Below are 56,951 nucleotides of genomic sequence, written 5' to 3' on the forward strand. Positions count from 1 at the left end.
CGCTCGGTCGCCGCGCCCCTTCGCCTCATCGCTCCAGAACCGGAGCAGGCCCCGCCACCGGAAGTAAACCATCCGGAGTAGACGGAAGATGGGTGTAGAAGCGCGCCTCGAACAGCCCGGGTAGGCCCACGGCCCGGCGAGTACCCAATGGTCGCCGATCTCTCGACGACCGACCACACACGCTCGGTCGCCGCGCCCCTTCGCCTCATCGCTCCAGAACCGGAGCAGGCCCCGCCACCGGAAGTAGACCATCCGGAGTGAACGGAAGATCTGTGCGAAAGCGCACCCCCACCAGGCCGGGTAATCACTGTGATCCGGCCGCGGTGGCGCTCGGCGCGTGCTGCGCGGTTTCGGCGTTCCCGGACGGCGCGGCGATATCGGCGTCGGGATGGCCGTCCAGTTGCACGCCCAGTTGGACCGGGGCGTTGTCGATCAAGCGGGTGGCGCCGATGCGGGCCGCGATCAGCAGGCGGGCGTTACCGTTCTCGGGAGCGGGGTCCAGGTTCGCCGAGCGCAGTTCGAGATAATCCAATTCGATCGCGGGAGCGGCGGCCAGCACGGCATGCGCGGCCCGCAGTACGGCGTCGGCGCCGGCCGCACCGGATCGCGCACCGGCCAGCAGGGCTGCGGACAGGGTGGTCGCGAGTTCGCGCTGTACGGGGTCGAGGTAGCGGTTGCGCGAGGAGAGCGCGAGGCCGTCGGATTCACGCACGGTCGGCACCGCCACGATCTTCACATCGAAATTCAGGTCGCGGACCATCTGGCGGATCAGCGTGAGCTGCTGATAGTCCTTTTCGCCGAAAAATGCCTCGTGCGGGCCCACGATCTGCAGCAGTTTCGCCACCACGGTGAGCATCCCGGCGAAATGGGTCGGCCGGGACGCGCCCTCGAGGTCGGCGCCGACCGGTCCGGGATGCACGGTTGTGCGTGGTCCCGCCGGATACATATCCGCCGCACTCGGCGCGAACACCAGGTCGACTCCCTCGCCGCGCAGCAGCTCCACATCGGCGTCGAGGGTCCGGGGGTAACTGTCCAGGTCCTCACCCGCGCCGAACTGCAACGGGTTCACGAAAATGGACACCACTACGACCTGGTTGGTGCGCTTGGCGCGCCGCACCAGTTCCAGGTGTCCCTCGTGCAGAGCACCCATGGTGGGCACGAGGCCGACGGTGCGCCCGGCGCCGCGCAGCGCGCGCACGACCTTGCCCAGTACGGCCGGATCGTGCTGCACCGTCAGTTCACCGGCCCGGTACGCACCACGCAACACCGAATCCATCACGAAGCCCCCTCCGAAGCTGGCACATGCGATCCGCGGAGGCCGCAGCGAAGGCGGAGGTATCGCGGTATCGCGCCTCCCTCGAGCGAAGACATGCGGACCGCGGAGGCCGCAGCGAAGGCGGAGGTATCGCAGTATCGCATCATCGGTTCTCCTCCAGCAGTTCGCGTAGTTCGGCGGGGGCCTGTGCCCGTTCGGCGGTACGCCGCGACAGGTCCCGGTAACCGGCGGCGACCTCGGGGGCGGCTGCGGCGAGGGCCTTCAGATGGGCGGCGACGGCCGCGGTGTCCCCGCGGGCCACCGGGCCGGTCAGCGCGGACTGGCCGCGGCGCAGGGCGTTGTCCAGCGCGGCGGAGGCCAGCGGGGCGAGCAGGCGTTCCGGTAGGCCGCCCGGCTGATCATCGATGGTCTGCTGGCCCAGCAGACCGGGGCCGGCCAGCGCTATCCGCAGCGCCTCGAGCGCGTCCAGCACCAGCGTCACGAGGTGGTTGCTGCCGTGCGCGAGCGCGGCGTGATAGAGGGCGCGGTGTTCCTCGGCCACCTGGACCGGTTCACCACCCATCTCGATCACCAGGGACTGGGCGATGGCATAGCCGATCTCGTCGGCGGCGGTGATCCCGAAACAGGCGTTGGCCAGGCGGGACATGTCTTCGTCGTGACCGGTGAAGGTCATGGCGGGATGAACGGCCAGCGGCAGCGCACCGGCTTCGCTCAACGGGGCCAGCACTCCGATCCCGTTGGCGCCGGAGGTGTGGGCGACGATCGTGCCCGGTCGCACGGTGCCGGAACTCGCCAGACCCCGGACCAGACCGGCCAGTTCCGCATCGGGGACGGCCAGGATCAGCAGTTCGCTGCTGGCGGCGACCTCCTCGACCGGGAGGATCCGCGAATCGGGCAGCCGGGACTGCGCCCGGCGCACCGAGGCGTCGGATATCGCGGCGACGCCGAACACAACATGTCCGGCGCGCTCGAGCGCGGCACCGAGGGCTGATCCCACACGTCCCGCCGAGACGATACCTACCGTCAGTCGTGCGGGCGCCGGATCACCACTCGCGGCCGGGCTGCCAGGAGTCACGCGTGGCGAGGTCAACAGTGTCCTCTCGAAGTCGTTCCAGTCCCGCGCTGCGGGTACCGGACGTTACGAGTCGAGGATAGGACCAGCTCCCGCCGATGCGCCATGGGCGCCCCGGGTGATATGCGCCGCACTTCAGGAGCTGCGCTGCTCTTCTTCCTGCCGCAGATTGGCCATGATCTCGGCGACCGACAGCCGCCGGTTCCCGGCCGGATCGGCCTGGGCGCGACGCCGCCGCGAATTCGCCGACCGGGGGAAGAGCCCGGCCGCCGCGCGGGCGGAAGATTCGTGAGGCTTTCCGTTGCCGGACCTGCCGTTCACGGCCGGCTCGGGCGCTTCGGCCGATTCCGGCATTTCGTCGGCGGCTTCGGTCACCGGCGGGCGGGGGTCCGGCGCGCTGTTGTCGGGCGCCGGCGGCCCGAAGAAAGGTTCGTCGCTCAGCGGCGGGCTGTCGCGGTCGTCGCTATCGGCATCCAGCTCGTCGTACACCTCGGTGAACGCGTCCGCCCAGCTCGGCCCGGAGATATCGGGGGCCGGCGGCTCGTCGTCGAAACGGACGATCGCCGTTTCCGCGGTGACCGGGGCATCGTCGGGGCTCGCGAACCGCGGCCGACCCGGATAGTCGGTTTCGTACACCGGGGTCACCGAATTGCGCTCACCGGTGTCACCGGCCGGTTCGGCGGCCTCCGCTTCGGTATCGGCCCAGCCGTCCGCGGCGCGCGACCAGCCCGCGGCGGCATTGGCCCAGGCGTCCACTGCCCGCTTCTCACCCTCGTCCGGACCATGCCAGCCGGGCGGAAGCTCCGCCGCCTTCTCCTCGGCGCCGGGCAGTTCCTGAACCCGGAAAGCAGACGCGCGCAGCGCCGGCCGCTCTTCGGGCAGATCCCCGTCGAAGAGTCGCTCCAACTGCCGCCGCAGCACCGCGAGTTCGGCACGCAACGCCGCCATTTCCGTGGCGTCGGCACCCAGTTCCGAACGCACCCGCGACTCGACCCCGATTTCGTGTTCGCGGCGGGCACCGATCTCGCGCTCCAGTTCCAGTTCGTAGACCTGCCGCAGATCACGCATCCTCGCCTGATACCGGCCGGCGGCCCACGCACCCAGTACCGCCGCCCACAGCGCGACCACCAAACCCACCCGGATGAACTCCAGGCTGTCGCTGAGAACCAGAAATACGCTGGCCACCAGACCCAGTAGAACGAGTGCGCCGAGGAAGAGCTTGCCCACATCTTCCCGGCCGCGCGAGGAAGTACTACTGCGGGACGGTGAAACCATGACCGCAAGGGTAGCCGCGATATTCGCCACCGCCCAGGTCGGAAAGGGCGGGGATGGATCACGGTCGCAGGGCCTATGAGGGGGCGGGGTCGTCGGTCGGGTCGTCGGGGGCGCGGCAGCAGTATTCGAGCCACAGGGCCGCCACCGCGAGCGCGATCCCGGCGCCGAATCCGATCAGGACGCCCGGGTAGTCCGCGTCGGCCGCTCGCAGATCGCCGCGCTGCGGGAAGATCCAGAGCAGGAAGCCGAGCCACACTCCGGCCACCAGCGACCCCACCTGCGCGGAGGCCTTCGCCAGCGCGAGCGCCCGGGCAACGGTGATCGGATGCAGCTGGCGCGAATCCGCGCCGATCTGACGGTGGCTCACCCCGGTCCGGATATAAAAACCCAGGGCAACCTCCAGGACCGCCACCGGATACAGGGAGGCACCGGCGATGGTGGAGATCGGCGGAAAACTCGCGTAGGCCAGCCGGGTCGCCACCCAGGCGATCACCGCCGCGATCAGGACATTGGCCAGCAACTCCCGGACGCGTGTGGGCTTGAGCTTCATACCCCCGCCGTCGCCTCCACCGCCCCCGCCGCTGTTCCTCCCACCGCCCCCGAGAGTCATGGAAACTCCTTCGAAGCAGGTACACACAATCCGCGGAGACCGCAGCGAAGGCGGAGGTACCGCATCATGGAAACTCCTTCGAAGCAGGTACACACAATCCGCGGAGACCGCAGCGAAGGCGGAGGTACCGCATCATGAGAACTCCTTCGAAGCGGGTCCATGCGGTCCGCGGAGGACGCAGCGAAGACAGAGGAATCTCATCACGGTGCCTCCCCCGACCCCGGTACATACGGCCCGCGGAGCCCGGAGCGAAGGCGAAGGGACCGCAGCACCGTCCCCGCAGCGGGTAGGAGAGTGAATTCGGTGCGCCGCACCCCCGCGCGTTCGGCGGGGTCCAGCTCAGCCAGCAGCTCACGGACGCCGCGTTCGGCCCCCTCGACGGCCAGCACCGCGTCGGGCTCCACATCGAGCCAGGGAATCAGGACGAAGGCGCGATTGTGCGCCTGCGGATGTGGCAGGGTGAGCGCGGGATCGGTACTGCGCACGGTCCGGAGAATACCTCCGTCCGTCTCCGCGCAGGAGACGATATCCACGTCGAGGGTCCGGGCGCCCCAGCGCACCATCCGCTCGCGCCCGGCAGCATGCTCCAGCCGCTGCCCGTGCCGGAGCCAATCGCGGCAGTCGTAACCGGGGTCCTCGGCCACCAGCACGGCATTGAGGAAATCGTCCTGTTCCACCCCACCCCAGGGCGCAGTGGCGTAAACGGGCGAGACGGCGCGCACCCGGGCACCGAATCCGGTGACGACGCCGCGCAGCGATTCGAGCCGATCCCCCATGTTCGAACCGATCGAAAGCACCGCGCGTGTCATGGAGATCCCCGCCCACGACTACCCGCGGTGACCACCCGTACATCGGCGAAGCTGTGCGGAATGGGTGCCGCCGGTTTGTGCAGCACCACCTCGACGTCGGCGACCCCGGGTACTTCGCGTACCCGGTCGGCGATCTCGATGGCGACGGTTTCGATCAGATCCCGGGGCGTGCCGGACACGATCTCTACGGCCAGTTCCGCGAGAGCGCCGTAATCGACAGTGTGGGCCAGATCGTCGGTGGCCGCGGCCGCGGCGAAATCCGACCACACGGTCAGATCCACCACGAATTCCTGTCCGTCGCGCCGTTCGTGCTCGAACACACCGTGACGACCGAAAACCCGAAGCCCCCGCAGCTCGATCCGGTCCGGGCCGGGTGCCGGTGTACTCACCGCGGCATTCCCGGCCGCTGCGCACGACGCCAGGCATCGGTCACCGCGACGGCGTCCTGCGAACCGCGGACATCGTGGACCCGCACACCCCAGACCCCGTGCCACGCCGCCAGCGCGGAAACGGTGGCGGTGGCGGTCTCCCGGCCGTCGGGCGGGCGCGGCCCGCCGGCATCGCCCAGCAGCGACCCGAGGAACCGTTTGCGCGACGCGCCGATCAGCACCGGGAACCCGTCGGCGACGAAACGGTCCAGAGCACCCAGTAGCGCCCAGTTGTGTTCCGCTGTCTTCGCGAATCCCAGACCGGGATCCAGGATGATCCGCGCCGGGTCGACACCCGCGTCGATCGCGTGCTGCACCTGGACCCCGAGCTCGGAACGCACCTCGGCGACCACATCGTCGTAGTGGTCGGCCGGACCGGTGTGCCGGTAGTCCGACGCGGCCCGCCAGTGCATGAGGATCCACGGAATATCGGCGGCGGCGACGACCGCGGCCATCGCCGGGTCCGCACGACCGCCGGAGACATCGTTGATCACCGTCACCCCGGCCGCGATGGACGCCTCGGCCACCCGGGCCCGCATGGTGTCGACGCTGGTGGGAATACCAGCGGCGACCAGCCCGCGCAGCACCGGGACCACCCGTTCGACCTCGGTCTCCACTTCCACCCGTATCGCGCCCGGCCGGGTCGACTCGCCGCCGACGTCGATGATGTCGGCACCCATCTCGTAGAGCCGGACACCGTGTTCGATCGCTCGCTCTGGATCGAGATAGCGGCCGCCGTCGGAGAACGAATCGCCGGTCACGTTCACCACGCCCATCACCACGCACGACCGGCCCGGCCGCGGTTCCACGCCCGGACGGGGCCGCACCCCGGCCAGAGCCGGTACAGCGGGGGCTGTTCGCTGGTCGCTCACTTGCGCAGAATCAGGTCGAGGGCCTCGGAACGCGAAGCCGAGTTGGTCTGCAGGAGTCCGCGGACCGCCGAGGTGGTGGTGCTGGCGCCGGGTTTGCGGATTCCGCGCATCGCCATGCACAGATGTTCGGCCTCCACCACCACGATCGCGCCGCGCGGATCCAGTTTCCGCATGACCGCGTCGGCGATCTGGCTGGTGAGCCGCTCCTGGACCTGAGGCCGCTTGGCGTACAGATCGACCAGGCGCGCCAGTTTGGACAGACCTGTCACCCGGCCGTGCGGGCCGGGAATGTAACCGACATGGGCGACACCGTGGAAGGACACGAGATGATGCTCGCAGGTCGAGTACATCGGGATATCGCGAACCAGGACGAGTTCCTGATGCTCTTCGTCGAAGGTCGTGTTCAGGACCGCGTCCGGTTCCACATACAGCCCCGCGAACATCTCGCGGTACGCGCGAGCGACCCGCGCGGGAGTATCGGCCAGTCCCGGCCGGTCCGGATTTTCACCGACGGCGAGCAGCAGATCACGTACCGCTGCCTCGGCCCGCGCTTGATCGAACCGTCTGCCGGTTTGCAGCGCGATCAGCTCCGGCGCGGGCTCGCCGCTCTCTCCCAGCTCGGCGGGGATACCGGCCGGGTGACCGTTGGTCTGCTGATCGGTCGACATTCGAGGACACCTCCACATCTCGGGCGCGGCAATACACACCGGGCGCCGAACCCATCCGAGCGTAATCGGCGCCGGTTTACTGCCGACCGTTCGGGCTGTCCCAGGAGTGCGGTCCACCATGGCCGGAGTCCTCGCCGGAGCCGTATCCGGATTCGTCCTGACCACGCTCGTAGGGCGATCCCGGGCCTTCGTTGCGGAGTCCGCCGGGGTTCTGGTCGGGATGCGGATGCCGGGGCTGTTCCTGCCCGCCACCGTAACCGCGCTCGGCCGGTGGGGCCTGCGGTTCCTCACGCGGCGGCCACCCGGGGGCCGACCAGCCGGCCGGAGCACCGTAATCGGGCCGGGAGCCGTGGGTAGCGCCCCGGGGATAAGCGGGAGCGGGCTGCGGCGGGGCCGGGTAGCCGGCGGGCTGACCGTAGCCGGGCTGCTGGACCGCACCACCCGGGAAACCCCCGGGCTGCGGCAAGCTCCCGGCGGACGCGGGATCGCGCGGACCCACGCCCGCGGGGACGGGTTGCGGGGGCGGCCACGGCTCGCCACGTTCGGCCGCGAGCTCACCCGGGGTCTTGACCGGTGGCTTATCGGACGGCACCCGGTCGCCGAAATCGTTGAACGCGGTGATCCGGGGCCGTTTGTGGACGGCACTCAGAATGGTTTCCAGATCCTTGCGGTGCAGCGTTTCGCGTTCGAGCAGGGCCATGGCCAGATCGTCGAGCACATCACGGTACTCGCTGAGGATCGCCCACGCCTCGGTATGCGCGGCCTCGATGAGGTTGCGAACCTCCTCATCGATGGCCCCGGCGACCTCGTGTGAGTAGTCCGAGGCCGTGCCCATGGACCGGCCGAGGAAGGGATCGCCCTGCTCCTGGCCGTACCGCACCGCACCGAGCCGGGCGCTCATCCCGTACTCGGTCACCATCGCGCGCGAGATCTTGGTGGCCTGATCGATATCGGAGGAGGCACCGGTGGTGGGCTCGTGGAAGACCAGTTCCTCTGCCGCGCGCCCGCCCATGGCCATGACCAGCCGGGCGATCATCTCCGACCGGGTCATCAGGCCCTTGTCGTCCTCGGGCACGGTCATCGCATGGCCGCCGGTGCGGCCGCGGGCCAGGATCGTGACCTTGTAGACCGGCTCGATATCGGGCATCGCCCACGCGGCCAGCGCATGGCCGCCCTCGTGGTAGGCGGTGATCTTCTTCTCGTGCTCGCTGATGATCCGGCTCTTGCGGCGCGGGCCGCCGATCACCCGGTCCACCGATTCCTCGAGCGCGTCACCGGTGATGGTGGTGCCGTTCTCGCGGGCGGTGAGCAGCGCGGCCTCGTTGATGACATTGGCCAGATCGGCACCCGACATACCCACGGTGCGTTTGGCCAGCCCGTCGAGATCGGCCTCCGAGGCAAGGGGCTTCCCCTGGGAATGCACCCGAAGAATGGCACGGCGACCGGCCAGGTCGGGGTTGCTGACCGGGATCTGCCGGTCGAACCGGCCGGGGCGCAGCAGGGCGGGGTCGAGGATATCGGGGCGGTTGGTCGCGGCGATCAGGATGATTCCGGTGCGGTCGCCGAAGCCGTCCATCTCCACCAGCAGCTGGTTGAGGGTCTGTTCGCGTTCGTCGTGACCGCCGCCGAGTCCGGCGCCGCGCTGCCTGCCGACCGCGTCGATCTCGTCGACGAAGATGATGCAGGGGCTGTTCTGTTTGGCCTGTTCGAACAGATCGCGGACGCGGGAGGCACCGACACCGACGAACATCTCCACGAAATCGGAGCCGGAGATGGTGAAGAACGGTACGCCCGCCTCACCGGCCACTGCCCGCGCGAGCAGCGTTTTACCGGTACCGGGGGGACCGTAGAGCAGCACGCCCTTCGGGATCTTTGCGCCCAGCGCCTGGTAACGCACCGGGTTCTGCAGGAAGTCCTTGATCTCGTAGAGCTCTTCGACCGCCTCGTCCGCACCGGCCACATCGGCGAACGTGGTCTTGGGCATATCCTTCGACAGCTGTTTGGCCTTGGATTTCCCGAAGCCCATCATGCCGCCGCGACCGCCGCCCTGCATCCGCGACATCACGAAGATGAACAGCCCGAGCAGGAGCACCATGGGCAGCACGAACAGCAGGATCTGGGTGAGCCAGCTCTCCTGTTTGACCACCGTGTTGTATTCGGCGCCCGAATCCTGCACTGCCTTGAATATCTGGGCCGAGGTATCGCTGCCGCCGGGGTACTTCGCGATGATCTTGTCGGCGCCCTGGGTGGCGTCGTTCCCGTTCTTCAGTTCGATCCGCAATTGCTGTTCGCGATCATCGATCTGAACGTTGGCGACGTTCTCCTTGTCGGCGAGCTGAGTGAGGGCCACCGACGTGTCGACGCTCTGCCAGCCGCGGGTGTCGTTGCCGAAGTAACTGAACAGATAGATCACGAGCAGAATGCCCGCGATTATCGCCAGGGTACGAAACACTGTCTTGCGGTTCATAGAGCGTCGGCCGGGGCGGCCAGTCCTTTCAGGCGTCTCCGCGTTTTGCCTAGCGATGCGTCGATCTCGGGCGGCGCAACCCACATCCTTGCCGCCCGGTGGGCGGATTCGGGTGCGGACATGCCACGTTACCGCGTACGGTCTAATCGATACATCGCGCTTCCTGACTCGTCGCAAGCCAGTAGTTCGGCTGGTGATGCAGTTCAAGAGGTAAACGGCCGGAAAACCACGGTGGTTCCCGGGGTCGTGGACTGTGATATCTCGTACTGATCACAATCATGGCACGCATGTAGGACCGATGATGATCGCGTACGACCCGAGCGCAGGGGGTATGGACATAGTCGAGTTACGGACACCCACAGCAATCGTGCGGCACGGCGAAGGACGATTGGTCGTCCTTCGTCCCGGTGCCGACAGCGAAACCGAGACCGACGGCGAGCGTGTCCTCGACGTCGCGGTGACCGACCTACTGGAGGTGCGCCTCAGCCGGCGCGCCGACGACGCGGTGGTCATCGAGATATATCTGCGCTATCCGACCCCCGTGCTGGTCGGCGTTCCCGCCGACCGGACCCCGCTACCGGTGCTGATCGCCGAACACGACGTACCCGCGGCGGCCGGAATCGTCTCTCGTATCAACGACCAGATACTGGCCGCGCAGCGTATCGATATCGCTGCCCCGGAGCTGAAGGCACCACCCACCGAATGGACCGACTCCGGGCCGGTACGCGCGGATGTGGAACGCGCCGTGCGCCGGATGTCGGCGGCCGGGCGCGGCGAATCGACCGTGGCCGATCTGGCCGGCTATCTCACCGGCGACGAATATGTGCTGGAGACCGCGAGTGTCGTCGCACACCCACCGGTGGGCGACGACGATCCCTGCCTGCTCACGGTGACCACGGCGCGCCTGCTGCTGGTCTCGCTCGGCGCCGGTGAGGCATACGCCCACGAACTGCCGATTCCGGTGATCATGCGGGCCCGCGCCACCGAGGAGACCGTCTCGGTGGTCGAGGACATCCGGGTCCGCAATCGTCGCCCCCTGGTGGAAATACACGACGGCAATACGGCGATGTGCTTCACCGCGCTGGATCGCGCCGATTCCGAACGGCTGGCGTGTGCGATCAATTTCGCCGTACGCCTGGTCGCCGTGAACGGTGCGGCCGGCCCGGCCGATCCCAGCGTCGCGCATCTGTACTCGGAGTGGGAACTGCTGGTCGAGCGGCATTCGCTGGGGATGGTCGACGACACCCAGTTCCAGCGCTACGGCCGCGGCATCCTGCGCTCGCTGCCGGGTATCTGACATTCGCCCGGCCGGACGCACCGGCCGGGCGAGCACCCACCGGGAGCGGGGTCGGCACCACCGCGCCATGCCCGGTCACCTGGAGCTATTGCGGCCCCACCAGGCGCCTACGGGTGCGTTCCGGAGCCCATTCCGGTAGTTCGGCGAGGAGATCGGCGAGCGAGGTGGCGGCCAGACTGGCACGCCACGCCTCGTGCGCCTCGGCCATCTTCACCGCCAGAATGCACCGGTCACGGCACTCTTCCGACGACAGCCCGCCTCGGCCCTGCTGACGTATCTCGCGGCATTCGTAGGGTGAGGCGCCGCCGTCGACCGCCTCGACGATCTGCAGGAGCGTGATCTCCGCGGCGGGCCGGGCCAGCCGGAACCCGCCCCGGGGCCCGGTGGTGGCATTGAGCAGACCCGCCCGGACCAGCGCCTGCAGTTGTTTCGCGAGATAGGGCGCCGGCAGATCGAAGTACTGCGCCAATTGCGCCGCCGAGGCGGTGGTTCCCACCCCGAGCTGCGCCAGCGAGGTGGCGCAGTGCAACAGCCATTCGGTACTCACCGGCAACTTCATGCCCGTGATTCTATCCAAGATATTGCGGATCTATTTAGTCCGAGATATTGTTCCCCGCATCCGATCGGATGCGCTCCCGAGGAGTCAGGACCCATGACCATGCGAATCGCCGTCGCCGGCGCCACCGGAAATATAGGAACCCGCACCGCCGCCGCCCTGGAAGCGACCGGCCACGAAGTGGTACGGATAAGCCGTTCACTCGGTGTCGATCTGCGTAGCGGCGAGGGCTTGGACGCCGCACTCGCCGGTGTCGCTGCTGTCGTGGACGCCACCAGCGTCGAGAGCACCGACCGCGCCGAGGTCGTCGACTATTTCGGCAGCACCACCCGCAATCTCCTGGCCGCCGAAGGGCGGGCGGGTGTCGGCCACCACGTTCTGCTCTCCATCGCCGGAATCACGCGGGTGGCGGGAAATGCGCACTATGCGGGGAAGCGGGAACAAGAACGTCTCGTGGAGCAGGGCAGGGTTCCGTGGACGATCGTCCCGGCGACCCAGTTCCACGATTTCGCCGCCACGGTGACCGGCTGGACCGAGCAGGACGGCGTCGCGACCCTCGCGCCGCTGCTCGTACAACCGATCGCCCCGGCCGATGTGGCCGATATCCTCGCCGAGATCGCGACCGGCGCACCCCAGGGCCGCTACCGCGATATCGCCGGACCGGAACCGCAGGATCTGGTGGATATGGCCCGGCGTACCAATGACGCGCGGGGCCGCTCGGTCACGTTGGTACCGACCTGGTCGTCACTGTTCGGGCCGGAGATGGCCGGGAACGCGCTGCTGCCCGGCGACAATGCCCGGATAGCCCCGACCACTTTCGAGCAGTGGCTGGCCGAGCAGCGCTGACCACGGTGACGTCACCGCGGCCGGCCGCGGTGACGGATTACGACAGGCCGATGCGACGCCACGGGCTGTTCGGGCGGAGCCAGAGGCGCATCAGCTCCAGCCGGCGATCGACGCCACCGTCCTTCAGTTCGGCCAGGTCCTCGCAGGCCTGCCAGTAGGTCCAGCCGGTGAGGTAGGCATCGCCGAACTGCCGCCAGTTGCGGTATTTGCGCTGGGCCAGCGGGAGCGCCCGGGCGAGGTAGTCCCACGCCACATCGTCTTCGATATAGCCGGCCGTGTAGGACATGCGCGCCACGGCGACCACTCGAGCCAGGTCCCACGCGTGGATATCGGCGGGCAGCGGCCGGGACAGATGATCGGTGAAGCCGATCTTGATCGCCTGGGACCAGATGTCGTAGTCGCGGACCAGCGCCTCGGAATTGTCGATACCCCGGAACGAGGCGACCTGCCGCAGGAAAGCGCGATGCCGATCGGCGCGTTCGCCGAAACGATCCCGCTCGCTGGCGTTCAGCGATGCGGTGACCAGCGGATGTACCAGGGCGTACAGCGGGGCGTGCATACCCTCGAGCAACTGCTCCATGGACGCGCGGGCCTCGGTGCCGTCGGTGATCCCCCAGGCGCCGGTGAGGGTATCGATGGCCAGTTCACGCCGATCGCCGAGCGGATGATCGCGTTCCGGTCCGAGCACGAGCGAGTCGTGGAAGGCGTCCCAGCGCGCCGAGTAGAAGGCGCCCAGCGACAACGCGCGCAGGCGGTCGTCCTCGATCTGCGCGCCGGACCAATGGTCTTCCTCGCGCTTGTCGAGCTCCGGATAGGGAAAGGGAATCGGCGTGGGCAATCCGGCAGCAGCCATACGGTGAGTCTAGGACTTGCAGCCCCCCGCCGGTCCGTGCAATGTATTTTCACATTTTTTCCTTGGCCTGTCACCGGCCCTGTTCCGGGGCTAATGTGCATCCATGTGTAGAAACATCACCGTCTTGCGAGGTCTGGAACCCGCCGCTACCGAGCAGGAGATCTATGCCGCCGCACTGCAGTACGTGCGCAAAGTCGGTGGGCTGTCCGGGTTGAGTTCGGCTACCAAACCCGCGGTGGACAAAGCCGTCGCCGCTGTCGCGGCCGCCACCACCGAACTGCTCGCCGAATTACCCGACCGCCGGGTGCCCCCGGCAACCGAGCCGCCACTGCGCCGGTTGGCTCGCGAACCCCAGTAGATCCCGGCATCGGACACCGCGACCGGGCGCGGTGTCTCGCACAGTGTGTCACGATCGAGCCGGTGAGCTGATTCACACATCGATCAGCCACAGCGGTTCCGAGCACGACGCAGTGGGAGAACGCAGTGACCAAAACCGAATCGGGACAACCCGAAAGCACGGCGAAAACCGTGGACCCGCCCGCGGACTCGGAGATCCGAGTCCTGAATCCCGCCACCGGCGAGGTGGTCGGCTCGGTACCGGATACGACGGCCGAGCAGGTCGTCGCGGCCATCGCAGAGTTGCGCGAGCATCAGCGCGCATGGCAGGCCATCGGCGCCGACGAGCGCAAGGAATGGCTGCTCGAACTCCAGGACTGGATCATCGACAACACCGAGGTGCTGGCCGATGTTCTGCAGTCCGAGACAGGTAAACCGCGGGTCGATTCGCTCATCGACCCGATCTTCGGCAGTGATCTCATCGGCTACTACGCGCGCCGCGCCGCGAAATTCCTCGCCGACGAGCATCCCGCCCCGCACAGTCCGCTCGCCCGGGTCAAACGGCTGACCACGGTATTCGAGCCGTATCCGGTGGTCGGCGTGATCACCCCGTGGAATTTCCCGCTGGCAATGCCGCTGCTCGATGTGATCCCGGCGCTCGCCGCCGGCGCCGCGGTGATCTTGAAACCCTCCGAAGTGACTCCCCTGTCCGCGCTCGAACTCGCCCGCGGCTGGGCCGAGATCGGCGCTCCCCCGGTGCTGTCCGTCGTCACCGGCGCGGGAGCCACCGGCGCGGCGGTGGTCGAGCACGCCGATTACATCCAGTTCACCGGATCCACCGCGACCGGCCGCCGGATCGCCGCCGCCTGCGCGACGCGGATGGTCCCCTACAGCCTGGAACTGGGTGGAAAGGATCCGGCGATCGTGCTCGCCGACGCCGACCTCGACCGCGCCGCGCACGGTATCGCCTTCGGCGGCATGTTCAACTCCGGGCAGGTCTGCATCTCGGTGGAGCGGGTCTATGTGGAGGCGCCCGTCTACGACGAGTTCGTCGCGAAACTGACCGCGAATGTCAAGGCCCTGCGACAGGGTCGCGATGATCGCACGCCGCGCAACGATGTGGGCGCCATGGCCAACGAGAGCCAGGTCGGCATTGTCGCGCGGCATATCGACGAGGCGGTGGCCGCCGGTGCGAAGGTCCTGACCGGCGGCAAACGAACGGGTGTCGGTACCTTCTTCGAGCCCACTGTGCTGGTGGACGTGGACCACAGCATGTCGTGTATCTCCGAGGAGACCTTCGGGCCGACCCTGCCGGTGATGAAGGTGGCCGACGAGGCGGAGGCGATCCGGCTGGCCAACGATTCTGTGTACGGACTGTCTGCGACAGTGTGGACCGGGGACAAGGCTCGCGGCGAGCGGGTGGCGCGGGCGCTGAACGCGGGCGCGGTCAATATCAACGACGTCTTCGCCAACCTGTTCAATTTCGCGCTCCCGATGGGCGGCTGGGGCGATTCCGGTGTCGGCGCCCGCTGGGGCGGCCCGAACGGGGTGCGCAAATACTGCCGGGCCAAGGCGATCACCGCGCCGATGCTGCCCACGCAGGAACGTGAACTCACCTGGATGCCCTACGACCTCAACAAGATCCTGATCGGGCTCGGCGCCATGCGCGCGGCCGGAGCGCGCGGAATGCGCCGGATAGATATCGGTGCACTGCTGCGGCTCAAGGGAGACAACCGATGAGGCGATACCGCGATACTGCGATACCTCCGCCTTCGCTGCGGCCTCCGCGGACCGTATGTGTCGGTTTCGAGGGAGGCGCCCTGATGCGATATCTCCGCGCTGGCTGCGGCCTCCACGGACTGTATGGAATTGCGCCAAGGGAGGAATCGTGAGCAAGATCGAATCCATTCGGGGCAAGGTCGTGGTCATCACCGGCGGTGCCCGCGGTATCGGCCTGGCCACCGCCGTCGCCCTGGAGAAACTGGGCGCCCTGATCGCGATCGGCGATATCGACGAGAAAACGGTCAAGGAATCGGGTACCGATCACGATTTCGAGTACTACGCGCGCCTCGATGTGACCGATATCCAGTCCTTCACCACATTCCTCGACGATGTGGAGCGCGAGGTCGGCCCGATCGATGTCCTGATCAACAATGCCGGCATCATGCCGACGGGGCGGCTGGTCGACGAAACCGACCAGATCACCAGGCGGATCCTGGACATCAATATCTACGGCGTGATCCTGGGTTCCAAGATCGCGCTGGCCCGCATGCTCGCGCGCGGGAAAGGGCACATCATCAATATCGCCTCGCTCGCGGGTGAGACGCATATTCCGGGCCTGGCCACCTACAACGCCTCCAAGCACGCGGTGCTCGGGTTCACCGATACGCTCCGCGAGGAGTATCGGGGCACCGGTGTGGCCTTCTCGTCGGTGCTGCCCACGCTGACCAATACCGAACTCGGTTCCGGGGTGGCGGCGCCGAAGGGCCTGCCCGCGGCAGAGCCGGAGGAGATCGCCGCGGCGGTGGTCCGGCTCATCACCAAACCGCGACCGAAGGCGCGGGTCACCCGTGCGGCGGGCGCCATGTCGGTGTTCGTGAACCTGCTGCCGCAGTCGGCGGGCGACGCGCTGGGCCGATCGATGGGGTCGGGCCGGGCCTTCCTCGACGATGTGGATGCGGAGAAGCGCCGGGCCTATGAGGAGCGTGTCCGGGGCGACTGACACCCTGCCGTAGGCATCTCGCCGCGGTCCGCCGGCGGCGGACCGCGGCGTTCGCTTGTGCGCCGACGAGACCGTACCGAAACTCTATTGTGATCAACGTCACTTGACGTGCATAGTCGAGAAAAGACCGGCGCGGAACGCACCCGCGCGACCGTCCCCGGGGCGAACCGGGATTCCATCGGCCGAGGTGACAGCACGCGCTGGATGAACAGCCCTACCACGACAAACGCCGCATATTCTACGTTGCATCGTCCGGCGGCGGCTCACTGTCGGCGATACGAAGAACTCATGGTGCACATCACCGCGCCACCCCATAAGCTGTCACTAACAAACCTGCTGACTGTTTCAGACCTGTTATGCGGACCCGCTGAACAAATTAGGGCTGGAAATTCGGCAACGATTCTGATAGCAAGGTGCTATGGACCCGCATTTGCGCGATCTGCGGTATTTCGTCGCCGTCGCCGAGGAACTGCACTTCACCAACGCCGCCCAGCGGCTGCACATCGCCCAACCGACCCTGTCGCGCCAGATCCGGCAGCTGGAACGTCAGCTCGATGTGGTCCTGTTCGATCGCAACCAGCGCAGTGTCGCGCTCACGGTTGCCGGTAAGGAACTGCTCAGTGGCGCCCGCAAGATCCTGGAACTCTGGGAGACCACCAACAGCTCGCTCCAGGAGGCGGGCGAGGTGCTGCGCGTAGGACTGCAGTCGACGCTGGGCCGCGGGCTGCTGCACGATCTCGAGAGTGCCAGCGGCCATCGACTGGCGCTGCACCCCGCCGCCTGGACCGATCCCTCGAGCGGGCTCGGCGGCCGCCAGGCCGACCTGGCGCTGGTCTGGCTCCCGCTACCCGACCCGAACCGCTACCGCTGGCAGGTACTACGCACCGAGCGCCGCTGGGTGCTCCTGCCGGAGAACCATCCGCGCGCCGGTCAGGAAATGATCGATTTCGCGGACCTGCTCGACGAACGGTTCATCGCACTGCCCGCCGAAGCCGGCGCGGTCCGTGATTTCTGGCTCGGTAACGACGCCCGCAACGGTCGTCCCGCCACCATCGGTGCGGAGGCCGCCACACCTGAGGATCGGCTCGAAGCCGTCGGGCTGGGCCTGGGGCTGTGCCTGCTCGCCGAGAACAACGTACCCATGTACCGCTGGCCCGGGCTCACCGCGCGGCCGGTCACCGGACTGCCGCCGTGCGAACTCGCGGTCGCCTGGCGCGCCGACGACACCCGGCCGACCATTCTCGAATTCGCTCAGCGGGCCGTTTCCGGCGGTTTCGCCGCACCGCCCGCCATCCCGGCCTGATATCACCGAATCCCGGTGGGTAGGTGGGCACGCCCGCCTACCCACCGGTGGTTCAGGCCAGTTCGCCGCCGTAGACCCGTGGATGCAGAGTGCCGATATAGGGCAGATCCCGATACCGCTCCGCGTAATCGAGTCCGTAGCCGACGACGAACTCGTTCGGTATGTCGAATCCGACATTCGCGACCTCGACCTGGGTGCGCAGCGCGTCGGGTTTACGCAGCAGGGTCACCACCTCGAGCGAGGCCGGGTTACGGGTGGAGAGGTTGCGCATCAGCCACGACAGCGTCAGACCCGAGTCGATGATGTCCTCGACGATGAGCACATTGCGGCCGGCGATGTCCTTGTCCAGGTCCTTCATGATGCGCACCACGCCGGACGACGACGTGGACGATCCGTAGGACGAAACGGCCATGAACTCCATCTGAGTCGGTATCGGCAGAGCCATGGCCAGATCCGTCATGAAGAAGATCGCGCCCTTGAGCACACCGACCAGCAGGAGATCACCCTCCGGTGAGTCGGGTGGGTACCGCTTGGCGATCAGTTCGGCCAGTTCGCTGACCTTCGCCGCGATTTCTTCTTCGGTGATCAGCACCGAATCGATATCGTCCCCGTACACGTCAACTGGTTTCCCTTCGGTCTCGGCGCTCCCGATCGGTGCGGGCAAGTGTCAGCCTGCCATGCTCGCGAATCACGACCAACCGGGTCCCCCGCTCACCGCCGCCCACCGCGACGCCGCCCTGTCCGCGCCAGGCCACCACCAACTCGTCGATTCCGCGGAGATGTGGTCCGCTCACCGCCGGTACGCCCGCTGCCAGCAGCCATGCGCGCACCGCCCGGCGGCGCACCGCCGGAGCCGCCCCCGCCAGTACCTCGCACACCGGTGCCCCGGCCCCGGCCCGCAGCAGCAGCTCACCGGCGAATCCGTCGAGGGCGGTGTTGTCGTCGCGCAACTGTTCGGCCGTCCGTGCCAGCGCGAGCGCCGCGGTGCCCCCGAGCACGTCTTCGAGCAGCGGTAACACCTCGGTGCGCAACCGTACCCGGGTGAACTCCGGTGCACTGTTGTGCGGATCCTCGTAAGGGGTCAGGCCGAGGTCGGCACAGAACTGCCGGGTCGTTTCCCGGCGGACCCCCAGCAACGGCCGGCCCCACGGGGCGTGGTCCGGGGCCATTCCCTGGATAGAACGGGCGCCCGACCCCCGTCCGAGGCCCAGCAGCACGGTTTCGGCCTGATCGTCGAGAGTGTGGCCGAGCAGCACCGGCAGACCCGCGCGCGCATCGTCCAGCGCCGCGTAGCGCGCGGTCCGCGCCGCGGCCTCCATCCCGCCGGACCCGGTCACCTCGACGGGCAGCACCCGCGCCGTGCGGCAGCCGAGCGAACTCGCCGTGGCCGCCGCGGTGGCCGCCACCGCGTCCGACCCGGCCTGCAACCGGTGATCCACGACAAGCGCGTGTACTTCCGCGGATTCGGCGAGCGCGGCGGCGGTGAGCGCAAGGGAATCCGCTCCGCCCGACAGCGCCACGGCCACCCGCCCGTCCTCGGGCCCGAACCTGGCCAGCCACGCCCGGAGCGCTTGCCGCACACCTAGTACCGCAGATGTCTCCGGTAACCGGATCGGCCGCTGTTCGGCGGGGCGCACCGCTCAGTCCAGGACCCGGGCGATCCAGCGCCGCGGTTCGTCGATCTCGTCGGTCCGCGGCAGCGTGTCCGCATCGGTCCACACCACGTTGAACCGCTCCATCCCGACGGTGCCCACCACCTCGTCGACGAAAGCCTTGCCGCGCACGTACTGCGCTACCTTCGCGTCGATTCCCAGCAGCGCCCGCAGCAGGCGCTGCACGGGATTCGCGGGACGGGTACGGCGCCTGTCGAATGCCATCCGGATCTGCTCGACAGACGGCACGACACTCGGTCCCACCGCGTCCATCACATGATCGGCATGCCCCTCCAGCAGGGTGCCCAGCAACAGTAATCGGTCCAGCGCCGCACGCTGTTCCGGTGGCTGGGTCGCCCGTAACAGTCCCACCACGCCGCGGGTGGCGGGGTCCTCGGAAGCCTGCCCGCTGCGCCGCAGCTTCACCTCGGTGAGCAACCGGGACAGCATCTCGGTAGTCGCCTCGTCACCGATCTCGCCGAGCACCTCGACGTTGTCCCGCATGTACCCGGCCAGCCAGGGCGAGGCCGAGAACTGGACCCGATGACATACCTCGTGCAGGCAGACCCAGAGCCGGAAGTCGCTCGGCGCGACCCCCAACACACGCTCGACCCCGACGATATTGGGGGCCACCAGCAGCAGCGTGCCGTCGGGGCCGGTGAACGGGTCGTACTGACCCAGGATCGCGGTGGACAGGAAGGCCAGCATGGCCCCCACCTGCACGCCGGCCGGTTTGCCGGTGAGCAGACCGGACTTTGCCCCGGTATCGGTGCCGGTCAGCTGAGCCATGGAATCGGCCGCCGCGGCGATCCAGCCCGGCCGGTCGACGATCCGGGCCGCGGGTACGGGCTGATCGTCGAGCAGGCCGGTCACCGCCCGTACGGGAACCTCGGCGCGTACCGAGGCCTCGATGAGTTCGGCCACCGCCTGCTCCGCGAGAGGCCGGGGAGTCCGCGGCCCTGCCGGTACCAGCGCGGCACCGGTACGGGCCGCCCAGCGCCAGTCCACCGACCCCGAGAAAGTACGTCGCTCGTCGTCGGATCCGTCGCCCGCGGCCACTGTCCGGGCGGCGGGCCCGTCCGGACCTTGTCGAATCGTCATGCGCCCTCCAGCCGTCAGGAACATCCACAGTTGCGCAACGTGGCCGCGACGGCGTCCAGCGCGGGCCGGCTGACCTCCGGCGGCCGATCGCTCGACATCAACGTGAAGGTCAGGACCCGGCCGTCACGATCCAGCACGTAACCAGCCAACGTACTGGCCACCGACAGAGTTCCGGTCTTGGCGCGCACCCACCCGGCACCGGCCTGGTTCTGCATGACATATCGGCTGCTCAGCGAGCCGGTGCCACCCGCGACCGGCAAATAGTCCAGCATCGGTACCAAACGGCTCGACAACGTGTCGGCGGCACCGTCGGGCTGGGTCTGCCGGCCCGCGCCCGCGCCCAGTGGCGGTGCGAGCGGGGCGGGCGCGGTGGTGGTCGGCTCGGTTTCCGGTTCGGGCCCGGCCGCGGTGTGCAGGATCTGGTTCAGCAGCCGTGCCGGTATGCGGTCGTCCACCGAAAGCCCGCTGCAGTCGAACATCGTCACACCGGTCATATCGAAGTTGTGCTCGGCCAGTACCGCCGCCACCGCGGCCGCCGCCCCTTCGAACGACATCGGGCGCCCGGTGGCCTGCGCGACCTCCCGGCCGATGGTTTCGGCCAGCACATTGTCCGAATAGACCATCATGTCGCGCAGCCGGTCCCGCAGCGGCGCCGAGGCGACCTCACCCAGCCGCTTGGTGCCCTGCGGTGCGGTGCCGAGACGGACCTTGGCGGGGTCGAGACCGAGTTCGGTGGCCAGCCGCCGGCCCACATCCAGGGCCGGAGTCCCCGACCGCGGTGAATACTCGCCGGCCGGATCGAGCCGGCCGCCGTCGAGCATCACCGGTTCGAGCGGTGCGATGGAACCGCCCGGGATATCGATCGGATCCCAGCCGCGCGCCATGGTCTGGCCCGAATAGACGGAGGTGTCCACCACGATCGTGTCGGCCCGGATATCGGCATTACGCACCTGATCGGCCAGATCCAGCAGACTCGCGGCGCCCGGATAATAGCCCTCACCGCCCGGCTGCGCGGTGAGTGTGGGATCGCCCGCGGCCAGCAGCGCGATCTCGTTCGGCGACGAACCCGCCACGACCTTGGTCTGCACCCGCTGATCGGCGGGCAGCGCCAGCAGCGCCGCCGCGGTGGTCATGATCTTGGCGGTGGACGACGGCACCCGCGGCTCGTCGGCGCGTTCACTCCACAGGACGGTGCCACTCGCGGCATCGGTCACCGATCCGGCGAAACCACCCAGATCGGGGCTCGCGACCACCGGACCGAGCGCCGCCGCGATACCCGCCGCGCTCGGCGCCGGAGCGGTGTCCGGCGCCGGAGCGATATCCGGGGAAACGCTGACCGGAGCGGGCGGCGCGGCGATGGTGAGGCCACCGTGCCGGAACTCCGGCGTCCACGGTTTCAGAATCGCGGCGGCCACCGCCGCCGCACCGGCCAGCACCGCCAGCACGATGATCAACCATGTCCGTACGCCGCGGCGCCGGCGCCTGGCCGAACCATCCATACCGCTGCCGCCCTGCACCACCACGTTGCCCGTCTTCTCCCTTGTCCCCAGCTATCACACCCGAGCCCCCGCTGAACCCATGTGCCCGCCGACAACAATATCGGTGTTCGGCTACCGTTCTCGGCGAACAACCGGGTGCGCCGGCGAGGCCGGGCACCACGGCGCATCGTGAGAGCAGCGAAAGGAGCTGGCGTGGAGTTCGACGTCACCATCGAGATCCCCAAGGGTTCACGCAATAAATACGAGGTCGATCACGAAACCGGGCGCGTACGCCTCGACCGGTTCCTGTACACCTCCATGGCCTACCCGGCCGATTACGGCTACATCGAGAACACCCTCGGAGAGGACGGCGATCCGCTGGACGCGCTCGTCCTGCTGCCCGATTCGGTGTTTCCGGGCGTAATCGTCGAAGCGCGCCCCGTCGCCATGTACAGGATGACCGACGAGGCGGGCGGCGACGACAAGATCCTCTGTGTCCCGGCCGGCGACCCCCGCTGGGACCATATCCAGGACCTCACCGATGTCCCGGAGTTCGAGCTGGCCGCGATCAAGCACTTCTTCGAGCGGTACAAGGACCTCGAGCCCGGCAAATTCGTCAAGGGCTCCGAATGGGTGGGCCGGGCGGAAGCCGAAGTCGAGATCCAGGCTTCGTTCAAGCGTCTCGAAGAGCAGGGGCACTGAGTTTTCGGCGCCGCCTGCGGCGCCGCGGGGGTCGAGGCCCCTCAGTCTCGCCGTTCAGACCTCGAGACTCGCGCTTCGAGGCCTGAACGGCGAGACGGCCTCAACCCTTCGAGGTGTCTCGTAGAACTCGACTCATGGGTTGCGTCGGCATTCGACGTCCTGGCCGGCCTGCGGACCCACACGCACCGCAATGCGTTACCCCCAGCCACCCCGCGGCCGGGCGACGCGCTCACCTCCCTTTGTACTCCGGGGCCCGCTTCTCGAAAACTGCCTGGACGGCCTCTGTCAGGTCCTCCGACGGCAGGAAGGCCGCGTTCCAGGCCGAGACGTAGCGCAGACCCTCGGTAACCGCCGCGGCGTTGCGCTGCCCCAGCACGTCCTTCACGCCCCGGACCACCAGCGGCGGGTTCGCGGCGATTTCACGGGCAGTCGCGTGCGCCGCTTCCAGCACCGCTTCCGGATCGGCGAAGACATCGTTGACCAGCCCGATTTTCTCCGCCCGCGCGGCGTCGATGTCCTTGGCCGTAAAGGCCAGTTCCCGCAGATGACCCTCCGAGATGATCCCGGGCAGCCGCTGCAACGAGCCCACATCCGCCACGATGGCGACCTTCGCCTCGCGCAGGCTGAACTTGGCTTCCGCGCTGGCGTAGCGGATATCCGCGGCGGCGATCAGATCGAGCCCGCCGCCGATGCACCAGCCGGAGATCGCGGCGATCACCGGTTTACGGCATTCGGCGACCGCGGTGATCGAGGCCTGCAGGCGGCGGACATCTGTGAGGAAATCGGTGCGCGGCGCGGCCAGCGCGCGGTCGGCCATCAGCGGGCCGAAGGTGCCGCTCATCGCGGGTAGGTCCAGGCCGTAGGAGAAGTGTTTGCCGGATCCGGTGAGCACGATCGCCCGGATCGCGGGGTCGGCGTCGAGGCCGCGAAAGATCTCCGGCAGCTCCCGCCAGAAATCCGGGCCCATCGCATTACCTTTGCCCGGCCCGGTGAGCGTTACGCGGGCGACGTGATCATCGGTTTCTACGGTGAAGGCCTGCCAATCTGTCATCTGCCCAGCCTAATGGGGACGGGATCGGCGACGACCGCCGTGCACCGGACCGGCCGGGCTCCACCGGCCGCGGCTCGGACGAGAGGCCGGCCCTGTCCGGTCAGTGGGTATCCATCGGTAATCGGGCGCGAGACACCGCGGATCGCTCTACCCTGTGCCCATGCGCAGGTCGCTTCCACAGATAACCTGCCGGGTCTCGGATACCTTGATCGCCCGTGGTCACCACGGGCTGATCGTCACCGCGCCGGAATCGGCGACCGGTCCCGTCGAGACCGCCGAGGCGCTCGAGGTGGAGCTCGCGGCATTGGTGCATTCGCAGGTCTTCCTACTGGGTGACGACCCGATCCTGCTACTGGTCTCGGCGGTACACCGGGTGGATACGGAACGTACCGGCGCGCGCCTGGACGGACCGCTGATCCCGGCGCCGCCCCATCTGGTAGTGCGGTACACCGGGCAGCTCCCGGGCAGTATCGCGCCGGTCGGACATCCGGCGAACCTGCCCACCTGGGTGGATTCGGGGCTCTCGGGCCATCGGGAACTGTGGGCCGCGGGCGGTAGTCCGGGCACTGTCTTCCGCACCTCGTACCAGGAGCTGCTGCGGATCACCGCGGGGCTTTCCCTCGACCTGGACTGACCTCGACGGCCGCCTCCCGGACAGTGGACCAGATCGCTCCGGCGACCGGATCCGGGCGTAGCGTCGGCGAAGTGACCGAAGTACCACGGCCCGATACCGGAATCCGGATCCCCGATGACCTCAGCGGTATCACCGCCGAGCAGTATCGCGCCTCGATGCGCCACTACCCGTCCGGGGTCACCATCGTGACGCTCGGTTCGGCCACCGGTCCGGTCGGCTTCACGGCGACCTCGTTCGCCTCGCTCTCGCTGGACCCACCGCTCGTCTCGTTCAATATCAGCGATACGTCTTCGAGCCTGGCGGCCCTGACCGCCGCCGACTCCGTCGTCATCCATTTCCTGGGTGAACACCAGCGCCATCTGGCGCAGCGTTTCGCCCGGTCCGCCGCGCACCGGTTCAGCGACCCCGCGCTGTGGAGCGCCCTCGACACCGGCGAACCGGTGCTGCACGGCACCCCGCTCTGGTTGCGCACCACGGTGGAGCAGCTCATCCCCATCGGCGACCACACTTTCGTAGTGGGCCGGGTGGTCCGGGTGCACGACGACACCGACGAGGAAGCCTCCGCCGCGCCCCTGCTCTACTACAACGGCCGGTACTACCGGCCCACTCCGCTCGCCGACGACATCGACTAGCACACCCGCGACTGCCCCGCTGACGTCGAGTGTTACGAATCGCCGAGTAATCTGGTCACCCGGTCGACCGCTGTTTGCCGTGCGGTAACCCTCGTATGAGACAACCAGTCCGTCGGCTGGGCGATGGAAGGTGGACCGGACACATGCGGTCGCAGGTGCGAACGGAGAGCACGCTGAGGCGGGCCGAGGCGGCGCCACCGGCGCGCACCCTTGTCGATATCGTCGCCGAGACGGCGGCGGCGTATCCCGACGCCCCCGCCATCGCGACCACGGACCGGACCCTGACCTACGCCGAACTGCGCACCGAGATCGAGGTCTCGGTGCGGGACCTCGCCGCCGCCGGGGTACGTCGCGGCGACCGCGTGGGAGTCCGGATGCCCTCCGGCACCTGGGAGCTCTATCTCACGATCCTGGCGGTATTGCACGCCGGCGCGGCATACGTCCCGGTGGACGCCGACGATCCGGAGGAGCGGGCCGAACTGGTCTTCACCGAAGCACGGGTAACCGCCGTGGCGACGGCCGACGGTATCGGTCCGGCCGCCGGCCGAGTCGTCTCCTCCGATGCCCCGAGTGACGGCGATCGGGCAATCGACGGGCGATCCGTCCGGCCACCCACGGTGGACGACGATGCCTGGATCATCTTCACCTCGGGTTCCACCGGCACACCCAAGGGCGTCGCGGTGACCCACCGCAATGCGGCCGCCTTCGTCGACGCCGAGGCCCGCCTTTTCCTCCGGGACACTCCGCTCGGCCCGGGCGACCGCGTCCTGGCCGGGCTGTCGGTCGCCTTCGACGCCTCCTGTGAGGAGATGTGGCTGGCCTGGCGACACGGCGCCTGCCTGGTACCGGCCCCGCGCGCCCTGGTCCGCACCGGCGCCGACCTCGGCCCGTGGCTGGTCCGGCAGGGCATCACGGTGGTTTCCACCGTCCCGACCCTGGCCGCGACCTGGCCCGCCGAGGCACTGGAATCGGTGCGACTGTTCATCTTCGGCGGCGAGGCGGTCCCCCCGGAACTGGCCGAACGTCTCGCCGACCCCGACCGCGAGGTGTGGAACACCTACGGTCCCACCGAGGCCACCGTGGTCGCGTGCGCGGCCCTGCTGGACGGAATCGGTCCGGTGCGGATCGGTCTGCCCCTGGACGGCTGGGATCTGGTGGTGGTCGACGCGGACGGCGCACCTGTCGGCGAGGGCGAAACCGGAGAGCTGGTGATCGGCGGGGTGGGCCTGGCCCGCTATCTCGACCCGGCCAAGGACGCCGAGAAGTACGCGCCCATGGAAACGCTGGGCTGGGACCGCGCCTACCGAAGCGGAGATCTGGTCCGCAATGAAGAGGCCGGGCTGATATTCCTCGGCCGGGCCGACGACCAGGTGAAGATCGGTGGCCGCCGGATCGAACTCGGTGAGATCGACAATGCGCTGCAGCACCTTCCGGGGGTTCGCGGCGCGGCCGCCGCGGTCCGAACCACGGCGACCGGGGCGCCGGTGCTGATCGGCTACCTCACCGGTGTCGCGGAGGACTACGACCTGGCCGCCGCCCGCACACTGCTGGCCGGAAAACTCCCGGCTCCGCTGATTCCACGCCTGGTACTCGTCCCCGAGCTACCCACCCGTACCTCGGGCAAGGTCGACCGCGATGCACTGCCCTGGCCGCTCGCCGACGCCGACAGCGGGACCGACCACGGGCTCACCGGAACCGCTGCCCGGGTCGCCCAGCTGTGGACCGATGTCCTCGGCGCCGAGATCACCGGCGCCGATGCCGATTTCTTCGCACTCGGCGGTGGGTCGCTGTCGGCCGCACAACTGGTCACCGCTTTGCGCGCGCGATATCCGCAGGTCACGGTCGCCGATGTGTACGACCATCCGCGACTCGGGGCATTGGCCGAACTACTCGACCAGAGCGCCCCGGTGGCCGCCGCCGAAACGCGTCGGGTCCGTCCGACACCGCCGTCCGCCCAGTGGATCCAGGTCCTGGCCACGGTGGCCCTGACCACGCTGACCGGGTTGCAGTGGGTCACCTGGCTCGCCGTCGCGTCCGGGGTCGCCGCATGGTTCGATCTGCTGCCCTGGCTGCCGCGCCTGTCCTGGTGGTGGACCGCGCTGCTTTTCCTGGTCTTCATCACCCCGCTCGGGCGGATGGCGATCTGCGTGCTGGGCGCCCGGACCCTGCTGGCGGGCGTGCGACCGGGCAGTTATCCGCGCGGCGGCTCGGTACACCTGCGGCTGTGGGCGGCGGTCCGGCTGTCGGAGGCCAGCGGAGCGGAGAACCTCTCCGGCGCCCCGTGGATGGTGCCGTTCGCGCGCGCCCTCGGCGCGAAGGTGGGCGAAGGCGTCGACCTGCACACCCTTCCCCCGGTGACCGGCATGCTCGAATTGCGTGACGGATGCAGTGTGGAGCCCGAGGTCGACCTGTCCGGCTACTGGATCGACGGCGATACCGTGCATATCGGGTCGATCGTGGTCGGCAAGGGCGCGGTGGTCGGCGCGCGATCAGTGCTGCTGCCCGGCACGAGAATCGGGCGCGACGCCGAGATCGCGGCAGGTTCCGCGGTGGCGGGAAAGGTGAAGGCCGGACAGGAATGGGCCGGTTCACCGGCGGTGAAGGTCGGAAAGGCCCGGCACCGCTGGCCCGCGGAGACACCGGAGCGTGCGGTGCACTGGGTCCTGGCCTTCGGGATCGGCTCGCTGGCGCTGGGGGCGCTGCCACTGTTCGGACTCGCGGCGGGTCTGGCCGTGATCACCTGGGGTATCCGGGATACCACGGATATCGCGGCCGCCCTGCTGCCCGCGATCCTGTGGTTACCGGTCGCCACTGCCTTCAGTCTGGTGGTCTACGCGGTCGCGACCGTGGTCGCGGTGCGGCTGCTCAGTATCGGCCTCGTCGAGGGCTATCACCCGGTGCGCAGCCGGGTGGGCTGGCAGGTCTGGGCCACCGAACGCCTGCTGGATTCGGCCCGCACGTTCCTGTTTCCCCTCTACGCCTCCCTGCTCACCCCGGTCTGGCTGCGCCTGCTGGGCGCGAAGGTGGGCAAACGGGTGGAAGCCTCCACGGTACTGTTGCTGCCCAAGTTCACCACCGTCGCCGACGGGGCCTTCCTGGCCGACGACACCATGATCGCCAGTTACGAACTCGGCGGCGGCTGGCTGCATATCGGCGAGGCCAAGGTCGGTAAACGCGCGTTCCTGGGCAATTCCGGTATGGCCGCGCCCGGTCGGCGGGTACCCAAGAACGGCCTGGTCGCTGTGCTGTCCGCGGCACCCACCAAGGCGAAGGCGGGCTCATCCTGGCTGGGTAGTCCGCCGGTCCGGTTGCGCCGGGCCGCGGGTACCGCCGATACCGACCGCACCTTCGATCCGCCGCTGCGGCTGCGTATCTTCCGGGCCGCCTTCGAGACCTGCCGGCTGGCAGCGGTCGTGGTGACCTTCGCCATCGGCGTCGGGGTTCTGCTGACGCTGGCCCAGCTGGCCGATCGTTTCGGGTATCCGGCGGCGGCGTTGCTCTCGGGTGTGGTGCTGATGGTCGCCGGTGCGGTGGCCTGCGCGAGCGCGGTCACGGCGAAATGGGTTCTGATCGGCCGGATCCGCGCCGGCGAACATCCGCTGTGGAGTTCGTTCGTGTGGCGTAACGAGGTATCGGACGCGTTCGTGGAGACTGTCGCGGCGCCGTGGTTCGCCCGCGCGGCAACCGGTACGCCCGTACTGAACCTCTGGCTGCGCGCGCTCGGCGCGAAAATCGGCGCCGGGGTATGGTGCGAGTCCTACTGGCTTCCGGAGGCAGACCTGGTGACACTCGGCGACGGCGCGACCGTGGAACGCGGCTGCGTAGTGCAGACCCACCTGTTCCACGACCGCATCATGGCCATGGACACCGTAACCCTGGAACCCGGCGCCACCCTCGGACCACACTGTGTCGCACTGCCCGCCGCCACCCTCGGCGCGGCCGCCACCGTGGGTCCGGCTTCCCTGGTGATGCGCGGCGATACCGTCCCGGCTTCCACCAGATGGTGGGGCAATCCGATCGCCCCCTGGATCGGACCGGTGACCGAACTCGACTCCGACCCGGCCGAAGAGGAGACGGACAGCTGATGGGGAGCAGGTTCTACGACGCCCCCATCGACGACTATCTACCGCAGAACGGCAACCGGGGCTATCGGGTATCGCGGTACGAACTGGACCTGAACTACAAGGTCGCCAGCAACCGGCTCGCCGGGCGAGCGGTGATCACCGCCGTCACCACCGCCGAACGCCCGCGCTTCTCCCTCGATCTCTCCCAGGCCCTCCCCGTTTCGAAAGTACTGGTCAACGGCAGTAAATCCGTCAAATACACCCATCAACGCGGAAAGCTCACCGTCACCCCGCGCGAGCGCATACCCGCGGGTGGGATCCTGCAACTGGTCGTGCAGTACGCCGGTGCGCCCAAGCCTGTTCGCGGCCCCTGGGGCGAGGTCGGCTGGGAGGAGCTCACCGAGGGATCGCTGGTGGCCAGCCAGCCCAACGGCGCCGCGTCCTGGTTCCCCTGCGACGACCATCCCAGCTCCAAGGCGAGCTACCGGATCTCCATCACCACCGATACGCCGTACTACACCCTCGCCAACGGCGAACTGGTCGGCAAACAGACCAAAGCCGGTCAGACGACCTGGGTCTACGAGCAGACCGAACCGATGGCGAGCTATCTGGCCACCGTGCAGATCGGGCGCTACCGCAGACACCAACTGACCGACCGTAACGCCCCGGTCCCGATCCACGCGGTGCTGCCCACCTCGCTGCGCGCCGCCTTCGATCACGATTTCGCCCGGCAGCCCGAGATGATGGCGGTGTTCAGCGACCTGTTCGGCCCGTACCCGTTCCAGAGCTATTCGGTGGTGGTCACCGAGGACGAACTCGAGATCCCGATCGAAGCGCAGGGGATCTCCGTTTTCGGCGCCAACCACTGCGATGGCCGGCGCGGCGCCGAACGCCTGGTCGCGCACGAACTCGCACACCAGTGGTTCGGCAACAGTCTCACCATCCAGCACTGGTGCGATATCTGGTTGCACGAGGGTTTCGCCTGCTACGCGGAGTGGATCTGGTCGGAGGCCGCGCACGGGCCGACCGCCGATCAACTGGCCCGCGCGACCTGGCACACCCTGCACCGGGAGCCGCAGAACATCGTGATCGGCGACCCGGGTCCGACCCTGATGTTCGACGACCGGGTCTACAAACGCGGTGCCCTCACGCTGCACACGCTGCGGCTCGAACTCGGCGATACCGCCTTCTTCCGGCTCATCCGCGATTGGACCGCCCGCCACCGCCATGCCTCGGTCTCGACCGAGGAGTTCACCGATCTGGTCGGCCACTACAGCGTGACACCGATGCAGCCGCTGTGGCAGGACTGGCTGTATTCCGAACCGCTGCCGCCTTTGCCGCCGATCGGTGGCAACGCGCGGCACTGGGGTCAGAACACCAGGTAGCGGCCCGCGAGCTGTTCGATCAGCGGATCGTCCTCGGCGACACTGTCCAGCGCGTCGAGGTCGGCGATCACCGCGATGAGTCGCGGATCCTCGGGTTGCCCACTCATCGGGCCGTCCTCGGCCAGTTGCCGCCGCAATTTGTCGCGTATCCGGTCCTTGAGTGAATCGCGCATCTGTTGGCCTCGTCTCTCAGACCGGCGTCAGCCAGGTGCCCCAGGGGGTGTTGCGCAGCACCGTGTATACCGCGATCGAACCGAGCAACGTCCACATAGTGACGCTGCCGATCCCGGGCAGGCGCGGACCATCGCCACGCCACGCACGGATCACCCAATCACCCACCCACAACGCGTAGAGCGCGAGCACCGGCAGCGCCAGCAGGTTGCTGTGCAGGGAGTCGACGATATGTCCCTCGGTCAGGTTGTGCACTGCACGCATACCCCCGCAACCGGGGCAGTACACGCCGAACAGACCATAGACCGGGCACAAGCCGTACGAGCCCTCGACATGCGGATCGCGCACGTGCAGCAGCAGCACCGCCGCCGCGGCCGCGGCCGCCGCCGCACCCGGCAGCAGAATGCCGCGCCACCCGGCCGTCCACCTGCCATTGTTCGACCCGTCCGCCACCGGAACCCCTGGGTCCACCAGCTCGCGCGGTTCGGCTGCGTCGGAGTCGTTCACAGCTCTCACGGTAGTCGCGGCGCCGGGGTTGACGCCACAACCACCGGAGGTGCTTGCTCCGTTTCCACAGCTCCAGGTATAGAACTTCCGCCGAATGGGCACTCTGGGCTAACAGTGGCCCGTGCCGCACCGATATTCGGGACAACAAAAACATCCCGGAAGACGCGTACCGGAATGGCGCTTGCTCTTGTAAGCACCCAGCTTGCAGAGCTACCGTGTCAGCAGGCACAAAGGAGTGTTCTGATGCTGGTGAAGTCGATAACCGCGCTCTCGCAGGCGCACGAAGGCGCGCTGACCGCCCCGTACCGAGCTACGCTGCGCGCGCGCCGATTCCGATCGGCGCACTACAACGCGCCGGCCGCCGTTCCCGAGATCGTCGGAGTGACCACCGCCGACGGCGCCCGTCTGCGAGTGCATTCCTACGGTCCCGCCGATGCCGAGCCGATCGTGCTCGTCCACGGCTGGAGCTGCTGTATCGAATACTGGCACCCGCAGATCAACGCCTTCGCCGACCGCTACCGCGTGATCGCCTACGACCAGCGCGGCCACGGTGACAGCACCCTCGGTCGCGCCCCACTCGGCGACCGCACCCTCGCCGATGATCTCGCCACCGTCCTCGACGCGACCCTGCGGCCGGGCCAGAAGGCTCTGCTGGTCGGGCACAGTATGGGCGGTATCACCCTGCAGGCCTGGGCGGCCCGCCATCCCGAGCAGGTGGCCCAGCGCGCCCGCGCGGTCGTCCTCGCCAACACCACCTCGGGCAATATCCGCTACGACACCGATCTGCTGCCCCTGCTGAACAAGCCGATCAGCGTCGGAAATCAGCCGCTGACCCTGCTCGGGTCAGCGATCCGGCTGCCGATGATCGTCGCGGAGTCCATCCTCACGACCCCTCTCCCCTTGCCCGGCGGCTGGGCGGCCCGGGAGATCCTCAAGGAACGCATCATGGCCCGCGGCGCCACCAACGAGCAGGCCGATTTCGCCCTGAACATCGTGCGCTCGTGCCGCCCGCTGGCGCGCGGCCGGCACGCCGCGATCCTGGCGGACCTGCAACTGGGCGCGGCCGCGGCGAATCTGACCGTACCCACCACTATCATCGCCGGTCGCTATGACCGGCTGCTGCCGGAACGGATGTCGCGGCTCATCGCCGACACCATGGAAGCAGCCGGGCACCGGCCGGACTACCAGGTCTGGCCCACTGGTCACCTGGGCAATATCGAGCGGATCGACGATTTCAACACCGAGCTCACCGCCATCCTGAACCGCACCAGCTCCCGGTCTGCGGCCGCGGGCTGAGCGGAAGTCCCCGAGTCCGGTCAATGTCGCCCGGCTCGGCGGACCCTGCGTACCCGGCCGGGCCGCCGGCAGTAGGAATTTCGGCTGCGGCGCGTCGTTGCACGAAATAACGACCGCAACCGATAGGACTGGACTATGCGCGCAGCGACCTACGACCGGTACACCACCGACAACAGCGATGTGCGAGTTCGTGACCTGCCGAAGCCGAAGGTATTCCCCGGGTCGGTTCTGATCGAGGTCCGCGCGGCCGGGGTGAACCCGGTCGACTGGAAGCTGATGTCGGGCGCGCTGGACGGTCTGATCGACGCTGTCTTCCCGGTGGTGCCCGGCTGGGACGTCGCCGGAATCGTGGTCGAAACAGGTATCGACACACCCGAATTCGAGGTCGGCGCCGAGGTGCTGGCCTACGCCCGCAAGGACGTGCTCCAGGCCGGGACCTTCGCCGAACTGGTCGCCGTCGAGGTCGCGCATGTGGCGCGCAAACCGGCCGATCTGCCCTGGGAGCAGGCCGGGGCGCTGCCCCTGGCCGGCGGAACCGCCCTGCGCACCCTCGATCTCCTCGAGGTGACCGGCGAGGATACGGTTCTGATCCACGCCGCGGCCGGTGGTGTGGGCAGCCTGGGTGTACAGATCGCCCGTGCCCGTGGGGCCCGGGTCCTGGGTACCGCGTCCGAGCGCAATCATGATTTCCTACGTGACCTGGGTGCCGAACCGGTGGCCTACGGGGACGGCCTGATCGAACGTATCCGCGAACTCGCCCCCGACGGCGTCCAGGCGGTAGCCGATTTCGTGGGCGGCCAGCTCGACACCACGCTGGCGGTGCTGGCCCGGGACGGACGGCACGCTTCGATCGCCGACGGTTCGGTGGCCGAGCACGGCGGACATACCGTTTGGGTCCGCCCCGACGGCGCTCATACTCAGCGGCTCGCCGACCTCGCCGCCAAAGGCGATCTCACGGTCCCGGTCACCGCGACTTTCTCCCTCGAGGAGATCGCCGACGCGTTCGCCGTCGGCCAGTCGGGCCACACCCGCGGCAAGAACGTCATCGTGCTCTGATCTCGGGATACATCGGGTGCCCGGGCGGGAAGGTCCTCCGGCCCGGGCCACTGTTCCGATACATATCAGGCCGTTGCGATGGCGACCACCAGCGCGATCAATACGACCATCTGCAGGCCGACCCGCGGGTAGAGGATGCTGTCCCATCGGTCCTGCAGTGCGCGCGCGTCCGGCGGAATGATTCCGGACTGCGCCGCCGCCTTCTGCGCGTTGTTGACCGGCTTCGCGATCCGCGCGTAGAGAACCAGCCACACTGCGAGAGCGAGTACGGCCAGACCCGCCGCGACAGCGGGCACGGCGTATCCCGCCGCTGCGGCCAGGACCGCAGCGATCAAGGCACTCACCAGCCCGGTGATACCGACCGGTGGCATCCGGAGATCGGCGTAGTAGTGGCCCCATCCCGCACTGAGGGTCATGGTGGTGTCGTCGAGCCGGCGGTTGACCGATCGCATGACCAGCGCGGCAAGGGTATCGGTGCCGTAGACGACGGCGTTGGTGAGTACCGCGATCGCGGCGAGTATCTGAATCGACACGGACATGGTGATGGTCTCCTGAATTTCGCGGATCTCGGCTGGTAGAGGTCGATATACGGCAGTTAGGCCGGGGCCGGGTTACGGGGTTCGCGAACGAGCAGCACGCCGGTGAGCCCCACCAGCACAGCGGTGAGGCCGTGGACTCCGAACGCGGTGGCGGTGGAACCGCCATAGGACAGCACGGTGGTCATATCGCCGAGCGGGATCAGCGCCAGCGCGAGCATGGTGACGCCGAGGGCGAATCGCTGTCCGAGCGCCAGCAGCACGAGGACGAGGATGCCGGTCACGGTGTCCCGTACACCTTTGAGATTCATGAAGGCCACCGCGTCGCCCGTCGGCCACTCCGGCAGTCCGAATCCGGTGGCGATCGACTCGGGAGCGATCAGGTAGTTGATCCCGATGTAGAGGATGAACGCGGCCCCGAGCAGCGACAGTGCGGTGGCGATACGGCGAGTGGTGATCATGGTTGCTCCGAAATCTAGCAGTGCTACGTATTGGAGCGACACTAATCTAACTCGGCTACCTTGTCTAGCGGTGCTAGGATTTTTGTATGAGTGTGCAGAACAGGCGGGAACGGGAACGGGCCGAACGCCATCGGCTGATCATCGATACGGCCCGGGAACTGGCGGAAACAGAAGGCTGGGACGCGGTCACCGTCCGCAAGCTGGCCGACCGGATCGAATACAGCCAACCCGTGCTCTACAGCCATTTCACGGGCAAACGCGCCATCGTCACCGCCGTCGCGGAGGACGGAATCGCCGAACTCGCCGCCAGACTGCGCCACGCCCGGACAGCCGCCGGCACCGATTCCGAGGCGCTGGCCGCACTCGCGCGCGCCTACAGCGAATTCGCCGCCGAGCGACCCGCCGTCTACGACGCCATGTTCGCCATGTCCACCGATCTGCGATTCGGCCCCGGTGCTCCGCAATCGCTACAGGACGCGTTCGCCGAACTGGTCGCCGTACTGGCCCCCTTCGCCGGTGACGACGACGTGGAGTCCTTCACCGAAACCGGCTGGAGCGCACTGCACGGACTGGCCACCCTCGAACGCCGCGAGCGGTTGCGCCCGGGGCTCCGGGAAGACCGGCTGGCGATTCTGTGCCGACTGCTGGAGCGGGGCCGGGTACCGGACTCCGCGCAGGGCACATGACCTACGCCGAGATCACCCGGTGAGCGCCCAGATCACGCCGAGCACCACCGTCACCAACGGTGCCGCACCCTGTTTCACCGCCGCCGCGCGTTTGTCCGGAGACGAGAACAGCAGGACGATAGCGGCACCCAGCATCGCCCCTGTTCCCGCGAAGATCAGCGCCGCCCCGATACCCCGGTCACCGGCCGACGCGACAATGATCCCCACACCCGCGATGATCGCCAGGAACAGGTTGTAGAAGCCCTGGTTGTAGGCCAGTTCACGGGTCGCCGCGGCCTCTTCGGCAGTGGTGCCGAATACGCCCCGCGCCGCCCCGGTCCACGCGAACGATTCCAGGTACCAGATGTAGACGTGCAGCAGCGCCGAGACCGCAGCGAATATTGCAATGGCGATGAGCACGATCACCGACATTAGTCGACGAACCACCCCGATCAGCGGTTATCGCCGCCCGCGCAATTCGCCCGGCGGACCGGCGGTTCGTTGATTCGCGGACCCGGGTGCGTTTCAATGCAGCGGCGTTCGAAAAGACATGCTCGCTGTTCAGACTTCTGCACACACGTCGGACCGCGCCTGCTCCCGGTTGTTCCACAAGTGCCGCGCGGTAGCGCCCGGTGCTCGCCGGGGAACGGAGTCGACCATGAGGACGATCGCATTCGGTTCCGGAGCCTGGCCGCGACTGGGCCGGGCGCTGGTTACCGCGGCACTGCTGTTCACCGGCGGTATATCGGCCGCCCCGGCCGCGGCGCAACCCGCCTCGCCGCCCCCGGCCGCGGACCCTTTCTATACCTACGACCAGCCCCTCACCACCACCGCTGCGGGCGCGATCCTGCGTTCCCGGCCCGCACCGTTCGCCTTCGCCGATCTATCCACACCCATCAACAGCACCCAGGTGCTCTACCGGACGACGACCCAGCAGAACACGCCCACATCCACAGTCGCCACCGTGCTCAGCCCGCTCATCCCCGGCCCCACGCGACTGCTGTCATATCACACGGCCTACGACGCGCTCGGCTCCCAATGCAATCCCTCCTACACACTCACCGGTCACGCCGACAACCGCGGCGCCATTGCGGAACAGGCTGTGATCGCCGGCTACCTCGCCGCCGGGTACACCGTCGTGGTGCCCGATTACGAGGGACCGGACCTGGAGTGGACCATCGGCCGGCAGTCCGGCTACGCCGCCCTCGACGGTATCCGGGCCGCCGAACAGATTCTGGGACTGCCCGCTTCGACGCCGGTCGCGATGACCGGATACTCGGGTGGATCGGTGCCCAGCGAATGGGCCGCCGAACTCGCCCCGCACTACGCCCCCGAACTCGCCCTGATCGGCGCCGCCGCCGGCGGGCTGCCCGTCCACCTCGCCCACAACCTCCCCTATGTCAGCGGCAGCACCGACTGGGCCGGCGTCATCCCGGCCGTAGTCGTCGCGTACCGCCGCGCCTACGGGATCGAGACCCCCGCCTTCCTCTCCGAACGCGGAGCCCAACTCGTCGACGCCGTGGAGACCCTCTGCATCGGGCAGTTCGCCGCGAAGTACCCCGGGCTCACCGACGCCGAAATGGTCCGCCCACCCTACAATTCCCTGCTCGACGTCCCCGGAGCCGCGGCCGCCGTCAACGACAACATCATGGGCACCGCCGGCACACCCACTGTTCCCTTACTCCTCGCTGTCGGCCGGAGCGACCCGATCGGCGACGGCGTGATGGTCACCCGCGATATCGAAGGCCTCGCCCGCCAATACTGCGACCGCGGCGTCCCGGTGACCTACGCCCAGTACGACCGCCGCGACCATGCTGTCGCCTTCGCCGCTTTCCAAGCCCAGGCCGCGCAGTTCCTCGCCGACCGGTTCAGCGGCGCGCCACCCACGACCAACTGCGTATCCGTCGGCCCGGGCAACTCCCTCGCGCCCGTTCCCGTCCCGGCCGGGTGAGAGGCCGAACCGCCCCATATCCTCGGCACCCCGACCGACGGAGGACCCGATACCCCGGATAGTTCCTCACGCCCCGGGGAAACTACTCGTGCCAGGCCCTCCCCGAACAATGATGGGGATGCGGCGGGCCGTTCGACTGTCGTCAGAGATGTCGTCACCGGCCCCCGAACCCGGGGAAATGTGGAGCCGCCTAGGAGAATCGAACTCCTGACCTTTTCATTACGAGTGAAGCGCTCTACCGACTGAGCTAAGGCGGCGTGCCTTTCGGCGTGGCGAGTCTATCGTCTCCGGCCTGGGAACGCGAAAACGTGTGGTCAGGAGGTTTCGGCGATGAGGGTGGCGATCATCGCGGCTACCGCGAAACGGGGCTTGACGTTCCGGTCGATGGCGTCGCGGCAGGCGAGGATGGCGTCGATGGAGCGGAGCAGGCCCTCGGGGCGGACCCGTTTCGCCAGCTCGCGGGCGCGGTCGGACATATCCGGGTGGGTCATGGTGATGCCGGCGGGGTCGCCGAAGCTCACGGCGAGAGCGTCGCGGTAGAGACCGGCGATATCGAGGAGGGCGCGGTCCAGAGCATCGCGGCCGGTGCGGGTGGCGCGGGATTTCTGGCGGCGTTCCAAATCCTTGAGAGCACCTGCCGAACCGCGAGTGGCGCCGGCCGCGCCTTTGCCGGTGCCACCGGCACCCAGAGCGGTGGCGAGTTCGTCGCGCTCGTGCTCGTCGCGTTCGGCGCTGAGCTGTTTCGCCTCGTCGTCGGCGGCTTTCACCAATTCGTCGGCCGCCGGGTAGCCGGTGCCGCGGGTGACCGCCGCTACCAGGTCGAGGGCGCGGCGGCGGCGGTCACGGGCCTCGTCGTCGGTGGCGAGGCGCCGTGCGCGGCCGATATGACCGCCGCTCACGCCGGCCGCCCACTCCGCCGTTTCCGAATCCAGTCCGTCGTGTTCCCGCAGCACCCGGGCGATCGCGGCGGCGCCCGGGGTGACCAGGTGCACGTGCCGGCAGCGGGAGCGCAGCGTGACCGAGATGTCCTCCGGATCCACCGACGGGGCGCACAGCAGGAACACCGTCCGTTCCGGTGGTTCCTCCACCACTTTGAGCAGAACATTGCCCGCGGCCTCGGTGAGCCGGTCGGCGTCCTCGATCACCACCACCTGCCAGCGCCCGGTGCTGGGGCGCCGGGCCGCGATCTGGACGATCCCCCGCATCTCCTTGGTCGAAATGCTCAGGCCTTCGGGAACCACACGACGGACATCCCCATGGGTTCCGGCCATCGTCGTCGTGCAGGCGTGGCAGCGACCGCAACCGGGCTGTTCGGTATCGGTGCACTGCAGCGCGGCCGCGAAGCACAGCGCGGCCATCGAACGGCCGGACCCGGGCGGGCCGGTGAACAGCCACGAATGGGTCATCGCGCCCTCGGCGATCCCGGTTCGGCCCGCGATCGCGGCGGCGGTCAGGTCGGCCGTTACCGAATCCTGACCCACGAGACGCTCGAAGACACCCACCACGTTCACACCCTAACCGTTGCTCGGAGCGCCGTCCTCAGCTCACACACGACCGGGCGGAATGATGGGGACACCGATACGAGAGCTGGGCGAAGCCGGCCACGACTGCGCCCCCGAACGAAGCAGAGATCCGCTCATCCGGCGCGCTGGGCGGTGGTGTTCGCCCCGTCCAACTGTTCGCGGATGATGTCGGCGTGCCCGCTGTGGTGGGCGATCTCACGCAGGATGTGCAGGATCAGGAACCGCGCGGACCACCACACTCGACCGGGCACCCACGGATTGGTGGGTGTGGGAATCGATGCGTCCAGATCGTCCACCGAGCGAACGAGTTCGCCGGTGTGCGCGGCGACACGGTCCCATTCGGCGAGCAACCCGGCGACCGTTTCGTCCGCGCCGATGATGTATTCGCCCTCGTAGTCTTCCAGCTTCTGTTCGGCGTTCTCGTCGCGCTCGACCAGGACTTTCGTCCACGCGCGCTCACACCGGATCAAGTGGTGCAGCAGGCCGCCGAGAGTCAGTTCGCTGGCGGTGGTGCGCTGCCGCGCCTGCTCGTCGTCGATACCTCGCAGCGTTATCCGGAACATCTCACGTTGTTCGTCGAGCAGTCGGACGAGATCTTCGCGTTCCCGGCTACCGGTCATCGGCGCTCCTTGTCATCGGACGATATTCGCGCGCGACATTACTTCGGCAGTCCGACAGACAGCTACGGCCTAGTCGTCGCTTTCGGATGTCGTCCGTCCCGCGGACTGTTTCGCCGGGGCTTTCTCGGCCGGAGCCTTCTTGGCCGCTGTCTTCTTCGCGGCAGCTTTCGCGGTGGTCGTCTTCTTCGCCGCCGTAGTGGTCTTCTTGGCAGCGGCCTTCTTGGCCGGAGCCTTCTTGGCGGTCTTCTTCGCTGCCTTCTTCACCGGACCACGCGCGCGCCGGTCGGCCAGTAGTTCGGAAGCGCGTGCGTCGGTGATGGACTCCACTTCGTCGCCTTTGCGGAGGCTGGCGTTGGTCTCACCGTCGGTCACGTAGGGCCCGAAGCGCCCGTCCTTGATGACCATCGGTTTCCCGGTGGCGGAATCGTTGCCGAGTTCCCGGAGCGGCGCGGCTGCCGCGGCCTGTCTACCTCGGCGTTTGGGTTCGGCATAGAGTTTGAGCGCCTCGTCGAGGGTCACCGTGAAGATCTGGTCCTCGGTGGCCAGCGACCGCGAATCGGTGCCCTTCTTCAGATACGGCCCGTACCGGCCGTTCTGCGCGGTGATCTCCTCACCGGAGGCGGGATCGGTTCCGACCACCCGCGGCAGCGACAGCAGCTTCAGCGCGTCCTCGAGCGTAACCGTCGCCGGATCCATGGATTTGAGCAGCGACCCGGTCCGCGGTTTCGGGGCGTTCTTCTTCGCGTTCTTCTTCGCCGCCTGATCCTCCTCGGTCTCGGGCAGGATCTCGGTGACGTAGGGACCGAAACGCCCTTCCTTGACGACGATTTCGTGACCGTTGCCGGGGTCGTTGCCCAGGGTCCGGCCCTCCTGCGGAGTCGAGAAGAGCTTCTCCGCGACCTCGGGGGTCAATTCGTCGGGGGGCAGATCATCGGGAAGATTCGCGCGCTGGGAGGTCGGTTCGGCATCCGGATTGTCCGGGTCGGTGACCATTCGTTCCAGGTACGGCCCGTACCGGCCGACCCGCACCATCACATCGCGACCCTCGTCGTCGCCGAACAGTTTGATGGAGTTGATCACGCGGGCATCGATATCGTCGAGCCGCTCCCCGACCATGCGCTTCAGGCCACCGGACCGCGCGACCGATCCCTCGGCGCCGTCATCGCCGCCGAAGTAGAAGCTGGACAACCAATTTCCGCGCTGCGCCCGGCCGCCGGCGATGGCGTCCAGATCGTCTTCCATCGCCGCGGTGAAATCGAAATCGACCAGGCGGCCGAAATACTGTTCCAGCAGCCCGGTCACCGAGAATGCCACCCAGGACGGCACCAGCGCGCTACCGCGTTTGTAGACGTAACCGCGATCCAGGATGGTCTTGATGATCGACGAATAGGTGGACGGACGCCCGATTCCGAGCTCCTCCAGCGTTTTGATCAGCGATGCCTCGGTGTAGCGGGCGGGCGGGTTGGTGCTGTGCCCGTCGGGATTCAATTCGACCGCGGTGACGCCCTCGCCCTCGTTGAGCTGCGGCAACCGGGTCTCGGCGTCGTCGGACTGGCCGCCTGCCTCTTCGTCGACGCTTTCCACGTAGGCCTTCAGGAAGCCCGGGAAGGTGATGGTGCGACCGGAGGCGGAGAACACGCATTGCTCGCCGGTGCCGGCGGTGCCGGTGATCCGGAGAGTGAGGGTGGTGCCCCTGGCGTCGGCCATCTGCGAGGCGACGGTGCGCTGCCAGATCAGCTCGTAGAGACGGAACTCGTCGGTGTCCAGCCGGGCGTGCAACTGCCCCGGCGTAGCGAAGGTATCGCCCGCGGGGCGGATCGCCTCGTGTGCCTCCTGCGCGTTCTTCACCTTCCGGGTGTACTGCCGGGCGGTGGGGTGTACGAATTCGGCGCCGTAGAGCTGGGTGGCCTGACTGCGTGCGGCGTTGATCGCCGACTCCGACAGCGTGGTCGAGTCGGTACGCATATAGGTGATGTAGCCGTTCTCGTACAGCCGCTGCGCGGTGCGCATGGTGCGTTCGGAGGTGAACCGCAGTTTGCGGCCGGCCTCCTGCTGCAGTGTGGAGGTCATGAACGGCGCGTAGGGCTTGCGGGTGTACGGCTTGGATTCGGCGGAGGTCACCACCAGATCGGTGCCGTGCAGGGCCTCGGCCAGCCGCCGGGCCCGCGATTCGTCCAGGACCAGCGCCCGGGAATCGGCCTTGAGCCGGCCGTCCGAGCCGAAATCACGGCCGGTGGCGACCCGGGACCCGTCGACGTCGACGAGACGGGCGGAGAAAACGCGCGGGTTGGCGGAATCGGTTTCCCCACCGGCATCCAGCTTCGCGGCGATATCCCAGTACTCGGCCGAGCGGAACGCCATCCGCTCCCGCTCCCGCTGCACGATGACCCGGGTGGCGACGGACTGCACCCGGCCCGCCGAGAGCCTCGGCATGACCTTCTTCCACAGCACGGGACTGACCTCGTAGCCGTAGAGCCGGTCCAGAATGCGCCTGGTCTCCTGTGCATCGACCAGGTCGTTGTCCAGGTCGCGGGTATCGGCGGCGGCCGCGCGGATCGCGGGCTCGGTGATCTCGTGGAACACCATCCGCCGGACCGGGACCTTGGGCTTCAGCGTTTCCAGCAGATGCCAGGCGATGGCCTCGCCCTCGCGGTCGGGGTCGGTGGCCAGATACAGCTCGTCGGCGTCGGCGAGCAGACTCTTCAGCTCGGTGACTTTGCCCTTCTTCTCCGGACTGACCACATAGATGGGTTCGAAGTCGTTGTTGACATCGACCCCGAGCCGGGCCCAATCCTGGCCTTTGTACTTCGCCGGGACATCGGCCGCACCGCGCGGCAGATCCCGAATATGGCCCACCGATGCCTCGACCGTATAGTCGCGCCCCAGGTAGGGGGCGATTTTGCGGGCCTTCGTCGGGGATTCGACGATGACGAGACGACGCACGGGACGACCCGCCTCGGCTGCGTTCCGGTCTCGTGTTGCCACCTGCGAATCCCTTTCCTTCTCGACCCGCGGAACGCTGCGTGGGGCGCAGGACGCGGCTGACTGAGCGGATGGTGACGGTCTACATCACCATCAGTCACGTTTATACCTCGACGCTGCGCGTGGTCGAACGGTTGCGACCATCGGGCGATGGCGCGTCGATGCCGTTCAGTATGCAGTGCCGCGCTACGGGTCGGCACGCACGGTGCATCACGAATTCGACCAGTATCACCTTGACCGGTGTGTGCGGAAGCCGATCCGCCTGCTGCCCGCGCGTGGCGCGGAACACGTTCGACCGGCCGTGACGCCGGGCGAACGAGGTGCTCGCCACGGGGTGCGTGCGGGTGCCGGCCCGCTGTCCTCCGGCCTCCGGCAGCGCCGGGCCGGGTCGGCACACAGCCCCAGCGGAGACCGAAGTGCGTGCGGAACACATACTCGTGGCGGATGCGCGAGCACGTGCTGAGCGCACAGCCGAACCGAACGCTCCGGCATTCGACCGACGCACATCCGGCACGAATACGCCGGCGCGTGAAATACGCACGGAAGTCACGGGTCCGCCGATAGGCGGAAAGTGCACTGCCGGATCCGATGCCGCGGCACACAATAAACGCACGGTTCGATCGACCCCGGATATATGCGAGAGGGGCATAACCGAAGCGGACGCGGCGGTACGCAGCGAACACATAGCCCGGGCGGACGCCGAGGTGAGCAAAGAACTCGTAGCCCGGGCGGACGCAAAGGTACACAACGAGCGCAGGGCCGGAGCTGATGCGGAGGTACGCATACTCCACATATAGTTCGTCCCTCGCTCCCGTTACGGGAGGCGAGGGACAAACTGGGAGGTGTACTCGCTCAGCTGAGCGCGCGAACTCCGGTGGCCTGGGGGCCCTTGGTGCCCTGACCAACCTCGAACTCGACCTTCTGATTTTCTTCGAGGGTACGGAAACCCGAACCCTGGATCTCGGAATAGTGGACGAAGACGTCCGCAGAGCCGTCTTCGGGCGCGATGAAGCCGAAGCCCTTCTCCGCGTTGAACCACTTCACAGTTCCCTGTGCCATTCTGTTCCTTCTCTTTTCTTACTCGGAACGGCGGACAACTGGGTTTCGTCCACCGGGCCTGTTCCGATCGGCGCTACTCTGGACTCCCATGGGGGCCAACGTATGCCGTTCGCAACATCGATCCTGCCAGGGTTTGGACTTTGCATCCGCCCCTCGAACACAGAAGCTTGCGACCGAGAACCAGTGAACCATGTCTTTGGGAAATTCAACAGCGGAGTTACCGACAATTTGCAAAAAAAATGATCTCGTGAATGCAGGAGTAAGGGTTAGCCCATCCGAATCTATACTTCCGGTATGTTTGCCTACCGATAACCAGCGTCCGGCCCGAGTACCCCACTGTGACCCAGATCGCTATTGGGTATCGAACTCGCAGGTAGCGCGGAGCAAACGGCGAAGTTTCACATCGTCCGGAGACCCGGAAGGCACCCCCGCATGAATCGAGAGACCGGGCCCGATCAGTCCTACGGGCGATCGTTGCTGAATCGTGTCCTCGACGGCGTTCCGGCCACTGATTCGCGACTGACGCATATCGCTGAGATCCCGGGCCGTCCGGCCGAGACCACCGAATGGCCGGCCTGGGCGGCGCCCGCAGTGGTGAACGCACTGCGTACCGAGGGAATCGAGCTGCCGTGGAGTCATCAGGTGGCCACGGCCGGCCACGCCCACCACGAACAGCATGTGGTGGTGGCCACCGGGACCGCCTCCGGAAAATCGCTGGGGTACCAGCTGCCCGTCCTCACCGCCCTGCACGAGGATCCGCGGGCCACGGCGCTGTACCTCGCCCCGACCAAGGCCCTGGGCGCCGATCAGCTCCGCATGGTCGGCGAACTGACCCGGCACGGAGCCCTGTCCCGAATCTCCGCCGCCGCGTACGACGGCGACACTCCCACCGAGATCCGGCAATGGGTGCGGGCGGAGGCGCGCTGGCTGTTCACCAACCCCGATATGCTGCACCTGAGCCTCTTGCGGTCACATAGCCGCTGGTCACGCTTCTTTCGCCGACTACGCTACGTAGTCGTCGACGAATGCCACGCCTATCGGGGATTGTTCGGTTCACACGTCGCCCTGGTGCTGCGCCGGTTGCGCCGGCTGGCCGCCCACTACGGCGCGGACCCGGTATTCGTACTGTGCTCGGCGACCGCGGCAGATCCGGCCGCGGCGGCGTCTCGGCTGATCGGCGCCGACTGCGTGGCGGTGACCGAGGACGGGTCGCCGCGAGGCCCGCGCACCGTCGCGTTCTGGGAGCCACCCCTGCTCACCGCGCTGACCGGGGAGAACGGCGCGCCCGTCCGGCTCGGCGCCACCACGGAGGCAGCGCGCATCACCGCCGATCTGGTGGTGGAAGGCGCGCGGACCCTGACATTCGCCAGGTCGCGCCGGGCAGCGGAGCTGATCGCCGTGCACACCCGGCAGCGGCTCGCAGAAATCGATCCCGAACTGGCGGAACGCGTCGCCGCCTATCGCGGCGGGTACCTGCCGGAGGACCGGCGAGCGCTGGAGGCCGGCCTCTCGGACGGCTCACTGCTTGCCGCCGCGACCACCAATGCGCTGGAACTGGGTGTCGATATCGCTGGATTGGACGCGGTCGTACTGGCCGGGTTTCCCGGGACGGTCGCTTCGTTCCGACAGCAGATCGGCCGGGCCGGACGGCGTACGCAGGGGGCGCTGGCCCTGCTGATAGCGCGTGACGACCCCCTCGACACCTATCTGGTTCACCATCCCGAAGCCCTGCTGGACCGGCCGGTGGAAGCCAGCATCATCGACCCCTCGAATCCCTATGTATTAGGCCCGCAACTGCTGTGCGCGGCCATGGAACTGCCCCTCGGCGAGGCGGAGGCCGAAGCCCTCGGCGCCCATCGAGTACTTACCGAACTAGCAGTTCAAGGGCTCGTCCGGCGGCGCGGAGCCGATGACGGCAGCCGCTGGTTCTACATCGCCGCCGAATCACCGCACGATGATGTCGACGTCCGCGGCGGCATCGGCACCCAGGTCGCGATAGTGGTCGGCGAAACCGGGCGGCTGCTCGGCACAGCGGACGCCGGACGCGCTCCGGCCACCCTGCACGAAGGCGCGATCCACCTGCACCAGGGCGAAAGCTATCTGGTCGAGGAACTGGATCTCGAGGGCGGCGTCGCACTGGTCCGCGCCGATACTCCGGGCTGGACCACCAGCGCCCGCCGGATCACCTCTCTCACCGTGGACTCGGTGCGCGAAAGTACGGCCTTCGGCCGGGTCACAGCGGCTTTCGCGGACGTCACAGTGCGCAGCCAGGTCGTGGGCTACCTGCGCACCCTGGTGACCGGCGAGGTTCTCGACCTGGTCGAACTCGATCTGCCCGAGCAGACGCTGCCGACCACTGCGGTGCTCTACACCGTGACGCCCGAACTACTGGACCGCGCCGGGATCGACACCTCCGCGGCCCCGGGCGCGCTGCACGCCGCCGAACACGCGGCAATCGGGTTACTACCGCTCGTGGCGACCTGCGATCGATGGGATATCGGCGGCGTTTCCACAGCTCAGCACCCCGATACCGGCCTGCCTACAGTATTCGTCTACGACGGGCAGCCCGGCGGCGCGGGATTCGCCGAACGCGGGTACACGATGCTGCGGCGCTGGCTCGACGCCACGCTGGCCGCGGTCGAGTCCTGCTCCTGCCGCAGTGGCTGCCCGTCCTGTGTGCAGTCACCCAAGTGCGGGAACGGCAACGACCCACTCGATAAAGCGGGCGCCATCCGCTTGTTGACGGCGATTCTGGCCGAACTGGCCGTCCCGGACGGTCGATACGCCCCGACTATGACAAGACCAAGTGGTCACAGCGTTGCCGACTGACCGGCGGCAGGCACCATACGCCCTATGCCCGCTCGAATTAAGAGGATATGCATCATATTAACTGAATCGTTGCCATAGAACCGGTCGGTAGCTACAGAAGGCGTATTCGTATCAATTCCGGAACGGTTGACGAATTCGAGTAACGGGCCATTAATTGCCGTCGCTAAGTGAATGCAGTATTCGCCGTTAACAAAATTCGGCAAAGCGCGATCACGTCGCTTCTTCGACCGGCCCTGCTCGCGCAACCGCTCGTATACTCCGTTCCCCAAACGGACCCAACGGTACTTTTTCTTCGATCGAGATCACGGCATCCCAGCCGTCTATCTCGCACTGCACAACTCCCGCCCCCATCTGTTCTACGAGTGATTCGGCGGCCACACATCCGGCTTCCGCCCCGTTCCACAGTTCGCCCGCCGCCGCCAGCGGCGAGGTCCGCCGCAGCTTGCGCGCGGTGGCGCGCCACCACCACCGCGCCGAATTGGACGACGAGCGCAGTTATCACGATCAGCGCGGCCAACGCCAGACATGCGGTGACCGTCGCCGAGCCGTCCTCTCGCCGCCGACGCCGCGCTCGTCGGCGGAAACACCGGATGAATCGAGCCGGCGGTACCGGACGCGCGCCTCGCACTCCCGACGCGGGCCGCCTCTCAGGTTCGCGACTCACGCGCGCGGATCCGGTTCTTTCACGGCGACCGCCTCGGCCCGGAGTTCCAGAACGGGTAACAACGGGGTATCCGACATGACGAGGGCGATCACGCGATCACCCTCGTCACGTAGCGAGATCTCCGCCCCTGCCGGCGCGACCCGGCGCGCGGCGGCGACCGCCACGGATCGGTCACCGCGGGCGGCCAAACGGGCCGCCTCACGTGCGGCGTCCACACAACGCACCTGAGTCACCGCCGCGAACACGGCACCCACGCACAGTGCGGCGACGACGGCGATCGCACCGAGCGCGATCGCCGCCTCGACAGTTACAGACCCGGCCTCCTCGGTGCCCAGCCGCCGGAGCCTCCTTGCCCGCCTGGTTCCGAGAGCGGCTTCGGCGCCCAGCGGCCCGGCTGCAGACCTCAGACGCTCGTGTTCAGCGCCTTCTCGATGATCCCGGTCAACGCGTCGGGAATGCTCTCGCCGGTCACCACGGTGTAGAGCACGGCACCGAAGGCGGCCGCGGCAATGGTTCCGATCGCGTACTCGACCGTGCTCATCCCCGCATCCTCCGACACCACCCTCATCAGGCGGGCATTCATCCTTCTCTGCGCCGCCCACAACCCCTCCCCAACGGACCACAGTGTTGTCCAGATCGCCGGCATCCGACTCCCCTTTCTTCTCGCCTCGTACAGCCGATCCGCACGAGCACATCTCGGTGTCCGCCTCCGGTGCCGTACTCACAGCGCCGCGCCGCCGAGTACCCGGCCGGCCAAGCCGATGATCACGGGCACGATGCCCAGACAGATGAACGCCGGAAGGAAACACAGACCCAGCGGCCCACCGATCAGGACACCGGCGCGTTCGGCCCGCGCGGTCGCTGCTTGCTCCACCTGGGTACGCCGCTCGTCGGCCAGTTCTCCGATGCCCGCAGCCAGCGACGCACCCGATCGTGCCGAGCGCCGCGCCAGCCGGGCGAGCGCATCGAATTCCGGCGCGCCCGGTGATCCGGATTCGACCGGAGCCCATGCCACCACCGGGTCGGCCCCCAGGGCGAGCAGATCGGCGACCCGCAGCAGCCGATCGACCAGCGAATCCGGCGATGCCGGGGCGACCGCGCGGAGCGCGGCGGCCGGTGGCAGCCCGGCACGCAGGCATGCTCCGAGCAGATCGAACAGTGTCGCGACGGCGACCGGGTCGGATGCCGCGCGGACCTTCCGGGCCCGCCCGTCGCGATGGGCGGCCGCGGCGGTCAGACGGGATACCGGGGGAACCGGAGCCGGTACCAGCAGGGTCGCGACCGAGAGCAATACGAACGGCCAGGCTTGAGCTGTCATCGCCCCTTCTCCCAGAACTCAGTAGTGGCCCGCCGAGTGGTCCTTTCACCGCAGCAGAGTTCAGCGGGCTCATTACGGGACCACCCGTCGAGTTATCTCGTCCGCCCAGAGCAACCCCGCGCAGGCCAAACCGGTGCCGAGCGGCAACAGGTAACGACCGGCCGAGGAAGCGAAGAGCACCTGGAACGGATGGGCACCCATCAACTGCCCCAGGCCGATACCGAGCAGCGGCAGAACCGCCAGAATCGTGGCAGTCGCGCGGGCTCCGGCCAGCGAAGCATCGGTACGGCTCCGGAATCTGATCCGCGAGCCGAGATCGGCTCGGGCCGCCGACAGCAGCTCGGCCAGCGCGAGGCCGTGCCGTTCGGCGACCCGCCAGGCGTCGGCGACCCGGCCGAGTTCGGCGGCGATCACGGCATCAGGGCGAAGCAGACCTTCGGCGCCCGACCCGCCCAACCGGCTGCGTGCCGACCCGACCGCGAATGCCGCCGCCGCGATTCCGCCGGTCTCCCGGGCGGCTACCGCCGCCGCGGCGCTCGGATGGGCCCCGATCTTCAATTCGGAGATCACGGCCTCGAGGCCGTCGAGCAGGTATCCGCATTCGGTGCGGTGCAGGCGCATCCGGCGGGATCGGCGCAGCCGCACCGCGGCGGTTCCCGCGACGAGTAGGGCGGCCATGAGGCTGCCGCTGCCCAAGACCAGCGCCGGCACACATCCGGCAAGAACAGAGGCGAACAGCACCCAACGAGTCGGAAACCGCTGTGATGACTTCATTTCGAACACAGCGCCGAACCGCCGCCGCACCGGCGGAACCGGTACGAGCAGCAACGCGAGCACTGTGCACCCGAACGCCGCAGCGAACAGGCCGCCCGGCCCGTCGACGGTGGTCATCACCCCGCCCGTTCCGCGAGTGCTGCCCGGAGGACCCCCGCGGAGGGTGCCGGCCCGGCTGCCCGCCAGGCCGGGTAGATCTCCACCCCGCCGCCGGTATCCCGCTGCACCACACCGATTTCCCCGAGGTATCGGAACCCGTCCGCTCGACGGCGGACGTGCAGCACCACCTGGACAGCCGCGGCCAGTTGACTGTGCAACGCGGCCCGGTCCATTCCGCCCAGCCCCGCCAGCGCCTCGAGCCGGGCTACCACCTCCCGCGGCGAATTGGCGTGTACGGTTCCCGCACCGCCGTCGTGGCCGGTGTTCAACGCGGTCAGCAGGTCGACGACTTCCGCACCCCGGACCTCGCCGATCACCAGGCGGTCCGGCCGCATACGCAACGCCTGCCGCACGAGATCGCGCAGAGTGATCTCCCCGGCCCCTTCGATATTCGGTGGGCGCGCCACCAACCGGACCACATGTGGATGCGGCGGCGCGAGTTCCGCGGCATCCTCGACGCAGATGACGCGTTCGCCCGGATCCACTTCGGCGAGCAGCGCGGACAGAAGTGTGGTCTTTCCCGCCCCGGTGCCGCCGACCACAAGGAAAGCCAGCCGCGCGCGGATGATCTCGCGCAGCAGGGTTTCCGCTCCGGGTGGCACCGCACCGGACCGGACGAGCACGTCCAGGCCCTGGGTCGCCGGGCGCAGGACCCGCAGCGAAAGGCAGGTTCCGCCCCGCGCGATCGGTGCCAGCACGGCATGCAGCCGCACGCCGAAATTCTGTCCCAGCAGGAGTTCTCGGCCGGACAACTGCCCGTCGACCCAGGGCTGCGCATCATCGAGCCGTCGGCCGGCCGACAGCGCCAGCCGCTGCGCCAGCCGCCGGACGGCGGCCTCGTCGGGAAAGGTCGTCGACGTGCGTTCGACCCCGCGTCCCCTATCGATCCACACCGCGTCCGGGGCGGTGACCAGCACATCGGCGACCGCCGGATCGTGCAGCAGCGGTTCCAGCACCCCGGCGCCGGTGAGCTCGGTCTGTAACAGCCGCAGAGCGCGGAGCAGATCGGTATCTCCCAGCATCCCCCCGGCTTCGGCACGGATGGCCGCCGCGACCCGGGCGGGCTCGGGCTCCGCGTGGTCTCCGGCCAGTCGTTCGCGAACCCGCTCCAGCAGTTCGGTGGTGACCACCCCGGTGGGTTCAGCAGCGGTATTACTCATCGCGCGCTCCGCCGGCCGGGTGGGCTCAGTACCGCCAGCACCGCGTCGCACGCGTCGCGCAGGGGGCCGCGCCGCAGTCGCAGACCTCTGCGTTCGAGTCGCGCGGCCAGCCCGGGTTGCGCCCGGACCGCTGCCAGCAGGGGAAGTTCCAGTACCGCGGCGATATCGCGGCCGCGTAGATTTCCGGGCGCCGGTCCACGCACCACCAAGCCGCGATTCGGATTCCGCTGCGCTATCCATTCCGCCACAGCACCGGCGGCCGCCACCGCACGCAGCTGCGCCGGCACAACGAGTACTACGAGGTCGGCAGCGTCGAGTATCCGGTCGGTATGCGGACCACGCTCGCTGGAGATATCACAGACGACGAGATCGCCCGCGCCCCGGGCGGCCTCGATCACGGCATGGGCGGCGGCCGCGCCGATGGGGCCGGTTCGTCCACCGCCCCGGCCACAGGACAGCACCGACAGACCGGCACCCGCGACAGGGAGTGCGTTGTGCAGCTCGGCCGCGGCGACTCTGCCGTCGTCCACGACCAGATCCGGCCAGCGCAGACCAGGGGTGGCCTCGATACCGAGCAGCAGGTCGAGGCCGCCGCCGTGGGGTGCGCCGTCGACCAGCACCGTATGTGGGCGGAAACCGGCGGTAGCCGAACGCAGTGCTGTGGCGGCGGCGAGGACGGAGGCCCCGGCGCCGGCACCCGCTCCGGCCAATGCGATCACCACACCGCCGTCGGTGTGCTGCTGGCCGTATTCGGCGAACTTCTCTATGAGCTCGACCGCGGCACCCGGTAGTGCGATGACCCGTTCCGCCCCGATCACCGCGGCTGCCTGCCAATCGACCAGCTCGGGCTCCCCGTCGGTGACCGTCACCACCCCGTCGCGCCGCGGCGGCGACGCGCTCGCGCATGCCGTCGCGGCCGCGGTGTCGAGTACCACCAGCGGCGCCGCGGACCAGGAGTGCCGGCCGAGGAGCACCTCACTCTCGTCGATGCGCCGACCGGCCGCGGCGGCGACCCGGCGCACCTCCTCGCGTAGCCGATCGTCCCGGATGAGCACCAGCACCGCGGGTGGCTCCCCGGCGGCGGGCGTCGCTTCGTGATCCATGGACTCAGCGTGGCCCGGCCGAGCCCACCGGAGCGGGTCGCCGCGGCGATTGTGGACAACTCGCGGGCTGTGGAGAACTTTTCGAACCACCCCGGAATAGAGGACGGCCCCAGCCGGGGGGGGAGGAGGCTGGGGCCGTCGGGGTTCAGCCCCGGGGGGTCGGGCTGAACGCGCCTGGAACATGTCCAGGTGCCAGCAATACTACACCCAAGCACCGACTGGAACGCAAGCCCGACGACAAAGAAGTTCCGCAGGTCACCCTCACTTCGGAGGGTCCGGAAAAACCACAGGTCAGAGCATAAGTGAGCACGCAGCGGACACGACACGCCACGCGTTGATGCCTATCCTGGAGCGGTGACGGGATCCGGCAAAACGACACCATCCCCCGGCGATCGGAACGGCGAGAACGGCCGCATCGCCGCCTTCTTCGATCTGGACAAGACGGTCATCGCGAGATCGAGCACATTCGTGTTCAGCAAGCCGTTCTTCGACCAGGGTCTGATCAGCCGACGCACCGTACTCGAGAGCAGTTATGCCCATTTCATGTTCCTGCTCTCCGGTGCCGACCACGACCAGATGGAACGTATGCGCGCGCATCTGACCGATATGTGCGCGGGCTGGGATGTCGCCCAGATCCAGTCGATCGTGGCGGACACCCTGCACGAACTGGTGGATCCGCTGATCTATGCGGAGGCCGTCGACCTCATCGCCGATCACCGCATCCGCGGCCACGATGTGGTCATCGTCTCCGCCTCCGGCGAGGAGGTGGTGGGACCGATCGCCGAAGCGCTGGGCGCAACTCGCACCGCGGCGACCCGGATGGAGGTCGTAGACGGGAAGTACACCGGGGTCGTCGATTTCTACTGTTACGGCGAAGGCAAGGTCACCGCGATCGAGAAGCTCGCCGCCGCTGAGGGTTACGACCTCTCGCGCTGCTACGCGTATTCCGATTCGATCACCGACCTGCCGATGCTCACCGCGGTCGGCCACCCCACCGCCGTCAACCCCGACCGCAATCTACGCCGGGAGGCAACGAGCCGGGGCTGGCCCGTCCTGAGCTTCTCCAACCCGGTATCACTGTGGTCACGGTTCCAGGCACCTTCGAAAACCGTGGCCACCGGGCTGGCTGTCGGCGTCAGCGCGCTCGTCGCGGGGGCCGTGACATACCGACTACTGCGACGTCGATGATCACCCCGCCCTACCTGGACTTATAGCATAAGACTCCGACCGATGTGTCCGGTTTTCTTTTGTCCCACGAAGTTGCGCCAACCCTTGATGTGAGTGCAGTCACAGTGTAAAAATAGAGGCACGGAAGGAAGGAAGGCCAAGGCGGAGCCGGAAGAGAAGACTCAGTCTCCCGACCCACCCTTCCCAGCACGGACTCCAGGCACCCACGCGGAGCTCGCCGCGACAAGGGCAGAAGCGTTGTGGGCCTGCGAAATCCGGTCCGTTGCCGGCGATGGCCTCGCATAGCTGCGGGGATGAGCTGCTGCGGAGCCCGGAAGAACGCCGAGGCCGGAGAACACAACCCAAACCAGCACGCATGGTAACCAGGTAGTCCGTGCTCGCGGGCGGTGAGGTCCAACGACCACGCCGCCCGCTTTGACGTCCGAGGGAGGGTGGGCGCCGATCGCCCGAGGTACGTTCTATCGGCCGGATCTCTCCGGGGCCGGTCGACCCTCGGCGCAGGTCTCGGCCGGAACACCGACGAACCGGCCGACCACGGCGTCCCAGGTGGCAAACGGTGATGTCCGGCCGCTCTTCAGCCCGCGGCGGCGTCCGCGATGGATGTGGCTTCCCGCGCGCCGTCCTCCAGCGCACCGCAGCAGAACAGCACCCAACCACCCACACCCTCGGCGGTCCCGGAGCCGAAACCGGCGGCAGCGTCGAGGTAGGCCTGCCGCCGCCGCAACCAGAAGACCTCGGGCACGCCGAGCGAGCGTAGATCCAGCCCGCTGGACACCGTCACCAAACGGGACGCCGCCCGCGCGACCAATCCGTCCGCGGACCCGAACGGTTTCAGCGTCAGCAGTTCACCGTGCACCACGGCGGCGGTGACCGGCGCCGGTGCCGAGGTGGTGAGCAGCGTCTGCGCCAGCACATCCAGGCGCTGCGCGACCCCACTGTCGGCACGAGGGCGGCCCAGTTCGTTCTCATCGTCGACCAGATCGGCGGCCGCCAGCAGATGTAACCGTGCGAGGGCCTGCAGCGGCGCCCGTTCCCAGATACCGACCAGATTCCGCAGCGCATCGCCGTCGAGCGCCTGGCCCACGCGCAGCGCGCCGGCCAGGACCGGATCGGTGACGTTACCGTCGGCGGGCAACTCGGTGCTGCCGCCGTCCAATGCCGCCGACGAGCGCGCGGCACGCACCGAGGCTTCGGCGGCGGTGGTGACCCAGCCCCGGCGGTTCGACCGATGCCGGTGGACCTCGGCCAGCGCGTCCCGGGCCTTGTCGGCGGCGGCCCGGACCCCGGGCAATTCGATGAGCGGCGCGAGCGGATCGGTCACGGATCAGCAGGCTACCGCCGACGAGCCGCAGGACGAGCGCTGACCCCACGGCGAGAGCGGAGTCGGCCGACCGGGCCGACCGCACCGGGCTCAGCCGACGAACAGATCGCGGCCCGGGATGGCATCGAGCAAGCGGCGGGTGTAGTCCTCACGCGGGGAATCGAAGATCTGCGCGGTGGGCGCCGCCTCGACGATACGACCCCGGTGCATCACCAGGACCTCGTCGGCGAGCTGACCGACCACCGCCAGATCGTGGGTGATGAACAGGTAGGTGAGGCCGAGTTCGTCCTGTAACCGGGTGAGCAGATCGAGGATGTTCTGCTGGACCAGTACGTCCAGCGCCGATACCGCTTCGTCGCAGACCAGCAGTTCCGGTTCCAGGGCCAGGGCACGCGCGATGGCGACCCGCTGCCGCTGCCCGCCGGAGAGCTCGTTGGGATATCGGGCCAGCACACCGCTGGGCAGCGCGACATGTTCCAGTAGTTCGCGGACCCGGATATCGCGTTCGGCGCGATTGCCCAGGCCGTGGGTCCGCAGCGGTTCGTCGATACACCGGTGGATCGAGTACATCGGGTCGAGCGAGGCGTACGGGTTCTGGAAGATCGGCTGCACCCGGCGGCGGAATCGGATCTGTTCGCGGCCGCTCATACCTCCGATATCGGTGCCGTCGAAGGCAACCGAACCGGAACTGGGTTCGAGCAGCCCGAGCACCAGCTGAGCGACTGTGGACTTCCCGGAACCGGACTCCCCGACCAGCGCGGTGGTCCGCCCACGATGCAGGGTGAACGAGACATCATCGACGGCGACCGCCTCCCTGAACCGCCACGGCACCGAGCCGCGCGTCCGGTACCTCTTGGTGAGCCGGTCCGCCACCAGGACGGGATTCGGGGCGTCGAGCTCACGCGCAGGAGCCGGACGCCGGGCGGCCGTCAGCGAGGGTGCCGATTCGACCAGTTTGCGGGTGTACTCGTGCCGCGGATCACGCAGCAGCTCCAGGGCCGGCCCCGACTCCACCACCCGGCCGCGGTACATCACCACCAGATGCTCGGCGCGCTCGGCGGCCAGCCCCAGGTCGTGAGTGATGAGAAGCATCGCGGTCCCGAATTCACTGGTGAGACTGTCGATGTGGTCGAGGATCCGGCGCTGCACAGTCACGTCGAGGGCGGAAGTCGGCTCGTCGGCGATCAGCAGATCCGGTCGGCCCGACAGCGCCATCGCGATCAGTGCGCGCTGCCGCAGACCGCCGGACAGTTCGTGCGGGTACTGATCGATCCGTTGCTCGGGGTCGGGGATACCCGCCGCGCGCAGGAGCTCTACCGCCTGCTCGCGGGCGGCGCGGCCGCGGGCGATACCGTTGGCCACGAGGGTTTCCCGGATCTGGAACCCGATCTTGTGCACCGGGTCCAGGTTCGACATCGGATCCTGCGGGACGAAGCCGATTCTGGTGCCGCGCAGTTCCTCCAGCCGCGATTCCGAAGCGCTGGTCAGTTCGGTTCCGTCGAATTCGATACGGCCCCCGACGATTCGGCCGGCCCCTGGAAGCAGGCCGATAACCGCATGCGCGGTGGTCGATTTCCCGGACCCGCTCTCACCGACGATCGCGACGGTCTCGCCCGCGTACACAGTCAGATCCACACCGCGCACAGCATCCACACGCTCGTCCCCCGACCCGAACACGATACGCAGATCGTGGATCCGCAGCAGCGGACGTTCCTCCTCGGCACCGGCGCTCATATCTGCTCCCTGTCTCGAATCCGCGCGATCCGCTCGTTCGATGCCGTCACCGCGACACCCGGCCCTTCGGATCCAAGGAGTCGCCCAGGGCATCGCCGAGCATGATGAAGCCGAGCACCGTGAGAGCCAGCGCGGTAGCCGGATAGAAGAGGATCAGCGAGCCGCCGCGCAATTGCTGCTGGCCGGTCGCGATATCGGCGCCCCAGGAGACCTCGGTGGGCGGCAGGCCGACACCCAGGAACGACAGTGTCGCCTCGGTGACGATGAAGACCCCGAGCCAGATCGCGGTCACCACGATCACCGGGCCCAGCGAGTTGGGCACTACGTGCCGGACCAGGATGCCGAGGCGGGATACGCCCAGCGCCCGCGCCGCGAGTACGTACTCGCTGTTCTTCGCGGCGATCACCGCGCCACGGGCGATCCGCGCGGCCTGCGGCCAGGTGAAACCGGCGAGCGTGACGATCACCAGCCAGACCGTGCGGGTGGTCGACAACTGCATGAGCACGATCGCACCGAGCATCAGCGGGACGGCGTACACGATTTCGGAGATCCGGGAGATCACTGAGTCGAGCAGCCCGCCGTAGTACCCGGCCAGCGCACCCAGGGTGGCGCCCACCAGCACGAACAGCGCGGCCGCGCCGACACCGGTGAGGACAGAGGCGCGCGCTCCGTAGATTGTCCGGGCGTAGATATCGCAGCCCTGCAGATCGAACCCGAACCAGTGCGCCGAATTGGGCGGCAGCAGGCTGTTGTCCACCACGCAGTAGCGCGGGTCCTGATCGGTGAACAGTCCGGGGAACGCCGCGACCAGCAGGACCAGCAGAATGATCGCCACCGCGACGAGGAACAACGGATTGCGGCGCAGGCCGCGCCAGGCCTGGCCCCAGAACCCGTTAGGCGCGCCCACCACCCGCACTCGATCGGTGGCCTCGACGGTGACCGCGTCGGCGGCGGCTACCCAGCGCTGCCTGCCCGGCCTGATCGGGCGGGCCGGCTTCTCATCGGACATGACCGCACTCCTGTTCAGGTATAGCGAATCCGCGGATCGAGGACGGCGTACAGCAGGTCCACCAGCAGGTTGGCGAGCAGGAACACCACGATCAGCACCGTGACGAACGAGACCACTGTCGGCGCCTCGCCCCGGACCACCGCCTGATAGAGGGTGCCGCCGACGCCGGGGATATTGAAGATGCCCTCGGTCACGATCGCCCCGCCCATCAGCGCGCCCAGATCTGCGCCGAGGAAGGTGACCACCGGGATCAGCGAGTTGCGCAGGATGTGCACCCGGACCACCCGGCGCCGCGGCAGCCCCTTGGCCGTGGCGGTACGTACATAGTCGGCGTCGCGGTTCTCGGCGACGGCGTTGCGGGTCAGTCGTAATACATAGGCGAAGGACAACGAGCCGAGCACCAGTGCCGGTACCACCAGCCGGCCCCAGCTCGCATCGGCACCGACGGTGACCGGCGCGATCCCCCATTCGACGCCCAGCAGGTACTGCGCGAGGAATCCGAGGACGAACACCGGGACCGCGATCACGACCAGGCTCAACACCAGCATTGTCGAATCGAACAGTTTTCCCTTCCGCAATCCCGCCAGTGTGCCGAACAGGACACCGAACACCGCCTCGAACAGCAGTGCCAGGATCGTGAGCCGGATGGTGATCGGAAAAGCCCGGGCCAGTTCGTCTTTCACCGAACGTCCGGAGAACGTGGTGCCTAGATCGAAGGTGAAGATGCCCTTCAGGTAGTAGAGGTACTGCACGAAGAAGGAGCGGTCGAGGTGGTA

The 56,951-nt window shown here is 68.1% G+C and carries 54 protein-coding genes, 1 tRNA gene and 1 pseudogene (1 of these 56 running past the window's edge); 17 read left to right on the forward strand and 39 right to left on the reverse strand.

Annotation, left to right across the window (positions count from 1 at the left end; all coding sequences use genetic code 11):
- Window positions 1-304: 304 nt before the first annotated feature.
- The 9 genes from panC to ftsH all read right to left on the reverse strand — a co-directional run bounded on the left by panC (window position 305) and on the right by ftsH (window position 9,477).
- A complete protein-coding gene (panC, locus tag IEY68_RS27015) occupies window positions 305-1,276 on the reverse strand; it encodes a pantoate--beta-alanine ligase (protein ID WP_058853457.1) in 972 nt (323 codons plus the stop codon).
- Window positions 1,277-1,418: 142 nt separating this feature from the next.
- A complete protein-coding gene (locus IEY68_RS27020) occupies window positions 1,419-2,366 on the reverse strand; it encodes a Rossmann-like and DUF2520 domain-containing protein (RefSeq protein WP_229719042.1) in 948 nt (315 codons plus the stop codon).
- A 117-nt stretch (window positions 2,367-2,483) separates the two neighbouring features.
- Window positions 2,484-3,623 carry a DUF6779 domain-containing protein gene (locus tag IEY68_RS27025; RefSeq protein WP_058853458.1) on the reverse strand — a complete coding sequence of 380 codons (1,140 nt, stop codon included), beginning with the start codon at window positions 3,621-3,623 and terminating at the stop codon, window positions 2,484-2,486.
- Between the two features lie 73 nt (window positions 3,624-3,696).
- The gene (locus tag IEY68_RS27030; protein WP_058853459.1) at window positions 3,697-4,173 is read right to left on the reverse strand and encodes a DUF3180 domain-containing protein; all 477 of its coding nucleotides are present in this window, start codon (window positions 4,171-4,173) and stop codon (window positions 3,697-3,699) included.
- 260 nt (window positions 4,174-4,433) lie between these two features.
- Entirely contained in the window at window positions 4,434-5,042 is a 609-nt protein-coding gene (gene folK / locus IEY68_RS27035; protein ID WP_082681130.1) for a 2-amino-4-hydroxy-6-hydroxymethyldihydropteridine diphosphokinase, read from the reverse strand.
- The gene (folB, locus tag IEY68_RS27040; RefSeq protein ID WP_058853353.1) at window positions 5,039-5,431 is read right to left on the reverse strand and encodes a dihydroneopterin aldolase; all 393 of its coding nucleotides are present in this window, start codon (window positions 5,429-5,431) and stop codon (window positions 5,039-5,041) included. Before folB ends, folK begins: the two co-directional genes overlap by 4 nt.
- The gene (gene folP, locus IEY68_RS27045; protein ID WP_058853460.1) at window positions 5,428-6,246 is read right to left on the reverse strand and encodes a dihydropteroate synthase; all 819 of its coding nucleotides are present in this window, start codon (window positions 6,244-6,246) and stop codon (window positions 5,428-5,430) included. Before folP ends, folB begins: the two co-directional genes overlap by 4 nt.
- 92 nt (window positions 6,247-6,338) lie before the next feature.
- Entirely contained in the window at window positions 6,339-7,010 is a 672-nt protein-coding gene (gene folE / locus IEY68_RS27050) for a GTP cyclohydrolase I FolE (protein ID WP_058853354.1), read from the reverse strand.
- Between the two features lie 76 nt (window positions 7,011-7,086).
- Window positions 7,087-9,477, reverse strand: a complete 2,391-nt coding sequence (ftsH, locus tag IEY68_RS27055) for an ATP-dependent zinc metalloprotease FtsH (RefSeq protein ID WP_058853355.1) — start codon at window positions 9,475-9,477, stop codon at window positions 7,087-7,089.
- A gap of 301 nt (window positions 9,478-9,778) precedes the next feature.
- Between ftsH and IEY68_RS27060 the strand changes: the two genes are divergently transcribed.
- Window positions 9,779-10,774: a hypothetical protein gene (locus tag IEY68_RS27060; protein ID WP_229719043.1), complete on the forward strand. Its 996-nt coding sequence runs from the start codon at window positions 9,779-9,781 to the stop codon at window positions 10,772-10,774.
- An 85-nt stretch (window positions 10,775-10,859) separates the two neighbouring features.
- On the opposite strand, the gene IEY68_RS27065 is transcribed toward IEY68_RS27060, so the two are convergent.
- A complete protein-coding gene (locus IEY68_RS27065; RefSeq protein WP_058853357.1) occupies window positions 10,860-11,333 on the reverse strand; it encodes an RrF2 family transcriptional regulator in 474 nt (157 codons plus the stop codon).
- Between the two features lie 93 nt (window positions 11,334-11,426).
- Between IEY68_RS27065 and IEY68_RS27070 the strand changes: the two genes are divergently transcribed.
- A complete protein-coding gene (locus IEY68_RS27070; RefSeq protein ID WP_229719044.1) occupies window positions 11,427-12,176 on the forward strand; it encodes an SDR family oxidoreductase in 750 nt (249 codons plus the stop codon).
- A 37-nt stretch (window positions 12,177-12,213) separates the two neighbouring features.
- Here the strand turns inward: IEY68_RS27070 and IEY68_RS27075 are convergent, their stop codons facing one another.
- A complete protein-coding gene (locus IEY68_RS27075) occupies window positions 12,214-13,029 on the reverse strand; it encodes a DUF1266 domain-containing protein (RefSeq protein WP_058853358.1) in 816 nt (271 codons plus the stop codon).
- A 103-nt stretch (window positions 13,030-13,132) separates the two neighbouring features.
- Between IEY68_RS27075 and IEY68_RS27080 the strand changes: the two genes are divergently transcribed.
- The 4 genes from IEY68_RS27080 to IEY68_RS27095 all read left to right on the forward strand — a co-directional run bounded on the left by IEY68_RS27080 (window position 13,133) and on the right by IEY68_RS27095 (window position 17,390).
- The gene (locus IEY68_RS27080; protein ID WP_058853359.1) at window positions 13,133-13,387 is read left to right on the forward strand and encodes a DUF2277 domain-containing protein; all 255 of its coding nucleotides are present in this window, start codon (window positions 13,133-13,135) and stop codon (window positions 13,385-13,387) included.
- Between the two features lie 125 nt (window positions 13,388-13,512).
- On the forward strand, window positions 13,513-15,105 hold the full coding sequence (locus IEY68_RS27085) for an aldehyde dehydrogenase family protein (protein ID WP_082681131.1): 1,593 nt from the start codon (window positions 13,513-13,515) through the stop codon (window positions 15,103-15,105).
- 148 nt (window positions 15,106-15,253) lie between these two features.
- Window positions 15,254-16,087, forward strand: coding sequence for an SDR family oxidoreductase (locus IEY68_RS27090; RefSeq protein ID WP_062998203.1), 834 nt, complete (start codon window positions 15,254-15,256; stop codon window positions 16,085-16,087).
- Between the two features lie 418 nt (window positions 16,088-16,505).
- Window positions 16,506-17,390: a LysR family transcriptional regulator gene (locus IEY68_RS27095; RefSeq protein WP_058853361.1), complete on the forward strand. Its 885-nt coding sequence runs from the start codon at window positions 16,506-16,508 to the stop codon at window positions 17,388-17,390.
- A gap of 52 nt (window positions 17,391-17,442) precedes the next feature.
- Here the strand turns inward: IEY68_RS27095 and hpt are convergent, their stop codons facing one another.
- The 4 genes from hpt to IEY68_RS27115 are packed head-to-tail and all read right to left on the reverse strand — an operon-like array spanning window position 17,443 to window position 21,642.
- A complete protein-coding gene (gene hpt / locus IEY68_RS27100) occupies window positions 17,443-18,006 on the reverse strand; it encodes a hypoxanthine phosphoribosyltransferase (protein ID WP_058853362.1) in 564 nt (187 codons plus the stop codon).
- Between the two features lies 1 nt (window position 18,007).
- Entirely contained in the window at window positions 18,008-18,970 is a 963-nt protein-coding gene (gene tilS, locus IEY68_RS27105; protein ID WP_373293019.1) for a tRNA lysidine(34) synthetase TilS, read from the reverse strand.
- A gap of 60 nt (window positions 18,971-19,030) precedes the next feature.
- A complete protein-coding gene (locus IEY68_RS27110) occupies window positions 19,031-20,143 on the reverse strand; it encodes an Rv3626c family coenzyme F420 biosynthesis-associated protein (RefSeq protein ID WP_082681132.1) in 1,113 nt (370 codons plus the stop codon).
- Window positions 20,144-20,157: 14 nt separating this feature from the next.
- Complete coding sequence (locus IEY68_RS27115) at window positions 20,158-21,642, reverse strand: D-alanyl-D-alanine carboxypeptidase/D-alanyl-D-alanine-endopeptidase (protein WP_062998211.1); 1,485 nt, start codon at window positions 21,640-21,642, stop codon at window positions 20,158-20,160.
- Window positions 21,643-21,834: 192 nt separating this feature from the next.
- On the opposite strand from IEY68_RS27115, the gene IEY68_RS27120 reads away from it, so the two are divergent.
- The gene (locus tag IEY68_RS27120; protein ID WP_058853364.1) at window positions 21,835-22,323 is read left to right on the forward strand and encodes an inorganic diphosphatase; all 489 of its coding nucleotides are present in this window, start codon (window positions 21,835-21,837) and stop codon (window positions 22,321-22,323) included.
- Window positions 22,324-22,552: 229 nt separating this feature from the next.
- On the opposite strand, the gene IEY68_RS27125 is transcribed toward IEY68_RS27120, so the two are convergent.
- The gene (locus IEY68_RS27125) at window positions 22,553-23,374 is read right to left on the reverse strand and encodes a crotonase/enoyl-CoA hydratase family protein (protein WP_058853365.1); all 822 of its coding nucleotides are present in this window, start codon (window positions 23,372-23,374) and stop codon (window positions 22,553-22,555) included.
- Window positions 23,375-23,534: 160 nt separating this feature from the next.
- Between IEY68_RS27125 and IEY68_RS27130 the strand changes: the two genes are divergently transcribed.
- The 4 genes from IEY68_RS27130 (at window position 23,535) to IEY68_RS27145 (ending at window position 30,089) form a co-directional block, all read left to right on the forward strand.
- A complete protein-coding gene (locus IEY68_RS27130) occupies window positions 23,535-24,008 on the forward strand; it encodes a YbaK/EbsC family protein (RefSeq protein ID WP_058853366.1) in 474 nt (157 codons plus the stop codon).
- 71 nt (window positions 24,009-24,079) lie between these two features.
- Window positions 24,080-24,640, forward strand: coding sequence for a flavin reductase family protein (locus tag IEY68_RS27135; RefSeq protein ID WP_058853464.1), 561 nt, complete (start codon window positions 24,080-24,082; stop codon window positions 24,638-24,640).
- A 143-nt stretch (window positions 24,641-24,783) separates the two neighbouring features.
- On the forward strand, window positions 24,784-28,725 hold the full coding sequence (locus IEY68_RS27140; protein ID WP_058853367.1) for a Pls/PosA family non-ribosomal peptide synthetase: 3,942 nt from the start codon (window positions 24,784-24,786) through the stop codon (window positions 28,723-28,725).
- Window positions 28,725-30,089 carry a M1 family metallopeptidase gene (locus tag IEY68_RS27145; RefSeq protein ID WP_058853368.1) on the forward strand — a complete coding sequence of 455 codons (1,365 nt, stop codon included), beginning with the start codon at window positions 28,725-28,727 and terminating at the stop codon, window positions 30,087-30,089. The genes IEY68_RS27140 and IEY68_RS27145 overlap by 1 nt, the downstream gene beginning before the upstream one ends.
- On the opposite strand, the gene IEY68_RS27150 is transcribed toward IEY68_RS27145, so the two are convergent.
- The gene (locus IEY68_RS27150) at window positions 30,074-30,262 is read right to left on the reverse strand and encodes a hypothetical protein (protein WP_058853369.1); all 189 of its coding nucleotides are present in this window, start codon (window positions 30,260-30,262) and stop codon (window positions 30,074-30,076) included. The two genes, IEY68_RS27145 and IEY68_RS27150, sit on opposite strands and share 16 nt — an antisense overlap.
- Window positions 30,263-30,278: 16 nt before the next feature.
- Complete coding sequence (locus IEY68_RS27155) at window positions 30,279-30,767, reverse strand: DUF2752 domain-containing protein (protein ID WP_229719045.1); 489 nt, start codon at window positions 30,765-30,767, stop codon at window positions 30,279-30,281.
- Window positions 30,768-31,010: 243 nt separating this feature from the next.
- Here IEY68_RS27155 and IEY68_RS27160 point away from each other — a divergent pair, with 243 nt between their 5' ends.
- Together IEY68_RS27160 and IEY68_RS27165 are read left to right on the forward strand one after the other, a co-directional pair.
- Window positions 31,011-32,063 (forward strand): alpha/beta fold hydrolase, encoded by a 1,053-nt coding sequence (locus IEY68_RS27160; protein ID WP_058853370.1) that lies wholly within the window; start codon window positions 31,011-31,013, stop codon window positions 32,061-32,063.
- A 135-nt stretch (window positions 32,064-32,198) separates the two neighbouring features.
- Window positions 32,199-33,119, forward strand: coding sequence for an NADP-dependent oxidoreductase (locus IEY68_RS27165; RefSeq protein ID WP_058853371.1), 921 nt, complete (start codon window positions 32,199-32,201; stop codon window positions 33,117-33,119).
- A 65-nt stretch (window positions 33,120-33,184) separates the two neighbouring features.
- On the opposite strand, the gene IEY68_RS27170 is transcribed toward IEY68_RS27165, so the two are convergent.
- The gene (locus IEY68_RS27170; RefSeq protein WP_058853372.1) at window positions 33,185-33,658 is read right to left on the reverse strand and encodes a hypothetical protein; all 474 of its coding nucleotides are present in this window, start codon (window positions 33,656-33,658) and stop codon (window positions 33,185-33,187) included.
- Between the two features lie 56 nt (window positions 33,659-33,714).
- A complete protein-coding gene (locus IEY68_RS27175) occupies window positions 33,715-34,116 on the reverse strand; it encodes a DUF4267 domain-containing protein (protein WP_156426028.1) in 402 nt (133 codons plus the stop codon).
- Between the two features lie 86 nt (window positions 34,117-34,202).
- On the opposite strand from IEY68_RS27175, the gene IEY68_RS27180 reads away from it, so the two are divergent.
- Window positions 34,203-34,802: a TetR/AcrR family transcriptional regulator gene (locus IEY68_RS27180; protein WP_058853373.1), complete on the forward strand. Its 600-nt coding sequence runs from the start codon at window positions 34,203-34,205 to the stop codon at window positions 34,800-34,802.
- Window positions 34,803-34,814: 12 nt separating this feature from the next.
- Here the strand turns inward: IEY68_RS27180 and IEY68_RS27185 are convergent, their stop codons facing one another.
- Complete coding sequence (locus IEY68_RS27185; protein ID WP_373293023.1) at window positions 34,815-35,213, reverse strand: DUF1304 domain-containing protein; 399 nt, start codon at window positions 35,211-35,213, stop codon at window positions 34,815-34,817.
- 226 nt (window positions 35,214-35,439) lie between these two features.
- Between IEY68_RS27185 and IEY68_RS27190 the strand changes: the two genes are divergently transcribed.
- The gene (locus tag IEY68_RS27190; protein WP_189094514.1) at window positions 35,440-36,732 is read left to right on the forward strand and encodes a lipase family protein; all 1,293 of its coding nucleotides are present in this window, start codon (window positions 35,440-35,442) and stop codon (window positions 36,730-36,732) included.
- Window positions 36,733-36,913: 181 nt separating this feature from the next.
- On the opposite strand, the gene IEY68_RS27195 is transcribed toward IEY68_RS27190, so the two are convergent.
- The 5 genes from IEY68_RS27195 to IEY68_RS27215 form a co-directional block, all read right to left on the reverse strand.
- Window positions 36,914-36,989: transfer RNA gene (locus IEY68_RS27195), tRNA-Thr, on the reverse strand.
- Window positions 36,990-37,046: 57 nt separating this feature from the next.
- The gene (locus tag IEY68_RS27200; protein ID WP_058853469.1) at window positions 37,047-38,237 is read right to left on the reverse strand and encodes a DNA polymerase III subunit delta'; all 1,191 of its coding nucleotides are present in this window, start codon (window positions 38,235-38,237) and stop codon (window positions 37,047-37,049) included.
- Between the two features lie 131 nt (window positions 38,238-38,368).
- A complete protein-coding gene (locus IEY68_RS27205) occupies window positions 38,369-38,875 on the reverse strand; it encodes a mycothiol transferase (RefSeq protein ID WP_058853374.1) in 507 nt (168 codons plus the stop codon).
- Window positions 38,876-38,944: 69 nt separating this feature from the next.
- Window positions 38,945-41,860 carry a type I DNA topoisomerase gene (gene topA, locus IEY68_RS27210; RefSeq protein ID WP_058853375.1) on the reverse strand — a complete coding sequence of 972 codons (2,916 nt, stop codon included), beginning with the start codon at window positions 41,858-41,860 and terminating at the stop codon, window positions 38,945-38,947.
- An 849-nt stretch (window positions 41,861-42,709) separates the two neighbouring features.
- A complete protein-coding gene (locus IEY68_RS27215) occupies window positions 42,710-42,916 on the reverse strand; it encodes a cold-shock protein (protein ID WP_011206895.1) in 207 nt (68 codons plus the stop codon).
- Window positions 42,917-43,348: 432 nt separating this feature from the next.
- Here IEY68_RS27215 and sftH point away from each other — a divergent pair, with 432 nt between their 5' ends.
- A complete protein-coding gene (sftH, locus tag IEY68_RS27220) occupies window positions 43,349-45,745 on the forward strand; it encodes a DEAD/DEAH box helicase (protein WP_082681133.1) in 2,397 nt (798 codons plus the stop codon).
- On the opposite strand, the gene IEY68_RS27225 is transcribed toward sftH, so the two are convergent.
- The 9 genes and pseudogenes from IEY68_RS27225 to ssd all read right to left on the reverse strand — a co-directional run bounded on the left by IEY68_RS27225 (window position 45,727) and on the right by ssd (window position 50,923).
- A complete protein-coding gene (locus IEY68_RS27225; protein WP_189094518.1) occupies window positions 45,727-45,990 on the reverse strand; it encodes a hypothetical protein in 264 nt (87 codons plus the stop codon). The two genes, sftH and IEY68_RS27225, sit on opposite strands and share 19 nt — an antisense overlap.
- On the reverse strand, window positions 45,956-46,123 hold the full coding sequence (locus IEY68_RS36970; protein ID WP_308434995.1) for an Rv3654c family TadE-like protein: 168 nt from the start codon (window positions 46,121-46,123) through the stop codon (window positions 45,956-45,958). The genes IEY68_RS27225 and IEY68_RS36970 overlap by 35 nt, the downstream gene beginning before the upstream one ends.
- A 94-nt stretch (window positions 46,124-46,217) precedes the next feature.
- Window positions 46,218-46,409 (reverse strand): annotated as a pseudogene (locus tag IEY68_RS36975) (hypothetical protein); the annotation flags it as partial.
- Window positions 46,406-46,744, reverse strand: a complete 339-nt coding sequence (locus IEY68_RS27235) for a TadE family type IV pilus minor pilin (protein ID WP_058853471.1) — start codon at window positions 46,742-46,744, stop codon at window positions 46,406-46,408. The gene IEY68_RS27235 and the pseudogene IEY68_RS36975, both read right to left, overlap by 4 nt.
- A gap of 68 nt (window positions 46,745-46,812) precedes the next feature.
- On the reverse strand, window positions 46,813-46,992 hold the full coding sequence (locus IEY68_RS27240) for a DUF4244 domain-containing protein (protein ID WP_082681148.1): 180 nt from the start codon (window positions 46,990-46,992) through the stop codon (window positions 46,813-46,815).
- A gap of 138 nt (window positions 46,993-47,130) precedes the next feature.
- Window positions 47,131-47,727 carry a type II secretion system F family protein gene (locus tag IEY68_RS27245; RefSeq protein WP_058853377.1) on the reverse strand — a complete coding sequence of 199 codons (597 nt, stop codon included), beginning with the start codon at window positions 47,725-47,727 and terminating at the stop codon, window positions 47,131-47,133.
- A 72-nt stretch (window positions 47,728-47,799) separates the two neighbouring features.
- Complete coding sequence (locus IEY68_RS27250; protein ID WP_058853378.1) at window positions 47,800-48,618, reverse strand: type II secretion system F family protein; 819 nt, start codon at window positions 48,616-48,618, stop codon at window positions 47,800-47,802.
- Complete coding sequence (locus IEY68_RS27255) at window positions 48,618-49,820, reverse strand: TadA family conjugal transfer-associated ATPase (protein WP_058853379.1); 1,203 nt, start codon at window positions 49,818-49,820, stop codon at window positions 48,618-48,620. The genes IEY68_RS27250 and IEY68_RS27255 overlap by 1 nt, the downstream gene beginning before the upstream one ends.
- On the reverse strand, window positions 49,817-50,923 hold the full coding sequence (gene ssd / locus IEY68_RS27260; protein ID WP_062998206.1) for a septum site-determining protein Ssd: 1,107 nt from the start codon (window positions 50,921-50,923) through the stop codon (window positions 49,817-49,819). Before ssd ends, IEY68_RS27255 begins: the two co-directional genes overlap by 4 nt.
- A 354-nt stretch (window positions 50,924-51,277) precedes the next feature.
- Here ssd and IEY68_RS27265 point away from each other — a divergent pair, with 354 nt between their 5' ends.
- Entirely contained in the window at window positions 51,278-52,111 is an 834-nt protein-coding gene (locus tag IEY68_RS27265; RefSeq protein ID WP_058853380.1) for an HAD family hydrolase, read from the forward strand.
- 574 nt (window positions 52,112-52,685) lie between these two features.
- Here IEY68_RS27265 and IEY68_RS27270 read toward each other — a convergent pair.
- From IEY68_RS27270 to IEY68_RS27285, 4 genes are all read right to left on the reverse strand, one after another.
- Complete coding sequence (locus IEY68_RS27270) at window positions 52,686-53,432, reverse strand: Fic family protein (protein ID WP_058853381.1); 747 nt, start codon at window positions 53,430-53,432, stop codon at window positions 52,686-52,688.
- 90 nt (window positions 53,433-53,522) lie between these two features.
- Window positions 53,523-55,166, reverse strand: a complete 1,644-nt coding sequence (locus IEY68_RS27275) for a dipeptide ABC transporter ATP-binding protein (protein WP_058853382.1) — start codon at window positions 55,164-55,166, stop codon at window positions 53,523-53,525.
- 46 nt (window positions 55,167-55,212) lie between these two features.
- Complete coding sequence (locus IEY68_RS27280; RefSeq protein WP_058853383.1) at window positions 55,213-56,175, reverse strand: ABC transporter permease; 963 nt, start codon at window positions 56,173-56,175, stop codon at window positions 55,213-55,215.
- 14 nt (window positions 56,176-56,189) lie between these two features.
- On the reverse strand, window positions 56,190-56,951 hold the 3' portion of the coding sequence (locus IEY68_RS27285) for an ABC transporter permease (RefSeq protein ID WP_058853384.1). It continues 165 nt past the right edge of the window; the window shows 762 of its 927 coding nt (coding positions 166-927); the start codon falls outside the window, past its right edge; the stop codon is at window positions 56,190-56,192.

The organism is Nocardia jinanensis, assembly GCF_014645735.1.
GTDB lineage: Bacteria > Actinomycetota > Actinomycetes > Mycobacteriales > Mycobacteriaceae > Nocardia > Nocardia jinanensis.

Excerpts from the sequence above, each read along its gene's own strand:
- IEY68_RS27115 (WP_062998211.1), bottom strand. The coding sequence starts at position 21,642 with ATGGATGGTTCGGCCAGGCGCCGGCGCCGCGGCGTACGGACATGGTTG.
- IEY68_RS27030 (WP_058853459.1), bottom strand. The coding sequence starts at position 4,173 with ATGAAGCTCAAGCCCACACGCGTCCGGGAGTTGCTGGCCAATGTCCTG.
- IEY68_RS27130 (WP_058853366.1), top strand. The coding sequence starts at position 23,535 with ATGCGCAGGTCGCTTCCACAGATAACCTGCCGGGTCTCGGATACCTTG.
- IEY68_RS27250 (WP_058853378.1), bottom strand. The coding sequence starts at position 48,618 with ATGACCACCGTCGACGGGCCGGGCGGCCTGTTCGCTGCGGCGTTCGGG.
- IEY68_RS27160 (WP_058853370.1), top strand. The coding sequence starts at position 31,011 with ATGCTGGTGAAGTCGATAACCGCGCTCTCGCAGGCGCACGAAGGCGCG.
- IEY68_RS27145 (WP_058853368.1), top strand. The coding sequence starts at position 28,725 with ATGGGGAGCAGGTTCTACGACGCCCCCATCGACGACTATCTACCGCAG.
- panC (WP_058853457.1), bottom strand. The coding sequence starts at position 1,276 with ATGGATTCGGTGTTGCGTGGTGCGTACCGGGCCGGTGAACTGACGGTG.
- ssd (WP_062998206.1), bottom strand. The coding sequence starts at position 50,923 with ATGGATCACGAAGCGACGCCCGCCGCCGGGGAGCCACCCGCGGTGCTG.
- IEY68_RS27140 (WP_058853367.1), top strand. The coding sequence starts at position 24,784 with ATGCGGTCGCAGGTGCGAACGGAGAGCACGCTGAGGCGGGCCGAGGCG.
- folK (WP_082681130.1), bottom strand. The coding sequence starts at position 5,042 with ATGACACGCGCGGTGCTTTCGATCGGTTCGAACATGGGGGATCGGCTC.
- IEY68_RS27075 (WP_058853358.1), bottom strand. The coding sequence starts at position 13,029 with ATGGCTGCTGCCGGATTGCCCACGCCGATTCCCTTTCCCTATCCGGAG.
- IEY68_RS27175 (WP_156426028.1), bottom strand. The coding sequence starts at position 34,116 with ATGATCACCACTCGCCGTATCGCCACCGCACTGTCGCTGCTCGGGGCC.
- IEY68_RS27125 (WP_058853365.1), bottom strand. The coding sequence starts at position 23,374 with ATGACAGATTGGCAGGCCTTCACCGTAGAAACCGATGATCACGTCGCC.
- IEY68_RS27255 (WP_058853379.1), bottom strand. The coding sequence starts at position 49,820 with ATGAGTAATACCGCTGCTGAACCCACCGGGGTGGTCACCACCGAACTG.
- IEY68_RS27170 (WP_058853372.1), bottom strand. The coding sequence starts at position 33,658 with ATGTCCGTGTCGATTCAGATACTCGCCGCGATCGCGGTACTCACCAAC.
- IEY68_RS27060 (WP_229719043.1), top strand. The coding sequence starts at position 9,779 with ATGATCGCGTACGACCCGAGCGCAGGGGGTATGGACATAGTCGAGTTA.
- IEY68_RS27025 (WP_058853458.1), bottom strand. The coding sequence starts at position 3,623 with ATGGTTTCACCGTCCCGCAGTAGTACTTCCTCGCGCGGCCGGGAAGAT.
- IEY68_RS27275 (WP_058853382.1), bottom strand. The coding sequence starts at position 55,166 with ATGAGCGCCGGTGCCGAGGAGGAACGTCCGCTGCTGCGGATCCACGAT.
- IEY68_RS27215 (WP_011206895.1), bottom strand. The coding sequence starts at position 42,916 with ATGGCACAGGGAACTGTGAAGTGGTTCAACGCGGAGAAGGGCTTCGGC.
- IEY68_RS27245 (WP_058853377.1), bottom strand. The coding sequence starts at position 47,727 with ATGACAGCTCAAGCCTGGCCGTTCGTATTGCTCTCGGTCGCGACCCTG.
- IEY68_RS27185 (WP_373293023.1), bottom strand. The coding sequence starts at position 35,213 with ATGTCGGTGATCGTGCTCATCGCCATTGCAATATTCGCTGCGGTCTCG.
- IEY68_RS27150 (WP_058853369.1), bottom strand. The coding sequence starts at position 30,262 with ATGCGCGATTCACTCAAGGACCGGATACGCGACAAATTGCGGCGGCAA.
- IEY68_RS27240 (WP_082681148.1), bottom strand. The coding sequence starts at position 46,992 with ATGAATGCCCGCCTGATGAGGGTGGTGTCGGAGGATGCGGGGATGAGC.
- IEY68_RS27065 (WP_058853357.1), bottom strand. The coding sequence starts at position 11,333 with ATGAAGTTGCCGGTGAGTACCGAATGGCTGTTGCACTGCGCCACCTCG.
- IEY68_RS27190 (WP_189094514.1), top strand. The coding sequence starts at position 35,440 with ATGAGGACGATCGCATTCGGTTCCGGAGCCTGGCCGCGACTGGGCCGG.
- folE (WP_058853354.1), bottom strand. The coding sequence starts at position 7,010 with ATGTCGACCGATCAGCAGACCAACGGTCACCCGGCCGGTATCCCCGCC.
- IEY68_RS27165 (WP_058853371.1), top strand. The coding sequence starts at position 32,199 with ATGCGCGCAGCGACCTACGACCGGTACACCACCGACAACAGCGATGTG.
- IEY68_RS27180 (WP_058853373.1), top strand. The coding sequence starts at position 34,203 with ATGAGTGTGCAGAACAGGCGGGAACGGGAACGGGCCGAACGCCATCGG.
- IEY68_RS27080 (WP_058853359.1), top strand. The coding sequence starts at position 13,133 with ATGTGTAGAAACATCACCGTCTTGCGAGGTCTGGAACCCGCCGCTACC.
- ftsH (WP_058853355.1), bottom strand. The coding sequence starts at position 9,477 with ATGAACCGCAAGACAGTGTTTCGTACCCTGGCGATAATCGCGGGCATT.
- IEY68_RS27070 (WP_229719044.1), top strand. The coding sequence starts at position 11,427 with ATGACCATGCGAATCGCCGTCGCCGGCGCCACCGGAAATATAGGAACC.
- IEY68_RS27280 (WP_058853383.1), bottom strand. The coding sequence starts at position 56,175 with ATGTCCGATGAGAAGCCGGCCCGCCCGATCAGGCCGGGCAGGCAGCGC.
- folP (WP_058853460.1), bottom strand. The coding sequence starts at position 6,246 with ATGGGCGTGGTGAACGTGACCGGCGATTCGTTCTCCGACGGCGGCCGC.
- sftH (WP_082681133.1), top strand. The coding sequence starts at position 43,349 with ATGAATCGAGAGACCGGGCCCGATCAGTCCTACGGGCGATCGTTGCTG.
- IEY68_RS27110 (WP_082681132.1), bottom strand. The coding sequence starts at position 20,143 with ATGACGATTCGACAAGGTCCGGACGGGCCCGCCGCCCGGACAGTGGCC.
- IEY68_RS27095 (WP_058853361.1), top strand. The coding sequence starts at position 16,506 with ATGGACCCGCATTTGCGCGATCTGCGGTATTTCGTCGCCGTCGCCGAG.
- IEY68_RS27205 (WP_058853374.1), bottom strand. The coding sequence starts at position 38,875 with ATGACCGGTAGCCGGGAACGCGAAGATCTCGTCCGACTGCTCGACGAA.